We start from the raw sequence: 57,671 nt of genomic DNA, 5'->3' as shown, positions 1-57,671 counted from the left end.
TCTTGGCCGAACGCTGGTATCCATGATGCAAACAATGTTTTTTGACGAACAAAACACGTTAAGCCGGGCATAAACAAAGTCTTTGTCTATTTCTATATGGGGATGGTGCCGGCGAATGGAATCCATGACCTCTTTAGCGGTCAGAGGCCGATTTTCTCTCAGAAGTACATCTGCCAAATGGATATTGGAGATTTTCTCTTTCACGCTCTATCCCAAGGAAATTCTAAATAATTTTTATATTACCTAAAAAACAGAAAAGAGAAATAAATATTCAATTATTACAATAAGTTATTAATTAAATATGCAGTGATTATATAGATAAATAAGGATATAGACACTCACATTGTCAACAATATCCTAAGTGGCTAAGTGCAAATAACATCAAGACCGATCGCTAAAGGAAAGAAAAAGATGCTATTTGCTATTGTTGAAGCAAATCACTTTTGCATCAGAATTCGTTTTCCTATCCATGCCATGACAGGCACGGCCATTGAATTACCTATCGCCTGATAGCGATGACCATCGGGACAGTTTTCTTCTGATTTTTTGTTCCACGGAATCTGAGTATGATTATCAGGAAACCCCTGTAAACGTTCGCATTCAACTGGTGTTAGACGGCGCACGGTATGACCATGACTCACACTGTGAACTTTGCTTTCAGTCAATGTGTAAGAAATTTCAGCTTTATAACCCTTGCCATTACCACCATTTCCAGATGCACGGTTTATCGTATTTCCTGCCAGTGAATAAACCATCAAATCAGTAGCGCTTTTGCAGTCCCGTAACTTCAATGTTGAGGCAATATCATCAGCTCGGTATTCACCAAATGAAAGCAGACGGTGGGGGGATATCAGCCCACTGCCACGCTGAGAAAATATTTCCTGATTGCTCATCCCTATCCCGCCTGTGCTATGACTTTGGTTCAAGGTCGGGTGTGGATTTAACGTAGAATCCCAATGGCTGTATTTTTGAGGCTGACATGACACAATATGGAAGTCACCAGAAAAAACTTCCTGATTACCCAGAAATTGTTTGCTACCACAGCTAGCTAACAAGGTTCCTGTTGTTTCACCACCACTTGTAAGGCGGAGAACAACATCGCTGGTAATGGCTTCCCTCTCCTTTCTGCTCGGCGGAGTATCCCTGCGCATGCTTTCTGGCTCAAAAAGTACCGTGGCGGGACAGAAGTTTTTTCGAGCACTTGCGACAACAAACACACGTCGGCGTCGTTGGGCCACTCCGAAATATTGAGCATCGAGCACTCGCCATGCGATGTTCCTTTGTGATCCAGACACATAACCTGCGTTTGTCCATTTTTTCCCTGACGGCTGCAACGGTTCATCCTCTCCGGCAAGCCCTGCAAGAAAACAGCCGAAGGCATTATCTTTACTGGATAAGACGCCTGGTACATTTTCCCAGACGATGATAGACGATGGTTTGCCGTTTTCGGCTCTAGCTGTGTCAATGGCATTGGCTAATTCCACGAATGATAATGTTAGTTGTCCTCGCTCGTCTTTCAGACCATTGCGAAGACCAGCCAGACTAAACGCCTGACAAGGTGTTCCACCGACCAAAATATCCGGCGCATCTGCCTGATTATCAGCAATCATCGCTGGGAGCCTGGTCATATCTCCCAGATTATGGATATGCGGCCAATGGTATTTTAGTACCGCATTGGGAAATTTTTCTATTTCGCTGAACCAGACCGGAGACATACCCAGCGGTTCCCAAGCTACACTTGCAGCCTCAATCCCGGAACACACTGAACCGAAATGAATCATTATTTATTTTCCATAATTGCTATTAAATCTGAATCTTCCGTGAGGTAAAAAGAATGATTCTAAAATTCTCATTATTACGTTGAAAATTCAAACAAAACAAATTCATAAAAAACACATTAAATACATAATGTTAGGTATATTTACACTACCTTTATAATACCTACAATCTAATTGTTCTCTATATGAAGGAAGGACAGAAAGCTGTTCATATGAAGAATATTCACTGAACATCAAAAAAGGACGGCCACCAGCCAGATTAGCAAAATTCTGGTGCCGTCAAGGGTGTCGAACTGATATCACTCTGCTAATTCGCTGAACCAATAGAACACAGGTCGGAATTTATTCATTCGGTCATCACAATGATAATATTGATACCAGAACAGGATGCTGAACCAGCAGGCAGAGAAGTTAACTCATATCATTAAACGCCAAAGTAAATTCACTTTCGGTGATTGCAGGTTGTACACCATTGGCGAAAATAATTTCGTTTTCAAGTGATTTGATAAACCGCCATTTTTTGAAAATAAGTCCGGTATATGTAGAGTCCATATTATTTGGGAAGCAGCCAATGTGATCTTTTAAAAATATCAGTGCTTCCATTCTTTCAGATATTTCTGTTTTCAGGCGGTGGATTTCGTCTTCGTTCATCGCGTGCTCTCTTGGATTTTATGCGCCAGCTAATGCTAACAAAATGCTTCAATATTTATACGTATGCTCATCACAGCACAATCATTGTGTTACCTCTGCCAAAGTGAATGCCACACGCGGCCAAGAATGCTCTTACCTACGATTCTATATCTTGCCGTTCGTTTCTCGGCATCACAGGAACCTTTCACATATCCTCGGTAATACCACGACCGGAAACTGGATGCGCCACGACCAAGGCAGTAGCAATTTCCGCTATACCCATCAAAATAGCCGGCCATATACGATGAATTTTGCTGCTGTCTTGTTTTGCTCATAACGTTACTTCATCCTTTCTAAAAGTCTGGCAAATTGGCACACCTAGAGCCATGAAAGTAAATTCTAAATATTTTTTATTTCTTGTTGCTGAACAACAAGGATACTAAAACTGCGTTAACTTGCTTTTTTTAGCCGATTTTCCTGCCGTGCTTTTCGAATACGGACGGCTGGCTGTTCTCGCTCCTCGCCATGCTGGCGCAAATTTGGCGTACCATGTTCAGTGTTCCACTCAACAAGCAGCCCACCAGCTCATTGACCCTTAGTTTAAGCTGGGCAATCTCCTGATCACGGGCTTCGATAATGCTGATCAATTCGTCATATTCTGCGCATTCAGCATCAATTAACACTGCAATCTCACGGGTTTTTGGTGTGGGTTGTTGATGAATACTCATCTTTCTTCATTCCATTGTTTTTCTGTCATTCTCCCCAAAAAACTCACACTAATAATCGCTGAACTCGCTCGGATACCTAGACTCGTTTGAGCTTCCAATAACCGAAGATGCGTCATTCTTGGTGTGGGATGTTTGACGATCACCGATTGCGTCTCCAGCCCTAACTGACTAAAGGCGACATTGAAGTAATAGAATTTCTTTGCCATGTTTATAATAACATTCTAACTAATTATTTAGTTTTAAGGGAGGAAACGAACTAGCACAATAACAACCGGTGTTTATCAACGATAATGTGTTTACCCAGTGCATACGCATAGTGGTATTCCGCCACACACACCGGATCGCGTTCAAAATCTTTCGGGAACCACACTTCACTGGCAAGGACAAGCATACACACCCGTGTTCCTAATGAGCCTAAGTTCGCCCCGGCGTGACTAAACCGTACGGGGTTACTTACCGCATAGCCGGCATTTTTGTACCTTGCTTCAATGATAACTAACGCCACTTCACGAATGGGCATATTAAGCGGCACGGAGAGATAAATCTTAGGGTGCACGGTAAACCGCCCAGTTATCGGCCAGCTGATCCTGAACAGAAGGGTTCCAGGAAATAGCAATACCTTCAGGCGAGATAAATAAGAATTCGGCGTGTTCGTCTTTTCTGCGCTTATCACAGTGCAATTTCACCCGCCCGCCTGCCCAACTCATCCGATAGATACTGTAGTCCCGTTGGATCATGAGACTCAACGCGGAAGGGTAATCCATTAAGCGGACATCCGGCTTGTTTTCAACAGAATTGCTCGCTGAATCCGGATGCAATTTATCCGAGAAAATAGCGTTGATGATGGATTTTTGTGTCTCGGATAGGCAATGCGCGTAATCAGTGGTAGCCCGCTGGATCAGCGTCCATAAGTTCTTTATCCCACCGACCGCATAATGAAGGCCGGCTTTATTGATGTTTGCCCGTTCAAATAATTGACGCGTCTGCACCTTTTTTCCTGCATTTTCGACAGATAATTCAAGCAAGCAGACCATACAGTGGGCAATCTTCCATTTTGTGGAATGACGTTTGATAGCAGGCTGATCGAGTAACCATGTGTAAAATAACTCTTCATTAAATTCCATTTTCCTACTACCTCTTCCATAGATGATCATGTTTATGCGCGCTCAGTGATGCCCCGGTTTCCAAGCCCCCATATTGGGTGACCGCCTCTATCGCTTCGTGTTCACCATAAACCACAACACAGTAAAAACCCGCTTCAGAGAGGGTATTCAGCCATTGCTTTTGTTCTGCTGAAGGCTTATTGGCGCCATGCTTAAATTCGAGGCGCATACCGTGATAACACCCTTTGGCCAAATCGAGAGAAACGTCCGGGTAACCTTTTCTTTGTCCCTCTGCTCTGAGGCGTTCGCCTGTTTTTTTATGGCGTAATCCGCCGTTAGGCGTTGAATGCAGAAGTGTATAAATATCGGGCACATTCATTTCACAGTGATAGAAAAAACGCACCTGGGCGTAATGTTCATGATTCCCCTTCAGCAATTCGGGATGTTTATTTAACTTTTCCAACGCGACAACATGGGGGGAACGCACTGTGTTATTGGGTTTGTCCCACCTGACAGAGAGGTGATTGGGGATAGTCTTTTTACCTTTAATGAGTTGCCCTTTCTTCTTCGTCCTTTCGCAGTAATCGCTATACCATTCCTCGGAAGCCCTAAGCATACTCACTCCAACAACATGATTTCAGTTCTAATCGATTTTTACTTTTTATTTTTCACCGCGTGTGTGACATACCCGCCAGAAGGCGGGTTCTTTCTTGTGAATTTAAACCCCATGTTCTGAGAAAAATTCTAACGATTTATTTTTTAGTTTCGACAATAAATTCTAACCATTATTTTTAAAACTTCAATAATAAAATCTAACTTATTCCAGATAAATCATTGGTTAATACTGACCGCATTTTTCTTCAGACGGGCAATATTGAAATCAATCATGTCATCCCATTCCTGCATCGGGCATTCCCTGATTTGCCCCACTTTCACCTCATTAGATGGCCGAATAACCCAACACCAATTTTCAGGGTGCTTTTTATCCTTCAGTTCGAAGACTTTAAAATAAGGATTAAAATGCAAGAGATACCCGCGTGCCTCTGCCAGCCCCTTCAACTCATCCAGTGTATAATAGGTCTTTTTATGGGTATTTTTGCCCTTGCTCACCCTTTCCCCCTCGCCTGGATCAGCGTTTCCATCTCAGCGTCATCGCTGAACCACAGATAAGGTTCGGTATCCCCAGACGCCTCACTCACCTCAAACGTATGGCACTGGGAATACACCGCCCCGTTTTCAACGCGTTCATTCGAATACAGGTGTGCCGCCACCACGGTCAACGCAGGGCGATTCATGCTATAAATCGCGGCAACATCGGTATCCACAAGGGCACCAAACGCTTGCTCTCCCTGCGCAATCATCAGCGATTTCATACCCGGCCACCAGGCACCGAAAGCCCGATACAATCTCGGCTCTTTTTTCAGGCGGGTGATCAGGTTCGTTAGGTAAAATTCCACATACGCCTGCTCTGTCTTTGTGCCAATGGCTTCAGCCAACAGGCTTTCCAGGTAGGCTTCTGGGGGTTGAATAGTGTCAATCAGTGTCGTCATTGATTTCAATGCGCCCAAATAGGGCGCAGCTCCATAATTAATTATTCGTGCTTTTGAATAACGGATAAAATATCATCCAACGCATGGTCTTTTGAAATAAGCCACCAGCTGCCGGCTAACTCGTCACCCGGGTTGCGGCCATTATAATATTTGGCGTTAAAATCCGCTTTCAATTCCTCTTTTGCTTCGAACAGCGCACCCGCTTTGCCTCGGGTATCATTCAAGCAATAACAGCCATCCGGCGCGTAATCATAACGGTTAGCACCTTTACCGCCGCGAATATGCGTGCCGTTAGTTTTCACAAGGATGTTTTTTTCCAACTGAGCGACGCGGATGTCTTGGGCTTCCTGTTCTATTCTGGCTTTCTCCGCGTTGGCATGATCCACTCTCTCCTGAGAGATAAGGCCGGCCTTCACCTTGATTGTATCCCAGAATGCGTCCTCATAGCGTGATTTGCTGTAGAGTGAGTGAATTGTATCAAGCAATTCATCACGTTGCTGAACGGCCAGAAACAAGGATTCGGTGATTTCATGTGCTTCAATAAAGCCCAACGCCACCGCATCGGCAAATAAATTGGCGAAATCCGTTACAAATATCCCATCAGACAGCGAATAATTTTCTTCGAAACGGCGATAGCCCGGAAACGCCTGCACACGTTCTATCACTGTAGCCAAATTCGCATTTAACGCAGATGTAAACACCCGATAGGCGTTATGCACCTCTGCTTTACCGTGTGTAGCAATAGCCTCGTTCAAACGTGTGACTATTACCTGACATTGCTCATGAAATGCCTTATCAAAATCCTCGGTGTTTTGGTATTGGCTGGGAGCAGGGAATGCACTTCCTCTGCGGGCAAGACGACCAAAAGCGTGGTTGATAAACTCCTGAGCATTGTAATGCCCATCTTGAATAAAATGACGTAACTGTCTGGAGCCCGTTCCTGATATGTTGGCAATTCCGGTGCTGGCTTCTTCTAACGTTTTTGAAATATATTCTGCAACAAATTCAGTGACAAATGACTGACTGGCGCTTTCCCCATAACTGGCCATCGCGGTTTCGTAGTTGGCACCGAACAAGGCGATTAAAAACCCTCTATCCACATAATAGCGGCCGTGTTGACGATAATACTCAGCCACTTTTGTTTTCAACACATCATCGGCCGTGTCGGGATAGATGATAGTGTCCGCATTCTCCTTTAGCCAGTCTCTAAGCTCAGGCGGCACCCCATAGGAATACAATAATCTTTTGAGAGCGAAACCGCCCTCTGCCCGGTAGACCACCCCGTCATTTTTGAATCGCAGATCACCCGATTTGAGGTAGGCGGCAAATTGCTGCTGATTCAGCCGTGATACCGCCTCTTCAATGCGTAATCCCCCAAACATCCAGGATTTTAATGCCACTTCGCTCTCTGAAAAATCAGTCTCTGCACCTAAATTGGTCACTGGCAGGGTTACCGACGGCTGGAGTGTGGCATCATATTCATCACACCATAATTGCTCGACGGTAGCGATACCGCTATCAATATTGATGGCCTTGAGGCGAACCAAATAGTTATCTTTGCGATAACTGTATTTACTCCTCAACATCCGGCAGTGATAAACCCGCCCGGTGCGAAAGAGTCGTTTATCTTTCGCCACATAATATTCAGCCCCATGATCGACAATATCCGGTTCAACCTCCAGATAGCCGGCCTCAATCGCATGTTTGATTTCTGGCCGCAAGCGTTTAATGAGGTTCTCCGATTTGCGCATCCGGGTCAGCAAACGTTCTTGTTTCGTGATGACGTCCTTGTATTGGGCAATCTCTGTTTTAAGTTCTTTCTGCCATTCTGCCGACTGATACGCCTCCTGGTTCAGTTTGGCTTGTGTTGCTGCCATGTTGGCTTGGCTGGCCTGAATCGTGTCTTCGACTGACTGCGCATTGCCTTTGCTGGCGTGTTGCGCCTTCAAATAATTTGCCAGATCAATCTCTGCCCGCTGTTTGGCTTTTTCGCGGGCTAAGGTTTCGGCTTTCTCAACTTGTTCACGGCGGACACGCTCCCGCTCTTCGGGATCTGAGGCCAACAATAACCGCATTTCCTCTGCACTGTTGGCATCGGCATTCGCCATTTTTGCTGCATCCGACGTGAGAATATCGGTGATCCAATTGGCCTTGCGTTGCATCGTGTCCAAACGGAACTCATCAAATGACCCTGTACCGCAATAGTAATACGCCTTGACGCTCTCACTGCTGGAACCCACGCGGGCGCCGCGGCCGTTTCGTTGGTTCAGTGAGGCCGGTGTCCAGGGAAGGGTTAAGTGGTGCATCGCCGTGGTGCCAATGTGCAAGTTAATGCCCACCTCCGCCTTCTTATTGCAGATAATGATCGGCGTTCGGCCTTCGTTGTAGTCCGAGGCAATCTTTTCTATCCCGCTCAGCGAAATCTCATTTTGGGCAGCCACATACTCATCAAACGCGGCTTGTTGCGCGTAATACTTCTCCAACTGCTCTGGGGTCGCGTCTTCTTTCGGTTCCGCGGGACGTTTCACCTTCTTCAGCTTCTTACTGTTGGCTTTGGATGCCTGCGCTACCGTGGTGGCATTCAAGATACCGATGTCTTCCCGTTTCATGCCCAGCGCCTGGGCGAGAATACGGCGCAATTTTTCATGCTGAGTTTTTTCGTCCGAAAAGATGATTTGTTTGCCCCCGCCGGCCATTTCTGTTTTCAGGTTCGCAATCAACTTCGAATATTTGGGCGGAATGGGGTGCGAAATGTCCTCTTCACGCAAACCAAACATCGCCAAGCGCTTAATCACTTCCGCCTCGTATAACTCGGAGACAACCAATGCTACAAATTCCCCCTCTTCGCGCACCACTGCCTCGGCGTTGGCCGTGAGGGTTTCGTCTTCATCCTCATCCAATTCCGTCACACTGACGGGCAAATCGTCCCGCAGCGCGTTAACGGCCTCCCGATGGGATTGCTTAAACCGGAAGGTGACGGTGCGGTTATACAAATCGGGATCCGTACACACCCTGTCCATGTCCCGGATAATCGCAAAAATGGAATCTTCGGGTTTTTCTTCGTCTCCTCCCAACCCCGGTAGTGTCGGTTTGGATAATGCGTCCGCCCGTTTGCGCAGCTCTTCATACACCGCTTGCTGATACGCCGTCATCGGCACGGATTCCGTCTGCGGCACTACCGCCGGGATAGCGACTTCACTGGACACGTCCTTCGCCTCTTTCAGCGTCGCCCAGCGGTGGAAAATGCCGCGTAAGCCGTCCAAATTCTGGAACCCGACTAACCCCAGCTTGGTTTCAATCTCCCCCGATATCTTTTGGACATCCACATATTCGGTCATCCCGAACACCTTCACAAAATCATCCGGCGTGTAGATCCCCATGCGTTGCCATTCCTCCATGGGCACGATATGGGAAAGCATATTAAACGCATCAATCGGGCTGTTCACCAGGGGCGTCGCCGTGAGCATCACCGCACCCCGGCCATTATTGCGCCGCATCAGATAAGCATTCTTGACGGCCATATCACGGGCGGATTTCGCTAATGCTGAGGTCGGCAGATACGCCAGTTGTGATGCCTCCCGACCGGCAGAATAGCTGTTGCGGTAGTTATGGCCTTCATCGATAATCGCATTATCAAAGCCCATGTCTTCAAAATAGGGAAAATCCGGCTTTTTCTGGCTGCCGGTATCACTGCCATCGGCCAAGATGCTGTTTTTCTTCTTCGCATCCCGGTGCTTTTGCCCGTCGAGATTGACGCGCCCCGCCTCGGCCATCGCAAACAGCACATCATGCGCGTGGTCATTGATCGTCTCTGCCCGCAGGGGAATGGCCGCATACTGCTCTTTGGTCATGACCACCGCCCGGTAATTGGACTGCGGGATCAGGTTCATCCGTTCTTTAATCGTGGCGCTACTGGCGATTTTGATGGCGTTACGGTAGCGCGGCTGGCCGGTAGCCTTGTCCAATTCCGGCTGGCCGGTGGCGTCCAGCACCGGTACCTGGCGATGATGTCCCTCGTCATCAAAGATTTCATCCAACCCCACAAACAAGAAGCCTTTTAACGCCTCTTTGCTGTAGAAAGACTGGGCTTCGTGATACCAGTTCTCCAGCACGGCTTTCGGCACCACAATCGGCGTCCGCTTGCTGCGGCCGTTTTCGAAGTTAAACGCTTCCAAGGCCATGCCGGTGGTGGTCTTGCCCAATCCGGTACCAAAACCCAGTATGCCCCGCCCGTCTTCCGATAACCGCCTGACTTCGGCGTTTTGATAACCAAAGGGAATGCGTTTACCCGAAATGCCACTGAGGTTCAGGCTCGCGCCGGAATGTTCATAAGGGATATAGGCATTGAACGCATCGTTATATTGCTGAACCAGGCCGTCAATTTCATCATGCTGTCGGATCCAAACGTTAAAATCGTCCTCCAGCCGTTTGATCCGCGCCAGATGTGCCGCTTCGTGCTGCCCGCGCGGTTTGATGCCGTTCAGGTAATTCTCCAGCTGATCGGCAAACCCGTCTTTGCCCCTGACCCGCTTATACTGTGGAATGACCGTCCCTGTTTCCTTGTCTTTGGTCATGACCGTTTTGTGTCGGTACCCAACAAAGACCCCATTCTTGCCGCGATAATCCAGATCGGAGACGAGTTGCCCGTCTTCCACTTCCACTTTTTCGATATATTTCAGCGCGTCATAGCCTTGCTCGTTTAAAAACTCCAGCATCAGGCGGCGATCCATCCAGCGCGAGTTCAGCGAGAACGAGATGTTATCAACCTCCGTCCAGTTGCGCTTACGCTGGATTTCTTCCAGCTGGCGCAGATAGTTTTCTTTGACGGCACCTTCACGGGCATACGGCAATACCGCCATGATTTGGCTGTTCATCAGGCCAATGTCACCACAGGTGGCTCTGTCCATCGGCAACACATGGCCGTCGGCAGAAATCGCTATCCCGTCTTTGCCGGCAAGCAATGCCAGCAATTCGTCATCATTCGACGGTAACTCCCCGGTGTAATGCGCCCGAAACGCAGCCAGGGTAATCGGATCTAAATCAATTTGATTAAACAAGTGTCGGATAACCGCTTCGGGATCGGTACTGTCATACGCCTCCCGAGCACCGATATCCAGTGTGCCCTGGATCAGGTCTGATAAATTGCCCTCTTTGGTCACACTAGCTTTAAATTTCAGCCAGTCTGCCCCGCCGCTGCCGGACACTTTCACGCGACGGCCACCGTGCGGATTGCCCCCGCGCGCCATCTCATGCTTGATGAGCTGTTCGACCTGGGCGCGAATAGCCTCTAAGTGTTCACCATCGGCACCTGACGCCATTAAATCCTGCATGACCGCGATACGCTTCCCGATGAGGGAGCCGCGCCAGGCTTTTTCACGCACAGACGGCGATTGGCCTTGAGAGAAGGTGATGATTGCACGGTATTCCGACGGGAACGTTTCTGGATAATCTTGAGCGATAGCAGAAACCTGCTCAAAGTTGAGCGTTAACAACGCTTCGGGCGTGGACAACAACGTCGACAGTTCTTCATACGTCGTGACACCGTAACGATCGGGATCGAGTTTCGTGGTCTTGGCACTGGCATCATAAACCAACCGGCCTGATTCCATTTGATACCAACGGCCATTGATAAACCGTTTTTCGCCTTCCGCCAGGGGTGAGAAAGCCGGTTCTATCAGATTCAGGGCGTCCCAGTCGATCCGCGATGCAAACTTATGCGCCAAGTTTTTCTTCATCTCATCGGCGGTTATCTGGTCATTTTTCACCACCAGCCGCTTAAACTTGCCTGAACCTTCAATGCTGGACTCGCCGTGTTGGAATTTGCGCCCGTCCTGTTCAAACCATTTTCCGGTCAGATAGGTATGCCATAACACATTGGCCGATTTCAGAGCCGCCTCCTCTGCCATCAGGATTTTTTCGGCCAGCTCGACGGGGTGTTTTCTCAGCACCCAAATATCCACCGCGGTGGCAGTGCCGTTTTCTTCAAAGGTGCCTGACGGCAAACGGTGCGCCCCTAAAAACTCCGCCTTACGGGAAACCTGTTCACGTAATTTGGTGTACGTCTTCCCACTGGTCATGCCGTAGGGCACCACAATACAGGCCAGCCCGTTCGGCTTGATTTTGTCCAAAATACGCAAAACAAAATACACGCCCACGTTTTTCACGTCGGAATAGGCCGGATCAAAATGGCCAAACCCGCCACGGCTGGCGCCAAAGGGCACATTGCCGAGGCAGCTATCGAAATAATCATCCGGGGTACTGGCGGCGAGCTTTTCAAACGGGGAGAGGGAAACCTGGTCTTCCGGGTGCAACAGCTGGTTAATGCGGCCGGAGATGTCGCTGATTTCGGTGGACGTACAAATAACCCCTTTCGGTTTGGTTTCCTGAAAGACCCCGGTCGCCGCTGACGGCTCAAGCATATTGCCGGTATCGGCACCATAGGCTTTCATCATGTCCCACATGCCGGCGGCCACATGCTGGGGGGTGTAATATTCGTATTCCGAGCCACCAATGCCCCCCAGTCCCGTATAACCGGCCAGAGTCTGGCGCTGTTCATCCGTGAGCTGATATCCGTCAAAATCAGGCGGGAGCGCATCAAGCAGCGCCATCGCTTCCGCATTGGCCTGTTTTCGTGTTCGTTCAATACTGACCCCCTCGGCTTTGGTAATGCCAAAGACGGCCGGAGATCGGGTTAATGAGGCTGACCGGATAACCCGGATCAGTTCAGCTATACTGGTCACGCCCAAAAATAACGCGGTGCCATTTTTCGTCGCGGTTAATTTATCGCCCAATGTTTACGTCTCGAAATAAAGGTTCATTAGAATTGGCGATTCTAGTAAACCTTTAATTTATGACTGGCGGGGAATAACCGTGAAATCCAAAACGTCGTGGTCACCAATAGACATCCTGCGCAAGTTATTGCCCGCGCATGCTGATCGTGATGACCTGCATGGTATCCCTATTTCAGGCAGTAACGGGGCTATCGTTTCCCGTTCGGGGATCGCGCCCTACAAAAACAATCACGATGACGCCGAGGTGTTTACCGCCACCGGCGATGAAATCCATGCCAGTGTTCAGCTGCCTGAAGAACGGCTGTCGAGGTATGCGCTTTTAAGCATGATGGCCAAATCCCCGACCGTGGCTGCGGCACTGAATATCCATATTGCCAATGCCCTAAGCATGGACAAAAAGTCGCGTTCCATCATTACGATTGAACCCAAAGACACCTCCGATAATGCGCTCCGCCAACACTGCAAAGAACTGCAAGGCGACCTGGGGAAATTAATCAACGCCAATCTGCCCAACTGGGCGCGCATCATGACCATTTTCGGCACGTCCTATATTCGTCCCTATGCCGAAAAAGGGAAAGGCATCATTGCGCTGGAAAGTGACTTCCATACCCTGCCGCATTTTGTGCAGGAATTTGTGCGCGGCGGCCAGCTGGCCGGATTTACCGGTGATTATTTATTGCACCCTGAGACGCATCAACGCGTCCTGGCGCAACCGTGGGATCTCATTGCCATGAAATTACCCACGTGGGTGCCCAGCTATGACCACCGCCCGATGATTTATGGCAGCAAAGGGTTTAGCTTGCTGGCGTCAATCGAGCATTCCCCCTTACGCGAAACCCAAAATTACGGCGCCAGTTTTCTTGAACATTCCTATGAGGCCTTTGTTAACCTGTGTGATGCCTTAAAGGCACTGAAAGCCACCCGCAATAACGCGGCCAAAATTGACCGTCTGGTTGCCCTGACCACCAACACCTTAGACCCCGCCCAAGCCGCCAATTACACACGCTCCGTGACGCAGGGATTAAAACGCAACGCCGTAGAAATTCAGCGCCGTATGCTGAACGGCAACGCCTTGCCGACGGTGATGAACCATGTGATCCCGGTGATGGGTGACGGGAAAGGCGGCATTGTGGTTGATACCCAAACCATTCCCGCCGATATTACCGGCATTGAAGATGTGATGTTTCACCTGCGTCAGCTGGCGGCTTCGCTGGGTATCGATGCCACCCTGCTGGGCTGGGCAGATCAAATGAGCGGCGGTCTTGGTGAAGGGGGATGGCAACAAACCTCCAGCAGCGCGGCTGAACGCAGTGACTGGATACGGCATGGCTGTTCAGAGGCCATCTATCGCATTATTGATATTCATTGCGCCTTCAAATACGGCAAGGTCTTTCCACCCAATGACCGCCCCTACCAGATCACTTTCAACTCCCTGAACACCGCCATTCAGGAGCAGCGAAACCGTGAACTCGACAGCCGGGCTAACTACTCTGCCCAGGTGGTGACCATTGTTGATGCCTTGCTCAATAACCCGAAAATGAGCGGTTCAGACACCTTTATGCAGTACACATTGGCCGACACCATGGAAATTGATCCCGAGACCGCAAAGGCCATGATGAAAGAATTCAAGGCCACACAAGACGATAGCGGGGACAATGAAATGATGGAATCCACCCCCGCTTCCTCTGGGATCGATATCGACTCCATGAGTCATGACGAATTAAAAAAATTTTTCACCCTGATTACGAACTAACTCGCCTTTGTACCGATTTTTAAGGAAAACCATGAATCATTTAACCACTGTCACTGACCGCTTTTCAGTGATTGAGAATGTGCGAAAACACACCCCACAGAATGCCCGAAACTATGTGCTCAGCTCCGTGAAAGCCTCACTGGAAAGCAACGAAGTGAAAGAACGGATGGCATTAGGGGAACTCTATGGCTTTTATGGCCACAACCGCCGTGAAGAATATTACAAGCGCACGGGCGAACTACGCTTGCCGGAAACCAGCTTTATCATGGTCGAGGGTAAGCCGGTTGCGTTGGATAATGTTCCGTCTAACCGCACCGTTGCTATCAGTATCGATGATACCGGGATTGTGACCCATACGCAGGAGCTGTTGGACACGGATACCGGGCGCATAGTTAAAGGCATGGAGCGATCCCGTGCCGGCGGGTGGAGTTGGGTTACCGGGGGCTCTGACAGTCCCTGGAAATCCGTTGTTCGCCGTTTTTATGGCTTTGATTATGTCACGACGCCAAACTACATCAGCCTTGACCGTGAAATCATGATGGCGGAATCCGTTTCAGACCGACAAAACCACATTGTCCAGACGTTCACCGACGCGGGTTTTAGTGAAAGCGCCGCCCTTGACCTCTCTGCGCATTTTGAAAAAATGCGTGAACACGAAATGATGATTGAATCCGTGAACCGCGCGCAGACGGCAGAAGGGGAATTATTGATGTTATCTGGTCGGTTGTTGGAGCTTAACCAAAAAATTGAAACGCAGGATGCGATGCTGGAAGCCGTACAGCGCAAAGATGATCTTCGTAAACGGTATCTCCAGTCCGCCATAGACAAACTGCCGGTATTCTTGTCCCAAGAACAGAAAAATGCCCTGTTACAGATGGAAACAGAACGTGATTTGCAGATGGTTGAAGCCATTTTCGAATCCGTTGGCCATGTTGATTTCGGTAAACTGCCATTAGGCCAGATGACCGGCTATCAACCAGCACCCCATAAACGGGCTTCAACTGCGCTCAGCCAAGCCCCCATCTTTTCGCTCAAGACCTCAAAACCACCGAAATTTAGCTGAAAATGATGTATGCCTCGCCTTATATTAGGCGAGGTTGCCTTTATTAAACTCATAAACGACATGAATAAATTAAAAAATAACCATCTTATTTTCATGTTAATAAATTTGAATGCAAATATGATAATTAAATTGATGACCATTCATAATAAATATGAAGTATTAATATAAACTCCTTTTATTAAAAAATATCAAATTTAGTTTGAAAACCTTCATGATCTATTTATATTAGAATCGATGTAAATTTTATTAGTTATTTTTCCATTGCAAAACCATACTTCATCAATAGGGGCTATATCAAAACCATCACTATGTTCATGTTGAATTATTCCTACACGAGTAGGTTCAACTCTATCCACTTCACCAGCTAAAACCTTCTGCATTTTGTCAAACGCAGTACCCATTTTTTCATATTCAACTTCACTAATGCTATGTTTATTCATGTAATGATTTTTACCAAGTATATTTTTTAAACCGTGTGATTGTTCCAAATTAGGCAAACTCTTTAACTCTCTATTATTTTTATCTAGATTAAACCTGAATAATCCATTTCCCTGTATCCCGGCGTTTGGATAAAACCCCATACTTCTAATATTAATTATCCCACGATAACCCTGAATAATTATTTCTTTGCAATATTGATTTAAATATTTAGAAAGACTACTTGCAATAGACTCTTCTCCTGATGGACCATCATCCGCTGATGAGCATGAGAGTAGGCGAACATACCCATAATGATTTAATTTAATTTTATCTAAAACTTCAGCCTCCTCTTCTATTTCTTTGATTAAATCTTCGGCATCTAATTGCGAAGACATCCCACCTAAAGACATAAGCAAATAACCTTTTTCTCCATGAGCATGTATATTTAAGCGTAGTTTCCCATTAAAGTTATCATCAAAAACGTTAATTTCGCCCGTACAGATTGTAAATTTAAAAGGATCATTATTCAGCATGATTTTAACTCCAGTTTATGTTTAAATTAAACATTATTAAATAACATCAAACCTATTAACTGAAACAAAATAGAATCAACAATCACTTCCATACATAATATTATAGCAATTAATTTACATCACATTTTTTTAAAATCCGTTTATTAACCATTAAAAATAACCATTACTTTGTAAAAATTCGTACTTTTTGTAGCACATATTCCAGATAACGAATACGTCTAAAAATCCCAATAATTCCTAATTTACAAGCTTCAGCAACTAATTTTTCTTATTCCTCAGCTAGGCGTTTTTGATCTTCTTCATACCACTTTTTTGTCATTCCATGATATAAGTCAGTAAGTTAGCATAGTGAACTTAAAAACCTTCACTACCTTCAATATACTAGCAAGGATCTTCATGCCACCTGTTTTTAACCCCGGATTTCTTTATCTGTTTTTTGTATGTGCGCAAACATTGTATACCTTTCTATAAACTGATAGTAATAAATACAAGGCTGATTAAGCATTGTGCTCATTAATAGGTACGCAACCAACATATGAAAACACATAGTGTGGAGCAAGAATATAGCGGGTTTCATGCAGTGAAACCGCTTTGATGGTTACACGCTCAGGCTTTGACTGTTGGTCAGCACGCAAATGCACATAAAACCGGAATTCATAGAATTTTCTATGAGGATAGATTCAATGATTATCATTGATCATGATGGTAATCTCTCTGTAGAGAATATTCTAATCACCACCATCGAAGTTACAATCCCAACAGTAGGATTTACTACTGTTTTTTTACACATAACGCTTACCAAAGGGGTCATATCAACATTTCATTGGCTTCATGCATCATGAAATAAATAAAAATTCTAACTAAAAATAAAAAATTAATTTAAAAAAATAAAAGTTAAATCAATATGTTATAAATAATTTAAAAGTAATATCTAACTTGAAATAAATTTAACATATTGATCTTAGAGTCAAATCGCGTGTAGGATCGCCCTCGTTAGACAAGCTCACCTATCACAACACTGTATAGAAATCCAGTTTAAAATATACAGGCAAAAAAAAGCACCAGTTCACAGCTGGCGCTCTTTTTTCACCGAAAAGGTGGCGCTTTCTCGTCTACAAACAAGGAAGCAATTACAATTTAGATCGGAAACTAAATATGCAAATTTCACGAACCATTATAAACTCACGCACTCCATACATCAAGAAAAATGGGCAGATTTCAGGCTATGGCTTAAATATTGTTATCAATTACTTACCCATTGATATCCTTTCCCGCCCGGCAAAACAAATCTTGTCCGTCGTCTCGGGTGTTGCTTCATCCACATCAGAATACAAAATCTACAAAACAAAACGTAATCTCAGTATGGAATGTGGCACCTCCATCGCAACCGTACGTCGTAACTTAGACAAGGCCGTATCTGCAGGCATACTGACGAAAACGTATGTGTTTGATCCCCATGCCGGCCAACAAGCGACAGAATACAAATTTACAGTTTCATTTCTCAATGTTGCTCTCGACTGCATACAAGCGATAAAAGAATTTGCGCGCAAGGATATCCGCAAGGTCATCAACTGCATTACAGAGGTATTTCAGCGCAAATTTAAAGCCCAAGCGCAACCTGCTCCCCCTGATCAAAATGAACAGGGCTCCCCAGATCAAAATGATCGACAAAGAAAAGTAAAAGTAATAGACCAAGAAGAAAAGAAAAAGAGTATTCCGGCTAAACCGGAACAACATTCTGTCAATGTAAAAACAAGTGCAACCGCCATGGCGGAACGGGCAAAAACGAAAGCACTTGATCACGCAGAAAGTGAGAACATTAAACACGTTGAGCGTAGTGAGGTTAGGAATAAACTCTACAACCTTGCTAAGCGGCAAACATTTTTATGCGCCAATACTGCATGGCAATCCAATAGCAAAAATCAGGCTGCCAGTGCATCTTATCGTGACCGAATTGACAGAGAAGCCGAACAGGCAAGACAAGAATCGGAATTAAGTTTTGCAGAGGCAAAAGGAAGAGGATTCGATCCGCTAAATACCGTACACGATATCATGAGCCTTCATTTCAGCCATCGTAAATTCACTTCATGAACGCTGTAAATAGCAGGATAAAAATGATTTCTAGACATCGCGCTTGACTACCCCCTCAGATGTAGGTGCTATATCCATACGAAACAATGGATTGAATGAAACCATGAACAGCGTAATTACGGATCATTTTTCTAGTTCTAAATTTTGACCTAAAACACGGTAACTCTAATCAATGGCATGAATTTATAAGCTCAATAACCTATCCTGAATAGGTTAATTTTTAGACATCGCGTTCAGGCCGATGACTGATTTGCTTTTTAGCATTTGTCTGTTTTAGGTCTAATACTACAATCGTAACTGTTCTGTAATCATCAGGTTATCCCGGCGCCGGGCGCATAGAAAACAGTCAGATAGGCGTCTTTCTCTGTTATGCCGGTCAGGGCGGCCATGCTTTTATTGACCGTGTCTTATACCTGCCCAAACAATGGACGGATGACCGGCCCCGTTGTGAAGCCGTCGGCATTCCTGACTCTGTTCCCTTTGCCACCAAACCGCAGCTTGCCCGGCAGATGCTGGAACGGGCATTCGAGGCCAGTGTGCCCTGCCGCTGGGTGACGGCCGATGCTGTTTATGGTCAGGATCGTCGTCTGCGCTGCTGGCTGGAGTCCCGATATCAACCGTTTGTAGTGGCGATCCCTAAAAGTGAGCCGTTGTGGTGGCAAGGGCGACCTCTGTCCGCGCCGACAAGATTGTGGACAGCCTGACGCCTCAACAATGGGAACAACACTCCGCAGGGCAGGGAGCGAAAGGCTAACGTCAGTATGACTGGGGTTTGGTGCCACTCTGGCGTTTACAACTGAGTGAGCAAGAACGGTCATATGGCCATTATTTACTGGTCCGGCGTAGCCAGGGTGAAAAACAGGAACGGGCTTACTATGTGGTGTATGCCCCCCGAGAGCAGGCCGATCTGAAAACCCTGGCGCAGGTGGCAGGTCGTCGCTGGGAAATTGAATGTGGTTTTGAGGAAACGAAGGGAGAATACGGCCTGGATCATTATGAAGTCCGGCAATGGCACAGTGGGTATCGGCACATCACACCGTCGTTATTGGCCCATGCGGTGCTGGCGGTCTTACGAATATGGGAGAAAAAAAACGCCAGTGGGGCTGATCGCGCTCAGTGTGGCGGAACTGCGTAAGTTACTGTCAAAATTGATGGAAAAGGCCGGAGAGACTGTCGAACAGGTTTTACATTGGTCATGTTGGCGACGACGACATCAATACTCCGCCCAACAATGTCATTATCGCCGCCGGGATAACCTGATGATTACAGAACAGTTACGACTGTAGTACTAAGAAGTAAAATAATATCAATTAGCCAATTATTCTTTGGTGATATCAGATTACGAATAGAGTAATGTTTTACTCATCCATGAGCTTTGGTATATATAAGCCACGAGAAGGGGTATCCACCCTAAACCTGCTTTAGATAGCGTGGGTTCCTAACATCGACACAAGATCATCCACGTTCCTCTCAGCCTGTCTGATTGAATCGGTCAATCTATGATCCGCAAACTCGTCATATTCAATGGCCGCTTCATAAACATCAGTGACACCTATGTACGCGAAAGCAGTACGTACCGATGCTTCCACATGGTTGCTATCACCAAGGCGGTTACCCAATTGGTATCCGTAATCGCCACGAGAAGAGAGAATGACTAAGCGTTTTCCTGAGTCTGCCAGTAGTGGCCAATAAGGTTCACCATCCCGGTTTCGATCAAACCCGAATGTGCGTCCTACTCGCACGATATTGTCAATGTATGCCTTAAATTGTGCAGGGGGGCCAAAGTTATACATCGGTACGCCAGCGACAATGAGATCCGCTTGTAGTATCTCATCGACCAGGGTATCACTCATGCTAAGTGCTTTTTTCATCCAATCTTCACGTGCATGTTCGGGGGTGAAAGCCGCCTGTATCCATTTGCCAGTAACGGGCGGTGGAGCATCCTGACCTACATCGCGGTATAGCACTTTTGTTTTGGGATGTAATGATATCCACTGTTTTACAAAACGAGCGGTTAGTCTACGTGTATGCGATCCGTGGGAAATTTTGTCAGAACAACCGTAACGTGCACTTGCATCAATGTGTAATAACATAGTCATATTAAGTTAAACCCTTACAGATAATATTTAATCAAGTGCAGTTAGTCTCTATTTAATCGTACGGCCTAACAAACGATATATTATCAACCAATAGATGATATGATATCATCCATCAATGACTATACGACTTCCTTCATTAACATCACTGCGTGCTTTTGAGGCCGCAGCACGTTTACGCAGTTTCAAGAAGGCGGCTGAGGAATTGTCTGTCACTGCGACTGCGGTTAGCCACAGGATCCGTGCCTTAGAAGAATTCCTCGAACACCCCTTATTCCTGCGCAAAGTGCGGGCGGTTGAATTGACGCCGGATGGGTTGACGCTGTTTACTGCTGTGCATAGTGGCTTTGAAACCATCGCTGTGGCTATTAAGCAAATACAAAAGCCGCGCAGGCAATCAGTGATGTTATCTACAACTCCTGCCTTTGCTACCAAATGGTTAATACCCCGGCTGGCATCCTTTCAGGAGATATACCCCGATATTGATCTGCATATCCACGCATCCAACACACCGGTAGATCTTTACAGTGGAACAGTTGATTTGGCGGTTAGATATGGTATTGGGCAATACACAGGTGAAATTGCTACGTTGCTTCTGGAGGATCATTTTGCTCCTGTCGCCAGTCCAACACTCCTTACATCGATAAGCAGGGATGCATCACAATGGCCTCTAATTCATTTCGATTGGCATCATTCTCTGCCTGTAGACCTCACATGGAGTGTCTGGGCTCAAGCCTCTGGACTGAAACCTGCTGACCTGCCTCGTGGTATTCGGTATTACGAAGAAAGTCACGCGATTCAGGCGGCTATTGCAGGTCAGGGTGTTGCACTACTGAGTCTGCTATTGATTCAGGAGGAACTACGGCTGGGGGTATTACAGGTCGTTACTGAACCCACATTAAAAGGTATGACTTACCATGTGCTCAAAAGCAGTCAGTATCCAGTCTCTGAGGCTGCCACTACCGTGGAGAACTGGCTGCTACGGATTGCTCACCAGAAGACAGCGGAATGATGAAATAGCAGGAATGCGTAGTGCAGAGTGCAGATGCACCGCGTAAGAGTAAACAAACCTGCAATAACACCGTTCTTGCTCGATAACGGTTAAAAAATACCTGATGTTTGGAATGAATGTTTTCAAGACAACGGTAAATAACCTGAGATCGGTTTAAGCCATCACCTGAAGTTCTGTTTTTTCAGCATGGGTGATATTGAGTGATGGCTTTTTCGGTTTCAGACAATAAGCAATTAACCCGCCCAGTAAGTTCAGCATAAAACCGTGTAAACTGCGGTGACGCGAATACTCAATTTGGGTAATGTTCTTGAGCTGATCATTGATTGTTTCAATAATAAATCGCTTTGCTAACATGGCCCTATCCCACGCGGCTAGCAGTTTGGGCTTCATATTCTTTCGTTGTCCTGTCACCAACGTTATCCCTTCTGCTTCTAAGTCTTCTGCTAATGCTTTGCTGATATAACCCTTATCCGCATAAAGTTTATCTAAAAGCCCTTTTGAGAGCGCTTTAACAGGCGCTCTATCATCAATATTGGCGGGCGTCAGTTTTACGGCAACGATTTCACCCTGATTATTAACAATCATATGAAGCTTAAAACCGTAAAACCATCCCATCGTGCCTTTCCCTCTTGCCGCCGTCTCTTTAACCACTTGATGTCTGGGTATTCTGAGGTTGTGACACACTTTAATGCTTGTCGAATCAATAAATTCAATCTCTGATGATCAGTCAGGGGATTATCGCTCTGCAAACGTGATAATCAAGATATAAGGTTAATTAAACCTAAATCCATCATCAATGTTGAACGTATCCGTTCTCAAAAACGGGGGATAATACGGGTGTTATTGTCACTCATCTTGCAGGAAAATAAGCAAAGTAACATCATTCGCAAACTTAATTCCCATACCCGGTATGTCAGATTAAAAGCAGCTCAGTTTGAATACAATGAAGTTTTTAAAAGTCTCCACGTATTGAACCTGATCGATGACATGCAACTCAGAAAAGCCATACGAAGTGCCAGAAATCGCACTGAAGCTTACCATCAGCTCCAGAGTAACATCAGGAAAACCTATCATGGCATTTTTCAGGGGAAAAAGATTGTTGATAATCGGATCAGTGCCCATGCTGCCAGATTAATCGCTAACAGCATTATCGCCTACAATAGCCTTGTCCTGAATTCAGTTTATGAAAGGATGCTGGCCAACGGAGTGTCTCAGGAAATCATGGATGAATTTATCCGAATATCGCCAATAGCCTGGAGCCATACCCTATTGACTGGACGCTACAATCTAAAGAAAAGTAAGGGTGAAATAGATGTTGAAGCCATGTCCTTACTGTTGGAGGAGCATGTGAAAAACATTTTTGGAAAGATGGGGCTTCCTAATTCGTCATTTTCAAGGACTCTTCCGCTGGACCCGGTATTGCGTATTGATAGAGAAGCTGAACAGGCAAGACAAGAATCAGAATTGCGTTTTGCAGCAGTAAAAGAAAGAAGATTTAACCCCTTGGATACAGTCCGCAAAGTCATGAAAGCACACTTAGGTCATCTGAAATCAGTTTAAGATGCGATAAGTTGATTATTTTCCTTTTTATGAGGCTAATGATTAATCCCTTTGATAAAGAGGCTTGTCAACTGGCCTTATTTGTGAGGCTTTATACCAAATATAATCTTGAGTGATACAAGTGCAGGTATCCGTGAGTTAAAGAAAAGTCCAATGCCAGCGGTGAATGCGAGAGTTGGCCATACAGCCGTTATCCTGAACAGGAACCAGCCTGCATTTTATTATGTTTCCGTTGAACTCTATGAAAGGATGCTTGACTTAGTTGACGAGCAAGAACTTGCCAGATTAGTGACATAACGCAAAAAACAGCAGTTAACTGATGTTAATTTGGACGATTATCTGTGAGTTATAAGATAAAATTCTGAGAAGAATTACTAAAGGAATGGTGCAAACTAGTTGGCATTCTCTCCGCCCTAATGGGCGAAGATTCCTACTGTTTTCAGATGATAGCCTTGCTTATATTAGGGGAGGCCTGCTTCAACAGACGGTCTGACTCGTACCTCTATAACACGCTATATGTCATCCCTGAACCACCATAGGTGATACTCAGGCTGTGCAAATAGGGTAAGATCACGACCCCATTTTCCATTTCATTGGAAAATTGACCATTTTGTTTTACCTAAAGTGAATTTGTCATATTTATTTCTGGTATAGATAACTCGTTTTAAATTTTCATTTTTGTTATACCGAAATCTCATTTCATATGAAGTATTAGCATCCTCTCTTTCATAATAATCTTCCCACCCAAAATATTCATTCATTATTATTTCTGGTGATTCTGATTTTATTGGTACCCCATATATTTTATGTATATCTTGGCGTTCAATATTGCATTGAAAAACAACATTCTCTCCACATTTAAAAATATGTGAATTATGATATTCATCAATGACATTTAATTCCATGCAGAAAAGTGCCATATCATCCTTACGAAAATAAAGGATTATTCCTTCATCAGCAAGGTTATATAAGATACAATCATCATCTAGGTCGTTCATTGGTTCTAAGTTAGTTGGTAAGGCTCTATTTTTCACAATATATTCATAACTGACTGGTGCCTGCCCGATGTTAATCATATCGTTTATCAAACACTGTAAATTTTCTTTTACGCTCATTTTGATATAGTTCCAATCTGTTTTTTTGCTCCTTTTACCATAAATTTAATGTCTTAGGAGCTGACATTTCCAGACCGCAATATTCTGATATTCGGCAAGTCAGGCTTTTTTCATAGCTAGCTGTTTTCTCAGTGAGTAAGTGCTCTCAGTATGCTGGAAGATCTCTAATATATGAATACGGGGTAATTACACATTAACATGGAGCTGTTATTCATAGTTCATTGTTATCCATGACTGTTTAGTCATGTGTACTGGACACTACCAGCTGAAAATTCGCCAAATTTCGTCATTTTTATGATGTATACGCACGCTAAAGATTCTAAAATAAATAAAGAATTGAATACTTATGCTGTTTATAAGCCATTAAAAAAGAAAGCAGATTATGACATTAGAACTACAAGTTTATACCTCATTACTCATTGATGTAAAAGAACGTATCCGCTGCGGCCAGTTGAGGGCTGTTCAAGCCGTTAATGCGGAACTCATTCAAATGTATTGGGATATTGGTCAACTACTCCATAAGCGCCAAATGCTACAGGGATGGGGAGCCGGGATCATTCCTAAACTAGCACGAGATATTGCTAATGAATTACCTGAAGTAAAAGGTTTCTCCGAACGAAATCTAAAACGGATGCTGCGGTTTTACCGAGAATACGCCTTTCTATCAAATGGGGATGAAAACGCCACTTCAGAAATTGTGCCACAACCTGTGGCACAATTGCCTTGGGGACACAATATTCTTCTCATTGAGAAGATAAAAGATCAAACTGAGCGATTTTGGTATGCAGAACAAGTGTTGATACAGGGTTGGAGCCGTGATTCTCTGTTACAAATGATAAAAAATAAGGCCTATACCCGACAAGGTGCAATTGTCAGTAACTTCAAAAATCTGTTACCTGTTTCTCAATCCGAGTTGGTACAACAGACCCTAAAAGATCCTTATATTTTTGATTTTCTCACTCTGTCAGAGCCCTTTAAAGAACGTGAATTGGAAACGGAGCTACTCAAACACCTTGAAAAATTCCTGCTTGAACTTGGCGAGGGATTTGCTTTTGTTGGGCGACAGTATCCAATAACTGTAGGTGATCAAGATTACTATATCGATTTACTCTTTTACCATCTGAGGCTGCGAGCTTTTGTTGTTATTGAACTGAAGCGAGGAGAGTTTAAACCTGAACATGCAGGTAAGATGAATTTTTATTGTTCTGTAGTCGATGACAAGTTACGGCATCCTACCGATCAACCTACTATTGGTTTGATTTTGTGCCAAACTAAGGATCGGATATTGGCGGAATACGCATTACGTGGCATACAAAAACCCATTGGGATTTCAGACTATGAATTAACCCGCACTTTGCCAGAAGATTTGAAATCCAGTTTGCCAAGTATTGAAGAACTGGAAGCCGAGCTTAGCCATAAAGATGAAGATAGTTAGATTAGCGTAAAGACTGTACATTACTGCAATGGAAATTGTAACTCAACGTGATCATTCAATTGGTTCACGGTTAAGGTATTGTAAAGGCGAATACCAGTCTAGAAAAATCGGAACAATTCGAAATATGAAAAAAATAATGATAGCTACTTTATCTCCCTTTTTCATTAGTGGACGCAGTACCAATAAATTATATGACCGTTTTTCTGCGTCAAGCGGAACTGAAAGTATGGCATACTGAGTTGCAACTATGTGGAAAAAAGAAGATGAATTAAAAAATGGTTTAGCCGCTAATAACATAAGCATCATTGAAAGCAGAGCTGGCAAAGGTGCATTTTACGTGTTTGAAAAGAGTGGAAATGAAATGGTATCAGCCAGAGGAACTATTGGCTGGTTCGGGAAACATGAAGGTAATATAGATATTAACTTCTATATTCCTGAAGGAAAAACCTCAACGAAATCAACAAAAAGAAGATTATTTTTAACAAAAGAATGTGCAAAAATCCCAAGTAAAGAAAGAGAGAAAATTTACTTGCAAAATATAGTGTGCACTGACCCCTCGGGGTGTAATTTTAGAAGAAATTAAACAGATCTAAAACAGCTAATTACATAAAATCAGGTGAAAGGTCTTTGTCATATAACTATCGGCATGATTTTTAATATGTTAAGTTATGTATTCGAGATCAAATGTTAGCCATCTTTAGATAAAAAGGATGGTAAATTTTATGTCATACATGATCTATTTAACTTTAAATGGGAAAAAGCAAGGCCTAATATCTTCTGGATGCTCAACTCCAGAGTCAATAGGAAATAGATATCAAAAAGGACACGAAGGTAAAATACAGATACTCAGTTTAGATCATACTATATCCCGTAACCAAAATGTCAGTCACCAACCCATACAATTTATCAAACCCATAGATAAATCATCACCATTATTGGCGATGGCGATAGATTCTAACGAATCATTAGATGGTAAATTTATTTTTTACAGAACTGGACAACTAGGGCATTTAGAGCTTTTCTATGAAGTCAAAATTACAGAGGCCACAATCTCTGAAGTTTCTTGTACTTACCCTAATTCTATAAATGATTTTGATGCTATGCCATATGAAAGAGTTATACTCAATTATAAATCAATTTCATGGAACCATATGACAGCAGGTACATCAGCCTATAGCATATGGGACGAGAGGGTGTATTAAGTAAAAATCCCCCTTCATAGAAGGGGGCATTGATTTTACCCTGAAGGGGCATTATAAGTTCAGACTCTTAGAGCCTTCACTTCACATTCCTGTTAAAGAAAGCTGATTATCTTCATTCTCATGTTTTTCTTGATAATTCACGTGATTCCGTACCATTTCTTCTTTCTTAAATAGGGAAATTTATTAAACAAGCGTAGGGTTGTTTTACCTTTCAAGTGCCCTAAAACGTGTGATATGACGAGTTTCGGCGGGATTTTTACCAACAAATGAACATGATCTATTTGAGCATTCAGCTCTACAATTTCTATTCCTAATTGCTCACTTGGGATCTTTATTTGTTTATAGCCTTCTCTTCCTACATTATTTTTTAATATATGCTTAGCGACATAAATTTATATCTCTCACATATTCGTTTGGTGCAATTAACGATTTTTTATCACATGTTACATATCCAGAGTCTTTCAATTTATTATCAACATATAAGGATACAGGAACACTAAGAATTAAAGCCCCCAAAAACACCCATACAAAGAAATCAACAACACGACCTTTATATGGTCTAGGGGTATCTGAAAGACAAGCTAGAATAAGAGTAAATAGCATATGAAAAACTATTGGAAATCCAAATGAAATAAAAAATACCCGCCAAGAAAAAAATACTCTCTCGTTAAAATTAATTAGTGAATTAAAATCACGCCAAGAAAAAAAAACCACTATTGACATAATAGTTATGACTAGCAATAGAAATATTACATACAAAAATCTATACCAAAAAGGTAAGGTTATTTTTTTTGATATTTACTTTTAGCTTTATTTGACATTAGGAACCTCATTATAAATCATTATTAAAAATATTAGTATATTACTTAGTTCCACGGCCAAATGGCTGGGTTACTCACCCCCATTTGTTGACGATTGATATCATAATAATCTCCTTGTATTTTCTCATCACTCTCTCTAATAGCATTTATTACTTTTTCTGATATCCCTAGTTCATTATCAAGATAATATAAAGCAATAGCTACTCCAACTCCAGCTAGAAACAACCCAGCAGAAACACCAATTATGCTGATTCCTGCTGTTAAAAAATACTGAGATGCTATTTTACCAATACCAGCAGTGATTAATGTGGTAATCAATAATTTTGCAGTGTCAACTGCTATATTTCCCAAGAAATCAGCTAGAGCATATTCATCTTTTAACATAAATTCAACTGTTCGATAAGCAAGGGAAAAATATATACAAATTTTAGCACCTGAAATTATGCCATTCATGATGCCTTTGGTGCCAATCCCCATTTTCACTATTTTTTGATTATCAAGACGATAATTAGTACCTGTGATAAATTTTCTAACACTTTGTTTACCAGTAATTTTAATGTGCGTAGCTCCTCCTCTACCTTTATATTCTTTGGCTTTAATACCTAGAGTTTTAACCTCATTAATTATTTTAGCAACACCAACTAATTCCAGTATAGTTCCAGCAAACGAAGACGCAAGATCAGTACATGAAAATAGTTTATCTTTCCATGAGTTATGCGTGCCATCTTTACATAAAGCAGCTTTTAAAAAGCCAATAGCTTCTTCTAGATAGAGTTATTAGTGCATAACGCTCTTTATTTCTTATATCATTTAATTTTCTTTCAAGTTCAGCGTATTGCTTTTTCCTATACTCCTTCATATGAGTAAGAGGTTTGAACTCCCCATTATCAAATACTAATTGCCCATCCATAAATTTATTTGAAAGTCTTCTACTCATCTAACACTCCATAAGATTATATCGCATGAAAATTTATTAATACTTTGTTTCATATTTTATCGGGTTCAGATATTTTTTCTTTAAATTTTTAAAAGTATTGGGAGCAGTATCAAGTTTATTTGTTATAATAATACATTGTTTTTTAAGCCCTTCAACCAACCGATAAGTGTTGTAAATAGCATTGATGTTTCTGTATGCGTCTTTACTGAAGAAACACTTGGTACTAACACCAGTAAAAATTATTGCAGCCAGCATTACTCCCCCGATAATCCACCAAAAGTAATTTTGAAGCTGCTCGTAACGCTATTTCAGCGCATGTTGGGGCATTGTGTCCTTTTCATCGAAAAGCTCCAAAAGGGGAAACAACCGAATCAACCATTACGGATGACCATACCGCCTAGTATTTTGAAAACTGATGCCTTATCACCCATTCACCTCATTACACCTACAAAAATCGGTACAGATACATAGCCATTAATCTGGGCATTCTCAGCTGTGTGCCGAAGTGGGAGCAAGAGGGTTCATCAACCGGAGGTGTGTCGAAACGGGAAAACCGCTGAATCAGGAATTACGGGTAGTCATATCACCTTCTATCTTGAAAACAGGCGCCTGGTCACTCGTTCATCCCATTACGACACACCCGAACCTACAAAATTCGGTACAGATAATACGTAACCATCCGCACAAATATCCTCAGCGGTGTGCCGAAGTGGGACAAAGATCGCAAACTATTCTGAGGTGTGTCGAAACGGGAGGACGCTGAATGAGGCATTCTGGATAACCACATCATCATTTATTTTGAACAGTAGATGCCTTATCATCCATTCATCCCATTACAACACACCCGAACCTACAAAACTTGATACAGATAATACGCAACCATCCGCACAGATATCCTCAGCGGTGTGCCGAAGTGGGAGCAAGAAGGCTCATCAACCGGAGGTGTGTCGAAACGGGAAAACCGCTGAATCAGGTATTACGGGTAGTAATATCGTCTTGTATTTTGAAAATTGATGCCCTATCACCCATTCACCCCATTACGACACACTTAAACCTACTACGTCTGGTACAGCTAAAACATTCTCAGTAGTGTGTCATAGCGGGAGAAAGATGATAAATCAATCTCAGGTGTGTCGAAACGGGAAAACCGCTGAATCAGGTATTACGGGTAGTCATATCGCCTTGTATTTTGAAAATTGATGCCCTATCACCTATTCATCCCGTTACGACACACTACTACGCCCAGTACAGGTAAACATTCACAGCAGTGTGTCGTAGTGGGAAAATGATGACAATCAATCTCAGGTGTGTCGAAATGGGAGATAAACATTACGGCAAGTGCACTACTGCAGTTGATATAGAATTTGATGAATTATATCCATACACCACACCATTTCCCATTTCGGCACACCATAAATCAAGAACCTCATACTACTTTGCATGCGATTCTTACATCGCAAAGCGATAGCTTATTCATCATAAATCACAGCCAGAAGAGCGCGATAAACTTCCTGGTTGATATCACAAGCTAATGAGAGCATATCGCGTGATTCAATTGAACAATCCTTACTGGCTTGATCGAGAATAACCTCATACAAAGAAATTCCTACTCCAGTCAGATGCATCGCCTGAGTTAATGGGACAGGCCGCCGATGTTTTATGTAACTCAATAACCTCAGTGTTAATGGTGTCGGTGAATATTTCAAAAGGGCGTGATGAACCTCTTGATTGATATCACTTGCTAATGCGATCAGGTTATTGAAATCTGTTGTACATTCACTTTTCGTTTTTTCGAAAATGAATTTGAACAGAGACGTGGCTAGGCCTGAGCGATATGCCGCTTGTTTTAGTGAGATAGAGTTATTACTCACAGTTTACCTCTACAGTTACTGCACGTTGTAACAATTTAGTGATTGATTTTGAGTAATACTGCGAGGTGTACGTTCTAGTAGTTGGCCATTCAGATCGAAATATCGGCTCGGCCAAATCTCTGAGGGATGTAGCTTAAGGTAGTTGGCAATAATCCATTCGCCTTTAGGCCACGGTCGTGACAGTGTGTTTGCTAATGTTGATGAGCTGAGCCCTGCTTCACGAGAGACTGCTGCTAAGGTTGTTCCACGCCTACGTAATGCAGCAATAATGTCGGCTTGATGCCAGTCTTTTTTATGATTAATCATCCTGCTACCCCTTCCATTAGTTATTGGTGGCGATTCAAGACAGGGTTCGCGGACCGGGAACGATCTTCCGGCAAGGCGTTAGCCTTCCCTGCCTGAACCGCCATAGAGAGGGCGATAGCAAGCACACTGGCAGAAACTTCCTACCAGTGGATCGTTCTTAACAAGGCCGCGACGCCTTGACCATTGGATTTTGCCAATGGCGGGGCTACTTTAACTGATTGTTTTATCTGACTCAATAAGCGAACCAGTATAACTGCCGAAATTTTTCTATATGATTTACCTGAAATAATCGCGACTTATACAACACACCTCTTCCCATTTCGACACACCTTACTCTCTATGCCTAAGAGTAAGGCTTCAGTTTCGAATTTCTAGAATGGATAATAAAGTAAGTTTCTTTCTCACGAATAACAGTAGAATACGTTAAATATCCAATCTTCTCTAACTGCTCCAGAGCTTGCTTGATGATTCTATTTTGCTCTTTAATTGGGGATAGTAATGCTAATCTCTTTCTAATTCTCTCGCGTGATATTGGAGCAGGATTAGAAGGTAGACTTTCAATGTAGGTGTATAGGGCTTGTGCGACTTCTTTACGCGGCAATGCGTTTATTGGTTTATGGCGTAATAATACTTTATAATCAACCTGATACAGTTCCCACAATCGTTCATCAGCTTCCAACTCAACAAGGTCATTTTCAAAGGAAAACCGCCCTGTTTTTAGCAACCCCGTTGATACAATATCTTTTATCCCTTCTGAGCCAGATTTAGTAAATGTGATCGTTTTACCACGTATGCGCGTCAACGAATCGGCTATATTCTGGCGTAGTTTTTTATCAAACCTTTTGGATTCGAAAAGACACATAGCAGCAAATTCATGGAATGGTAGCTGAATAGTGTTTGATTTCAGGCCATATTTACTGAATGATTGTATAATCCCAACCCAAATTTTAAAATCAAGCGCCATATTCAAGCGCTCACCTGTAATCTTCACATTGTTATATCCTTCACGCCGTGAAAATTCTAAATTCTTGAGTTCTGCGGTTGCATCAATCGTTGTTTGTACACCTTTTGCCGGGCGGCTGGAAGGCACGAAAACATTTAATCTCATCAAAGCTACAGGTTGTATTGTGGCACGATTAGTAACTGTGAGTTTATTGTTATCATCTTCAGCATCACAGTTAACACCATCATCAAAAAAAACATTATTACTCATATAGTTAAACCATATTTGATATTCAATTTAATTAATAATGAATAACTCCCGGCGGTTCCCACTTCGACACACCTGTATTCCCAATACTACCCACCTTTATCCCTTTTGGACACACCTTTTTCCCGTTTCAACACACCTTTTTCCCGTTTCAACACACCCTGATCGCCTGAAGGCCTTGTTATATCTGGCCTGCGATGATCGGGGATCAGTTGGGTTTATATTAGGATCATATTAGGATCTATTAAGGATCTAATTATAGGATATGTGGATAACTTTTATTTAGCTCTTATTAAAACGCTCGCAAGTGAACATTAAGTGAACGGTCATCTAATAAGTTTTAAGAAAAATATTCTTCTTACACAGCATTTTCAGAATGCTTAGCTTCCATCAAAGAAAATGAAATGTTATTAAATGGTTGATTAGAAGGTCATCGATGACTAGACACCTTTGCTCACAGAAATGATCGAATATTAACTCCATCAGACTGATTACCGCCTAAAACCATCACATCGCCATTCTCAGCCACACTAACTACAAAACCAACGAAACGCCTGTACAGGAGAAAACGGCTACACAGTCGTAATGAGGCTCTTTTAAGGGCATTCCCCAATCAAGATAAGACTTGGCAGATTCAAATTGGGTTGAACGGTTATCAGCGCGTTCCAACATAGCCCCCGCATGGGCAGCACACCAAGGTGTTTCATCATCACGTATACCACCCCGTTTGATGTCCTTCCACCATTGTTAATAATACGGTAAAACCCTAAGCATCCGTTATCTACCTTATGGTTTTTCTCATATTAGAATCTTCAAGAGCGATATACACCCTTCTTCCATTCTAAAATATATTTATGTTATCCAAGTTTTAAAAAATCTCAATTTATTCCAATTTTTCAACCATATGCCTTATCGTATATATAAAAAAATATATCAAATTCAAGAAAAAATTTGGGCATATATTATGCATGTTTAATAAACATTTATATTTCATATATAGTTATAAACTATAATAATTAAATTAATATTATCTATGTGTAGTAAATTAGAAATCACTAATTGACAACAGATTAAATTATTCGAGGTTTTTTATTATGAGTAAAATAAGATATCTTAAAATAATTGATAAGCAACTCCTTGCTTTTGAAGATTATTTCAACGATGAATTGCGTCTTAATATACACTCCCATGGAAATTATGGGCATTTAACTTTAAAAACATATAACAAAAATTATCCCAATGATCCAATAGCGCCACTTCGCCCTAGAATATACGAATGGATAACAGCATCAGAACTAATGGATATAATAGAGAGAAACTATCTTTCAGATGGAAGGACATTAAATGACTACAAATATATTCGTTTAGCCAGTTGCCATTCAGCTGATGATTTAGAAGATAAAGAAAAAATTAAAAAAATGCTGGAGCAAAAAAAATCAACATCAGCACCAGATAATACAAAAACTGAAGATTATGAAAATTTGGAAAAAGTATATTCTCTTGCTAAAGAGCTATCTAAACTCATGCCAAGTATTATAATCCAAGGATACAAAGGAGTGTTAAACAATAGAACGACTCTGTATGAAAAAGAAAAAAAAGAATTTAACGTTAGGTTTTATGAACATAATAAACAGATTACATATAGTCAGTTTTATACTGATCATATACACCAATTTTTTTTTGGATATGAAGACAAATATAAAGACAAAGGTTTTCCAAAAGAATTTACGGAAAGAAAAGAGGCGTTTAATCGAGCTGTTGTCAAGATAGAAAATCAAGCAACTACTTGCATATTCAAACGCAAAACCGAAGATAATAAAAATACTAAAGCGGTATCATTCCGCAACGGACATGAGTTAGATACTCCTCCATTTGAATAACTCATGTGACTATCGAATTCGTGATCGCACCGAATCTATCCTGTTAGTTTTAAAAGGCGAGACTACTCTGATGATGGCTCTGCAAGATAAAAAAGTCTGTGTAGCTTATTTTATCCATAATAAAACTGCCCACATATAGTGTTTTTTAAGATTTAAAATTAATTGATTTTTGAATCAAAAAGAAAATGAAATAGAACAAAAACAAAAAAAAAAACAAGCAAAGACGGTTTCACCGCCTTTGCTTAATGTTAATTAAATATAAAAATTTGTTTGACCAATGCATTGTCTGTTGCTGGATAGATACACTTTAAAACTAACTATAGAGCACTGTGGGAGATTTTAATTTGTAGGTATGTTTTATCATCATATCAACAAAAATCGCTCATAATCGTTTCTATGCTGTAAAAAACCGTACCATATGAATAAGATCCTATCTTTGATCCAAAATAACAATATCATTTCTCATTTTTTGCTCGACAAGCAACCATCAAAGAAAGCGGTCTACCACTTAATGGCTCATTCGGCGGCCATCGATAACCTGACACCCTTGATCGCGGAAATGATCGAATGTTCACTTCATCAGACTGATTACCGCCTAAAACCATCACATCGCCATTTTCAGCCACTCCAACTACAAAACCAACGTGCCCCCCACCTGTACGAGAGAAAACGGCTACACAGCCATAATGAGGCTCTTTTAAGGGCATTCCCCAATCAAGATAAGACTTGGCAGATTCAAATCGGGTTGATCGGATACCGGCGCGTTCCAACATAGCCCCCACATAGGCTGCACACCAGGGCGTTTCATCATCACGGATTCCACCGCGTTTAATGTCTTTCCACCATTGCAAGATATTGGGATGATGCGACTCGCCCTTGATTTCATGCACCCCAATATACTTGTACCCTTCTTCGATCCATTTCGGATCGCATTCTTTACTGACATTTTCCACTGTCATATTTCATTCCATCGTCACGCAGTTAACTGTTTGCCTGTTTTTTCCCACCAACTACCTGCCCCATCGCAAATTTGGGGCATGGTGATGTATGTCGATACATAAGGCTCAAGGCTTTCCAGAATAGTGATAAATTCATCGGTATTTCGTGTAACGTATTCTCCAGCCAGATAATCAGCCACTATCTGGGGAATATCTGTGTTCGTTTGTTCTTGAACTGGCTCCGTTTCGTCGATTTTCTCCGTAGACACCAGTACCATGCCGTAGCCTAATTTCTCCATGATGGCAGTGATCTCATCCTGGATATCGAGCTGAGTGAGCGGGTCAGCTGTCACCAGTTCGCCTAACCGATCTGACAGTCGATCCTGAAGGTCTAAAATCTCAAGCGGGGATAATGTCATGTTATTTACCTCCGGCCATTGCGGATTTGGCGATGGCTACCAGAAGCCCTGACAGATGGTTCACCGCATCAGCGACAAGTCCTGCGTTTTCTTCGTAAACAGTGGCCGCGTTGAGGGCAGAAATGGCTTCACGGGTTTTTGCCCGAACGCCGGTAAGCTCCTGAATATTGTTACTCTCAAGACTCAGTATTGATTGCAGGAAAGTGATAGCGTCTGACGCCGCTTTATCCACTGCGTTAAGTTCATTCTCTGTGTTACCAATATCATTCACAGAAATGTCCGTAGTGTCGTTATCTACGGGGGTTGTTGGACTTGTCTGTTGGTTTTTCAATGGCGCTAACTGGCTGCGTAACTTATCGTTGATAGCAATTTGCTGAGATAAGCGTCTTCGCAGGTTGGCGTGTTCAGATTGTTTTATCTCTATGCCCCGTTGCAGCTGATCCCCCTTTTCAATCAATTCAACTTTTTGCTTTTCCAGTGCCTCAGCCCGTTCCAGTTCGGCCTCAATGTCTGCTCTTAATTTGGCGGCGTTGGCAGCCTGTCGTTGAAACTTACCTGAGTTGCGTTCAATCAGGTTGGACAGAGACTGGCACACTTGGGGGAGTGAAATATCGCGGCCGTTCATGGGCGCGATAACATGAGAGACATCACGCTTGTTCAGCAAAAACCGGAATGCTGTCAACACGTCATTATTCTGGATGCGTCCATTGTCGCTGGTTGGGCTATGGAGAATAATCGAGACGCTTTGACCGTCTGACAGGGGGATTTTAGCGGCCATCACCGGGATCATTCCGACCTTACGCACGCGGCCAATTTCAGCCCCGCCAATTGACGGCATACTGTTGTCCGTGTTCCCGCTATCGTTTGTCCCGGCTAAAATCCCCGTGCCCGACAAGCCCTGGTTCAGTTTGCGCACAAACGCCCTCATCGTCTGGGATAAACGTATCCTGGTCGTCGTAATGCTCTCAAACATGGCGGTATCACTTGATACGCATTCCTGGCCTAAATAAACCTGCTCGATTTCATCCAGGGAGACGCTTTCCAGCATCAGGTCAGCTCCGCGGCCTTCGAAAAGCGCATTGAACTGGATGTCGGTGGGGATGCTGAGCATAAAATCCATTTTATCGATAACACGGATGGCCTTTTTTACGGAATAGTCAGTTATCATCGCTCCCCCTTCTCTGTCGCGATTTCCCGTCCTCGGTGGTGTATTTCTTCTTTCAGCTGCCGGGTGGTGGCTTGCTCTACTTTAAGGGCAGTACGGGTATTTTCGAGGTCAGATTGCCTCGTTGAAAGGGTGTTTTGATGGTCAGAAAGAGCCGTATTTAATTGCGCGATATCGGCTTCAAAACGACTGGTCTTCTCTTTTGCCTCCTGCAAACGCTGTGCATTGGATTTTACTGCCAGTGCCTGACTTTTTTTGGCGTCGTCCCGGTTTGCCCTTGCCAGCTTTTTGGCTAACGAACTGGCGAATGCCGGGGCGGCGGCCTTGAATGCCGCGGCTATTTGGCGTGCCAAATCGGGGAGGGTGCTGGGAGAGGTGAAGGGGATGATTTTTCCGTTTAGCTTCACGGCGGAAATGTCGCCCGTATTATTGACTTGGATGGCCATTTCTTGCCCGTCTTCGGCATGCAATGAAAATGTTTTGGTGGGAATACCGTCTTTCTTTCGGGCGGTGTCTGCGGGCACCAGTTTCACTATCTTGCAATCGGTACTGGCAAGGGCGGTGGTCAGTTTTTTCAACCCCTTCTCATTCAGCTGGTCATAGTTGAGTACCGTGTATTTCTTCCCGTTCTGGGACATTAGGTTGAGCGCCATTACACATCCCTTAATTGAATTGAACACGATTTTTGGCGGTGACTTTGCACGGGAAAAAGCCGGTATAACGGGTTCCAGCGGCAGTTACCGTGCGTGACGCGGACGTGCAACTCCCACGCGCCTGACGTCAGGTGTTTTTTATCAATCAGCAGGTATTCCTCGTTTACGCCTTTTTTCGAGATGTCCAAGGTGCGTGCCTTGCCGTTTATCACGGTGGTGGGGTTATTGGTGTCGCGCAGCCAATACTCGATTAATGCACCTTTTAAATGCTTCACTTTGTTTTCGAACATGACAGGAAAAGCAATGGCACGGCCGCGATCAATCAAATCGCCAAGGTTCAGGATAATGACTTGCTTTCGTTGCAGAAAAATCCGGTCAATGACGGCCAAAGCCAGTGAGGCCGTTGTGATCACAGACGGCGTTAACATCATTTTTTACTCCCAAATGCGTAATCAAATAGTTGAACTAATTTATTTCTTATGCCGGTCAGCAGTTCTTGCCCGTTATTGCTGGCACCGATGACCGCGATAAACATCAGAGGGTCATCCCATTGTTGGTGCTGCGCGAGGTAATAAGCGACAAGCCCCGCACTGACTGACATGATGAGTTCAGTCAGCAAATCCATAGCATGGCCAGAAATCCGTTTTTCACGGATCCCTTGCAGATAGACGCCAATGCCGCTGAACACAGAAAAGGCAATCGCTAGTGCCAAAGCCTCAGTTTCTGGTTGCACTGAGCACTCTCCCCGATTGGAAACATGATGTCGGCAGAATAACAAAACTTCTCTTTGGGATTTAAATTGAAAATAATGCTTTTTTAGCAGGGTAAGCGGGTTTATAAATAATTAAATAAGAATTTGATGGGTGGTATTTTTTATTAAAAATAAACCGCAATTTTATTGCTGTATTTATTTTTAATAAAATAAATGCCTATATTTTTAATGTGTTAATTATCAATTTTTGTTTGATTTTGTTAAAGTTAGCGGATAATCTAATTGGGTTTCTTTCTGTTAATTTCTATTGGTTGGTTGTTAACTGAAATATTTGTGGCCACGTTAAAGTATCCTTGGTAGCGTTAAGAGCGTCACGTATTCATCAGTGACTCTGGCACGAAAGCCAACGTTATTTGTTGGTTTTTTTGTTTTTATTTATCCAATCCCTTTCTCTTTCCCAATGCTTATATTTGTTATGTGAATCTGTTCTTGTTTTGTGCTTGTTGGTGTTTATTTTTATGGCCTCATCTTGAGGCTATTTTTTCACCATAAAAACGGGTTAACAGAATAAAAAAACAGCCTGTTATTAGTTGCCTTTTATCGAGATATGTCCGCAAATGAGTACAAGGGATTGATGCGTACAGTTTTTATAAAACTTGGTTTGTCGTTGACCCGGCGCCCGGAAGGAACACGTCCATTGACATCGGTAACACGTTTGTTTGTATTACCAAGCAATTCTTTTCTCAGTTGGTTGGTAATGTAGGGGTATGCTAAATCCAGACACCTCCACTGGCTCAAATCGCTGCGACGCTGGAGCTGAAGGAAATCACTCAGGGAGCCATGGTCCGCAAGATGTGTACTTACTCGCCGGAAACCCGCTTCATGAGCGGGTTGGGCACAGGCAGAAACAAGATACCCCGAAAAGAGGGTACATAGAGCGATATGGCTAATAAACTGAAGTACACCGCTGAGTAATTTACTCATTAAAATCATCACCTTTTGTTCAATCAAATTTGTCCTAATTCAAACTAACACTTCTGCCGCGATTTTCTGGCTAAGAAAACCATTCGGGCTGGCGGTCAGACCGTAAGCTCCGGACTGGAAAATGACAATATAGTCCCCCGGTTCTGCTACAGCGATATCTCCTTGGTTCAGCAGAATATCCAGCGGCGTGCATAACGGACCGACCACATTGACTACTTCGCGCTGCTGCCCCTGTACTTTGTTACCGATGACAGCAGGATAGTTTCGGCGGATAAGCTGGCCTAAGTTGCCCGAAGCGGCAAGGTGGTGGTTCATGCCGCCATCAGCGACCAGATAAGTCACGTCATGCGAGACCTTACGGTCAATGATCTTCGCTACATAGATACCTGCAGGGGCAACGAGAAAGCGCCCAAGTTCCAGAATAATTTCCGCCTCCGGCAGATGCTGTTCTGCTTTAGCAACCAGGGCATGCATGGCCTTCCCTACAGCAGCTACATCCAGCTCTTTATTCCCCTGGAAGTAAGGCACACCAAATCCACCACCGAGGTTAAAACGGCGTACTGGGCTGGGCGCTATTTTCGCTAACTCAATCACCAGATCTAGCGCCTTGCTCTGTGCTTCGATCAGGAAATCAGCCCGTAAGTTTTGCGAGCCGGGAAAGATCTGAAATCCTTCGAAATATAATTGTTCAGGGTTGTCACGGATCACCATCATGGCGTCTTGTACACAGGACACATCCATACCGAACTGACGCGGCCCACCGCCCATTTTCATACCGGATGAATTGAGGTTGTAATCCGGGTTGATACGGAGTGAGATGCGCGCTGCGAAACCGTATTCCGCTGCAATAGCTTTAATTCGTTGCAACTCGGTGATTGATTCGACATTTAGTAATACCTGTGCTGCCACAGCACGTTGCAGTTCTTCTACCGTCTTCCCAGGTCCAGCAAAACTGATATCTTCCGGCGAAACGCCACTGTTTAATGCCAGCGCCATTTCATTCGCTGAGGCCACATCAAACCCTTCTACTAGTCGCGATAGGTGATGAATGACGGGAACAAACGGGTTCGCTTTAATGGCATAGTGAATACTGACTTTTTCTGGAATATGAGCTCTTAATAACTGCGCCTGACGGTTAATGAGCTCACGAGAATAGGCAAAAAAAGGCGTCTGCCCTACCTGTTGTGCCAGGCGGGGAAGCGGGATGCCGCCAATGGTTAAGCAATCATTCTCAATAATAAATTTGTCAGCAATTTGCAGGGAAAGGCTTAATGATGTGTCGTTGTGGTTCTGAGCCATAATTTATCCTTAAATTAACGTAAATATCAGTGACGTCATTGGTAATAAAATGCTTACAGATAAAAACTGACGTCAATCGAAGTGATTAATGTCAGTAACTACTGCCCCATTATCAGGCACAGTACCAGTCTTGCCGAAGCAAGCAGTGAAAAGAGTGATAATACGTGCAACGATCTCGTACGGCTGGCGTTATCAACATTGACGCCACCAGGCAGCGAAATTCGCATTAATTTGCGTGATCTGACGGTAAATAATAAGGTGACAATAATTACCTCACCGAATAACCATACCGACGTAAATAATTTTGTAATTGTCAGTGTGGTTAGCCCGTAAATTGCCACCTGGCTGATTTCATAAGTCATTATCAGATCCTCATAAGATAGTGAATTAATACTGAAACAACGCAGCGCCAAATACCCCACCCACCCCTGTGGAAACCATCAGCACTTTATCGCCGCCCTGAAATTCAACACCTTCCTGCAACGAATGAAAATTGATGAACATATCTGCACCTAAACAGTGAGCCGTTCGGCGGATATTACTCAGGAATATTTTCTCCAGCGAGAAGCCAAGATACGTTGCTGCCCTTCGCCACATCCAGATATTGACGTTATGGGGCACAACCCAGCTAATCTGATCCAGTGTTGTTCCCGTTTGTCCCAGCACATCGTCAATCACAGCCTTCAGGCGAAACTGATAGTGCAGTTCAAAATCTTTGTAGCATTCAGAGTTTGTAGGAAGCCAGATACCATGGGCATAGCCTGGCCAGGTATGAATGGCGTGAGCCAGCACCTTTGGACCAGAACCGGCCAGCGAGAAGATACCTGCTCCTGCACCGTCGCCAACAATCGCTACGTTTGCCACTACACGTAGCTCAACATTGTCAGCAATTTCGCCCACCACTATCAGTGCTTTTGTATCAGGGGTTGTACCCTGCAGATAGTGTCTCGCTATATCCAATGCGGAAAAAATCGCCACGCAGTTATTGCTGCAGGTAGCCAGCGGCATTGCATGCTGCAGCCCCAGAGCTCGCACTAGTTGAGTAACAATGCTTTGCCCCCACACACCGCTGACGGCGCCAGTATGAGCATATATCACGATGCCGATTTTTTGACGCAACTGGTCATCGTCTTCCAGCAACTCCTCGCAGGTTTGCTGCAGCATGTTAAGTTCATCCCCCTCTTCTATCGGGCAATTGGGTAGTTCATACATACGGCTGAACACCCGTGCCTGATTCTGCGAAATGCCGAGGCGCTCATAATCGCGCTCAAGCACCAGAGTCGTGGCGGGCAGATAGCTGGACAGTCTATCTAGGGTCATATGACGCATGGCTCCTCCCTGTTCTTATGGAGATTGACGCGGTAAGCACCTTTCACCGGGCTGAAGCTGTGAACATCTTGCTGGCAACAGAGTTCAGGACAGGCCAGCAAAGCGTTACGCAGTGCCTCACAGTCTGAGGCATCACAAGGATCCCGTTGAGCTAGGCTGTCGAGCAACGCCAACTGGTCAGCATGCGTAACACGTGCGCCGGGTTTTTCCTCCAGCAATACTCCCCATGCATCCCACATGAGAGGTTCGTAGTCGCATAGTGAGGTCATATCGAGCAGAAACAGGTTACGCACGGTCCACTGGCCATAGTCGTCATCAAAGTGGTAACCACTGAAAGCACGCTCTCTGAGAGAGCCGGTCCGGATCTGACGCCATATTTCTCCGCCGCTAAAGAACAGTTCATGCGGAAAATTTGTCTGTTCAATATCCAGCAGAGGTTCCGGCAGCACATGCAGACGGCTTTCGGCATAACGCCACTGCTGTCCATCCCAGTATTCCACCAGTACATGGTCATGCATCGGCCGTTCAGGCTTGTATTGATCGTGCGCAAAGCCATAACGAACGCGGGCCGAGATCTGCTTATGGCGCATGAAAGCGCACAGCAATACAGCAAAATCGCGGCAGGTACATAGCAGGCGTTTCACTGGTTCACGGGGATAAAGCAAGTTTCCGTCCTGTAATTGAATCAGACGGGCAAGCATCGTCTCTGTCCAGCGCAAATCCACTTCTGCGCTGCGGGCAGCGATGATCTCTGGCGACAGTTTGGCTTTATCCGTCTGATAATGAATCAGCAGATTCTGCACCGCACCAATTAATCCATCCACATCGTCAGGTAATGCATCCAGCGCTGCGGCAAAACGTCCCGGCTGGGTCACAGCTGTGTGCTGCCTGTAGTGACAGACTGGATCAAACATATTGTGTTGCTCCTTGTGTAAGTGTTAGCTCCCCATGGCATAACCGATCGCAGAAAGCCATTAAATGGTTGATGATCTCTTCATGCAGTTGTTTGCGCGGCCGCACGTCCCCGCTGCTCACCACGGGGTTCAGCGCCTGGAGTATCGGAGGATTTTCATGAACAAAAGCATAGTGACCGGCACCCGACAGCGTGTGGTGAATGACGGTTGGTAGACGCGCCGCATAATCCGCGGGAGTTCCCAGCATGCGCACGCCATCCTGGTCTGCTGAAATAATCAGCGCTGGGATCTCCAGCGAGGACAATGACTCTGACGGGAACAGGTTAGAGAGCGCAGGAGCCATTAACACGACGCCAAGTGGCGAAGCCAGGCGACATACCGCACTGTCAAAGGCCGCCAGTTCGGTTAACACCGAACTGAACTCTTCTTCCAGTTCGAAACGCGGTGTACAACCGCATTTCACCAGCACATCGTACGCACCAGCAGAATGGCCGATTAACAGCGGTCGCGAGAAGTCGATATTTTCCGCTAGGACTTCATGCCGTAATGCTTGCTGAGCGAGAGTCAGACGCAATGGCCGCGTCAGCAGATTCCGCCAGCGTTGTTGCCCGTCCTGAATATCCCGGTGATCGACGGTTAACACCGCAAATCCCCGCGCTGCCAGGCATTCAGCCAGATAGTACTGATCAAAGCGCGACCCGCCTGCGCCATGTGACATGATGACCAACGGCCAGCACTCACTGCTGGGGATCGCCCCCTCTTCGGCCTGGGCCTGCAGTACACGCAGGTAATGTACTGCCTTACCCGTACCGATGAAGGCGGGGTACCATAGGCTGGCTGATACCTCCCCCAGCACTGAATTCCAGCAATAGTGCGCCACACCACATCCCTGATCAGGAAGGGTGTCGGTTAAAGTATGTTGCATTACGTACCTCCTACTTCTTCACGATACAGGCAGCCGGTGTTATAAGGTGCTGTAGCGCAAGATAGTCGTTTTCATATTACGGCTGCACAGCAGCGACATCTCAGTAATTTGCCTGGGAAAAAGGTAATCAAGCAGAAAATGATGGCAGCGCTTGCGCACATCCCGGCCTGCCCGAGTGCCTGCTCAATCATCTGCAGCATCATGGTGGGATAGCGGGTCTCGTAACTGGCACAGATTGCCCCTTTAAGCCAGACATCCTGGGCATACTGGCCATGGGTGTGTAAACAATATGCCAGCAGCTCGTGCCCTTGCCCGCACATGTTTACCTTTGTCCGGTGACACGTTGTTCTGCGCCGCAGCAGGTATGACTATCTGCCTCCAGTTCAACGCGCAGTTGTTTATAGTCAGTTTTGCCATTGCGGTTTTTCGGGATCGCGCCTAGCACCAGCTTGCCTGGCCACATAATGCGTGGCATTGTTTCTTGGCATAATTTGCGTAACTCCAGATTGCTTTTGTGGTGTGCGCCAACAAAAAACACCAGCCGCTCGACACTGTTGCCTTCAATGACCGGCCAGCCCACCACTGCAACATCTTCGGTTCCTGATACCTGTCGCAGCATGGATTCAATTTCCAGCCGTTCGATCCGTTGCCCCTGAATTTTCAGCTGATCGTCACAGCGGCCAAGAAAATGTAGGCATCCCCCGGAATCCAGCATTGCCCAGTCCCCCGTGCGATACCAGGCTTCACCATTTTCGATAACGAAGTTGTCTGTCTTCACTGGCAAACCAAGCCAATAGCCCTGCACGACCTGTTCACCGCCGATCCACAGTTCACCTTCATCGCTGACACGACCATCCTGACGTGAGCGGCCAATTTTCAGTAGGGTTCCCGGATAGGGATAACCAATCGGCACCACTGCGCCTGCAGCCTGAGAGGGATCTCTTTTCCAGCGGTAACCGCATACTGCGACGGTGGCTTCGGTGGGGCCATAGATGTTGTCAATACGCGAGTATGGTGCGGCTTCCTGCCAGCTTTCTGCAGCGCCATGTAACAGGGGTTCCCCGCAGAACAGCGACTGCCGCAAATACGGGAATGCCCCCGGCGTCAGCTGGCGCAATCGCTTTAGCCAGAGCGCAGTTGATGGTACTGAAGCCCAGAACGTCAGCCGTTTCTCATCAATTAATCGACCCAACGCCATACTCTGGCTACCGTCGAATACGTGTGTTGATGCACCGACAGCCCAGGGGACAAACAGGTCATGCACAGAAAAATCGAAACTTAATGGCGCCAGCTGGGAAAAACGGTCGTTATGGTTGGGTTCATACAGCGCTACGGTATTTTCGACGTAACGAACCACATTGGCGTGGGAAACCTCAACACCCTTGGGCGTACCGGTACTGCCAGAGGTGAACATCAGGTAGGCATGTGGATTATCACTGCATGGCTCTGCGACAGGCAGTACAGCAAGATCATCTATTCCGAGGAAATGATGCTGCGGATAGTCACGACACCAGTCCGGAATGCGCTGGCAATCTGTGAGAATGACTACCAGCGGCGGTTCACTCTGCGCCAGCAGTGTTTGCAGCAGCCCACGCTCCTGCTCACGCGTGACCAGAAGATCGAAACCTGTACTGCGTGCCAGTAGTTCAAACCGTTCCGCAGGATCCTCTTCATTAAGCGGTAGATAGGTTTTGCCGTAGCATAAAGCGGCTATCACACCGGCCAGCGTGCCGATGTGGCGCGGTCCGAGTAGCGCGCAATATTTTCCCTGCGACAAAGCAAAGCCTCTGGCCAGCAGCGCAGCAAATTCATGTAGCTGCTGGTAACTCCAGCTGTCATCTTTTATCGATAGCGCTTCAGAATCCTCATATTTCGTGGCTGCAGCCTGCAGTAATTGCCCTAAATGGTGGCACGTTGTCATGATGAAGGTTCCTGTTCCGCAAGCTGAAAGACGGCCGAGCCAAATATTGCGCCTAACCCTACCGTGGCCACCATAATGTGATCCCCGGGTTGAAGTGTCTGGCTGGCAAAACGCCAGTTAATAAAGATATCCGCCCCGAAGCAGTGACCCAGTTCAGGCAACTTTTCCAGATAGATTTTGCTTAATGGTACATTCAGTTTGGCGGCGACATTACGCCAGGAGATGACATTGACATTGTGGGGAAAAATCCAGCGAATTTGATCCCATTTGAGTCCCGCCTGTTGACGACTGCGTTGCATGATGGCGGCAAGGCGCTGCGTGTAGCCGCTTTCGAAACGGGCTTGCTCCTCTTCCGACTGCCAAGGTCCTTTAGCATGTTCGCCGAAATAGTCCAGCTCAACAGATTTCATCACTGCCCCGCTGCCATTCAGGCTAATGATACAGGCCGTGGCTGCGTCGCCGCACAGAGTAGTATTTGGGATCTGTTGTAAAATACCGCTGAAAGTAAGATCAGCTGTCAGTAACAGCGCATAGCCGTCCCCCCCAGTTCCCGCAAGGTAGTTTTGACTGAGCATCAATCCGCTCAAAGTGGATGCGCAGTTATTGGTATGAACTGCCAGTACAGTGGCATTCTGCAACTTCAGACGACGGCACAATCGGGCCAACAAATCGTTAGGCCAGATATGCGTTTCCGGGGAAGTATGGATGTGCGCCAGCAGCCTGATGTTTACTGCTGCCACGTGGCTTCGTGCTAGGGCGTCTTGGGCTGCACGGAACATCATATCTTCCAGCGAGATATCACTGATCGCGACGCGCTTAAGGCCATAGAAGCGTTGATAGACTTTGATCTCTGCGTCTGACAACCGCGGTTCCATGCGAATCTGATCCAGCGCAATCGTGGTTTCTGGCAGATAAATACCAATATCATTTATGGTGAGGTTCACTGACGTGGCTCCATTCGATTTCTGTGCACGAAAAGATAGAGTGATGGCAACAGGAAGAGTGTCAGGAACGATCCCAACAGCATCCCTGAGACAATGACCAGTCCCAGCTCAAAACGCGATTTTGCTGCGGGACCTGAGGCGAACAGCAACGGCATCGCACCCAGTACCATCGTCAACGAGGTCAGAATGATAGCGCGCAGACGGGACGCGGAAGCACGAGTTATCGCTAACCAGATGTTTTTTACCCCACGTTCACTCAGGGTGTTGGCCGTGTGCACCATTAGGATACCCTGTTTACTGATCAGGCCGACCAGCGTCAGGATGCCGACTTGGGTGAACAAATCCAGTGGTATCCCGAACCAGAGTAACGCCAGCAGTGCGCCAAAGACCGAGAAGGGAATGCTGCCAAACAACACAATTAACGGATCCCAGAGGCTGGTCAGTTGTAACGTGAGTAGGCAGTAAATACCTACCAGGGCAACCGCAAAGGCGATCAACAGGCGTTGCCCCTCTTCTTCGCTTTGCCGGGTTTCACCCGCCAGGTCGTATGAAACACCGCGCGCTTTAAAGTCAGCCAGTATCTGACGGCTGAATTCCACTGCCTGCGACTGACCGACGCCGGGCATCAATACGCCCTGAAGCGTGACAGCAGCCTGTTTCTGGAAGGTTTTCAGCGATGTAGGCACGACCTGATTTTGCGGTGTCATAAAGCTTCCCAGACGACTCAGGCTGCCGTTAGTGCTTCTTACTTGCAGATCCAGCAAAGTTTGCATGGCTGGCTGGGTGGATTTATCGAGGCCGAGGATGACATCATAGCTGCGGCCTTCGTAGGTGAAAGGTTGCAACTTGGTGTTGGCATACGCCAGGTTGAGGGTGTATCCGACATCCGCTGAGGTAATCCCTGACTTAGCCAGTTGTTCACGATCAAGCTGCAGAATAATTTGCGGGGCGTCATATTTGAGATCTTTGGTGACAAACAGGAACAGGCCGCTGGTTCGCATGCGACGCAGCATGGCGTTACTGAGTGCATCCAGTTTGGTGTAATCCTTATCTTCGTGCTTGAGTACAAACTGGAAAGGCAGCCCTCCCACGCCGGGTAATGAAGATGGCAGGATGGCAACGGACTGTAATGCAGGAATGGTCGCTAGTTTGCGCTGTAGCTCTGGTTGCAGTTCCATCGCCGACCTTTGGCGCTGTGACCAGTCAGTCAGACGGGCAAAGGAGATCAACTGGTTATCATTTGGTACACCAAGCACATAGTTGAAATTGCTGATTTCAGCGATCGAGTGATAGATTGCTTCAAGCGCGGGCGCCTGCTTTTCAAGATATGAGGTATCCATCGCACTCGGACCTTCGGCTATCACCATCAGGCTGCCCTGATCCTCTTTCGGTGCCAGTTCATGTGGCAGCATCAAAAACAGTGAGACACCACCAATAAGCGTCATTGCCCAGATCCACAGTGGAAAATTACCGGTTCGTAATACTTTCACTAGGTAGCGCTCATAGCGGCGACGCAGCACTACGAACAGGCTCTCAACATGCATGACCATTCGGGACTGCTGATGGTTTTGCGACAGCAGTCGAGCGCACATTACCGGTGTCAGCGTCAGCGCCAGTACGCCGGAGATGATGACTGCCCCCGCCAGCGTCACGGCAAACTCAGAGAACAGCTTGCCAACAATGCCGCCGATAAATGCTAACGGCAGGTAGGCGATGGCCAGCGTCAGTGTCATGGTCACCAGTGAACTGGAGATCTCGTGCACGCCTTTTAACGTGGCTTGCCAGGGAGAGTCACCCTCCCGTATCCGGTGGAGAGCCACATCTAGTACAATTATGGCATCATCCACCACCAGCCCGGTTGCCAGTACCATTGCCAGCAGTGTCAGCGTATTGATCGAGAAGCCGCACAGCCAGATCAGTAGGCAAACGCTGACCAGAGACAGCGGAATAGCTACCATCGGTATGCTGACTGCCCGCAATGTGCCGGTGCCAAAGAAGATTGCCAGTGTCACCGCAACACAGGTAAGCAGAATGGTCAGAAAGACTTCATGGACTGCACCGCTGATGTATTCGCTGCTGTCGATGAGTAAATTAGCCTTTAAATCATAGGGAAAGTTGAGTCTCAGTTCGTCGATAGTGCGGCGCAATTCTTCACCCACCAACAGCGGATTACTGCCGTGTTTCCAGTGAATAAACACCACGGTGGCTGGCTTGCCATTGAAGACAGATTTTACCTGTGGCTGGGTGCCTCCCAGTTCGACCCTCGCTACATCTCCAAGATGTACCGGCGCTGTATTTGCCGACGTTACTATAGGCAGACGGGTAAAGTCGCTGACCGTGGATAAGCCAGTGCGGGGCACCAGCTGAAATCGCTGGTTATTCTCCCGCAGCACGCCCGCATTAAGCTGGATATTTTCAGACTTCAGGCTGGAGCTGACATCTACAGCAGTGACGCCGTAACGTTCCATCCTCTGCGGATCCAGCCAGATGCGCATCGCATATCCACTGCCCAGGATCTCGACACTGCCAACCCCGTGCAGGGCTTCCAGACGCGGCTTTACTACCCGGGTCAGATAATCAGACATCTGAGCATTCTGCATGGTATCACTGGTGAAGGTTAATGCGAAGTCGGGTGCACGCTCCGGTTCTTTATGCAGAATCTGCGGTGGATCCATATCTGCGGGAAAACGCGAGATGGTGTTAACGCGTTCCATGATATTCGTCAGTGCCTTTTGTGTATCACTTCCCAGGCGCAGGTTGAGCACCACTTCGCTGTGACCCGTTTCAGAGTTACTGGTGACGTAACTGACATCTTCCACGCCCGATACGGCCGAGAGTACCTCAGACGTCACACGGCCATCCATCAGTTCCGCGGACGCCCCGGGATACCAAGCGCTGATGCTGATAGCATCTGCATCGACTGTGGGATAGAGCCCCACCGATAACTGGCCAAGGGAAAATAACCCGCTGATAAACAGCAAAATGCTCAGCGCGGTGGCAATTACCGGCCGTCGTAAACAGAGTTCAGTGATCTTCACGATTTATCCCCCAGACGTACCGGGGCATCAGGATAAAGGCGAATCTGTCCAGCGGTAACCACCATTTCATCCGCATCCAGACCTTGCAGTACCTGCACCAGACCGTCACGCTCATCACCGGTGACAATAGAGCGTAATTTCACACGATGATTCTGCACCACAAATACTGATTGTCCCCAGGCAGAGTAATTCACCGCGATTTTAGGCAGCACTAGGCTGGACTGCGGCGTCATGGTTGGGTAGGTGACACGCACGCTGGAACCATGGCGAAACTTGCCATTCTCCAGTCGCGCACGTAGCGTGAGCGTGCGGTTGGTGATATTCACTTCGGTATTTATCAGAGTGATGATCGCACTACCGGTGTAACCAGATACCGCATCATCAACGGTGACTTTCACACCGGGATGCAGTGCACTAATATCGGCTTCCGGTACGCTGAATTCAACATAAAGTTTATCGGGATCATAGAACGAAAACAGGGTCTGCCCTACCTGGATGAACTGGCCCGGTGCCAAATCGTGCAAACTGACCACACCGGAGAAGGGCGTTGTGATCGTCATTTTACGCAGCGTACTGCGCAATTCTTCCAGATCGCTAATGGCCTGGGCAAGGTTGACATGAGCAGCTTGCTGATCGGCCTGTGAAATGGCTTTATTGACCAGCAGATCGGCACGGTGCGCGTTTTGCTGCACCATTGCCAGGTTAGCCTCTTTTTGCTTCAGCTGTGCGCGTTCAGCACGGTCATCAATACGAAACAACACGTCATTCGCTGCGATCTGGCCACCTGCTGGTGCTACCTGCAGAATCGTTCCCGACACTTCAGTGCGTACATCGAGGTAATGCACTGCTTTTACGGTTGCCACCACATTCTTTTTATCCTGCCAAGACAAAGTCTTAACCTGCGCAGTTTCAACCAACGCGGGTGGGGGGCCCTGTAAAGAAGCAGGGGGTACCCTACTGCCCGTTTTGGCCGATCCCGTTGTGCCAGCGGTCGTGATGCTGACGGAAATGCCTGCGAAAATCACCGCCAAGACAGCGCACAACAATATCATTGACTGCTTGTTCCTCATGCCAGTAACCTCCGCGCGGCATCCTTAAAGTCTGAGCGCAGCTTATGCTTGTCAAACTTACCGTTGGCGTTTTTCGGTAACCGCGGCAGCAGCACAAAGACATGAGGGACCTGATACTGTTCCAGCTGCGTCAGGCAGAACTGGTGTAGTTCGGCTTCAGTCAGTGCGGCTGGCGATGATGTGGCAACAAACGCAACGATACGATCTTCAGGATCCTGTTCATCACTGTGGACAATGACGGCCGCTTCGATGACTGCCTCATGGCGGAACAACGCTTTTTCCACTTCACTGAAAATAACCTTACGACCACGAATTTTGGCGACTTCGTCCATGCGCCCGGCAAAGTAAAAATAGCCTTCTTCATCCAGCCAGCCGTAGTCACCGGTATATAGACAACGGTCACCATACAGCGGATGCTCACCAATCTTCTTCGCAGTCGCTTCGGGATTACGCCAGTAACCCTGCATCACGGTAGCACCGCGTATGACTAGCTGCCCCACTTCACCTGGGGGATAAGGTTGGTTTTGTTCATCCACGACCAATATTTGCGTGTTGGGAATGGCAATGCCGACGCTGTCAGGTTTGCGCTCAAGGTCGGCAGGCGGAAGCCATGTACAGCGTTTGCACTCCGTCAGGCCGTACATTGAAAAGATTTCAGCCTGCGGGAACAGGCGCTTAACCATCCCGATATGTTGCTTGCGTAATGCCATACCGGTATTGGAAACCAGACGCACGCGACTGAAGTCAAATGTGCCTCTGCTGGCGTAGGTATCCAGCAAACTGTACAGCGAGGACAGACCTGGCATGACAGTGCAGGCGTATTGCTGGATATGGCGTAGCACCAGAGTGGGTAAAATACCATCGGGTTCCAGCACCACTGTGGCACCGACGTAGCAGCTCAGAATGAGTTGATAGAGGCCGTAATCAAACGCGACCGGAAGGACGGTAATAATCACATCGTCATGGCGATAGCCCAGATAGGTCGCTAAGGAATCAGTAGCAGCTAGCATGTTTTGATGGTTCAGCATGACCCCCTTGGGTTCACCGGTCGAACCTGAGGTATAAATGATGGATGCAAGGTCAACGCTGATAGCCTGCAATGGGATAAGAGCTTCGGCTGCTGCATCGCCAGTGAAATCATCCAGCGATACACAGAATTCTGTTTTGCTCTGCTCTCCCGCCACGATAACGGTGCTGAGTTCTGGGATCTGTTGCAGACCAAATGCAATCAGCGCACCGGACATCGCCGGAGAAGTCAGTAGCTGTCTGGCTCCGCTGTTGTTGATAATATAAGCCAGTTTATTCACAGGGGTATCTGTCGCGACCAGAGATGGACAGGCACCAAGCTTCTGTGCCGCCCAGAACGCAGCGATGCTGTCCGGATGGTTGCCGAGGCAGATCACCACCCTTTCACTGGCCTGTAATCCACGCTGGCGCATCCCTGCGGCGATAGCGCATACCCGCATCCAGATATCACGGTAACTGTAGTGATGATCTTTGAATATTAGGGCGGTTTTATCTGGATAATTTGTATCTGCATCGCGAATCAATTCTGCCAAGCTGTGCTTCATGCATAACTCCTAGTGCATTTTGTGAGTAAGAACCTGTTCCATCTGGTTTAAGATTGCATTTCCTGTGGGGGCAATCTGACCTGAGCGGTCAGGCGTTTATTCAATTCGTAAACCACGTACAGTGCCGATAACCAGTTCATAACGGCGATAACCAGATAAAGTCGCGTCGCATCTTCGTGGTTAAGCCCTAGCAGGGCAGCAACGCCAATTTCCAGCGCATAAAAGACGGTATTAATCAGCAATATTCGAAGCCCCTGTCCGGTCTGTTCCTGCGCTGTCATCAGCACCAGCATCACACCCAGACTGAGATAGGACGGCGAAACACAGTTCAGATAACGCAACGCTGGGATAATGACGTTTTCATCTCGCGTGAACAGTATCACCATGCGCTCCTGTAGCAGGAACACCACTACGCTGATAACTAGGTAAAGTGCGGCCGAAAGACCCACACCGATAAAGAGGATCTGGCGAATAAGAGAAAAATTCTGCCCTGCTATCGCGTTATTGGTGTGTATCGCCATGGCCGTTCCGAGTGCAATTGCGGGCAGAATGACGAATGACTGGATCCGGAAAGCAATACCAAAACCGGCGATTTCACTGGCACCGTAAAACGACACCAGGTAGCTGAAAGAGAACAAGAAACCAAACAGCAACAGGAAACTCCCCGCCACCGGTACGCCAATAAAAGCAATATCATTCAATACCTGAATAGCTTCACGCCGGGCGCCAATGAGTGAGAACCGGATCCCTCGACTGTAAAGCAGTGCGCCACCGCTGAGCGTCAAGTAGCTGCTGCCGATCATCGCACCCCAGATCAGGCTCTGTAACCCCTGGTGCCAGTGCATGGCTGCCAGCCATGTCGCCGCTAGGTTAAGGCCGGTTCCGCTGATACCCAACAGGCTGGCAAAACGATTAACTCCACTCCCGAACAGGGTGGAGAGAATCAGCGTTGCGCAGCCAATAGGGATGCCTACCAGCAACATTGGTAGAATGAAGCTCATGACATCGTGCTGACGTTCGGTAGCAATATGGAACAGCCCGGCAATGCCTGGTTGAAACAGCCAGACAGAGCCGACAAGCAGAACCATCAATACCACCATCGCGCTGAACAGCAATACCAGACGCGTGCCTATCACGTTGCGCGCGTCGGTGTAATGTTGTGAGCTGTAGCGCAACGCAGGAATACGCAATCCTTCATGGATGGCTATCATTATGTAGTTTAGCGGCAGAAATAACCCTAAGGCGTAGAGCGTCTGGGGTGCATTCTGGCTGATGACGCCAATATTGATTAACACCGCAATGGACGACACCAGCATCGTGACCCAGAGTGTAAAGGTGGTGTCCCAGAGCGTGTTCAACAACTTCAACCCCTGATAACAACGGGCTGGTTGTTGGTTGAGCACAGGTTGCATTGACATCGCGTTTATCCGTATGTTTGGGCTATTTCGCCGGTGAGTGATAACCCGCCACTATATTCAGACGTTGCATATCTAGACTGCCTTCCATCCATTCATAACCATGGACGTTAGTGGTAGCTATCTGTAGCCAGGTATTCGTCAGGAAATGAGCGGTGCCGGTCAGCAATGGCATGCTGCGAGCCACTTTCTCAGCCAGTTCCGTTGCACATGCTTTCGCCAGTGACACGGCGGCTCCGTCGAAGATCTGGTCGTCAATGCGTTGTGCTGCATGGTGGTTCAGGGCACGCGCGCTGTCTGTCTGGCTTTGTAGAGCACGATGAAGTTCCCGTGCCGACGTGGTTTTCAGATACGGTAGAGCATGATCCAGCAGCGCCTGTGCATTACCTAGGGCCATGGCGCAAACACAGGGGCGCATACGATAGAACGTTTTGATGACGGCATGCATACCGCGTTCCAGCGGGCGGCGGTGCATACCCAGTATCTGCTCTGGTTCGACAGGTACATTGTCAAAATACAGATGGCTTAAACCAGTTCCCTGCAGGCCCGCCAGAGGCAGGAGCTGGCGGAACGTGCCGGCATGCGAGAGGGTTTCAGGCGTGAGCATCACAACGACGATGCTGTAGGGGCCTGGACCGGTTCTCACCACGATGGTACCCATCGTGGCTTCACGCCCATTCCCCACCAGCCACTTTTCCGCCTGGAGCTGATGGTCACCGTTCAGGTTGGACGTCGGATTACCGGCATCCGATCCCTTTTCCGGTTCCGTCACCGCCATGCAAGTGCGTGCCCGCTGGCGGGAAACGTGGTCGAAGAACTGATCCTGTTGTTCCTGCGAACCTAATTCACGCAGCACGATGCCGGAAAGAGAAGGTCCTGGACAGGAGAGTAATACGCTTGGATCGCCATATGACAAGCCCTCATACATGCGGGCGCGTTCGAAGCAGGTGCTGGTACGGTCAGCATAGATCTCGTCGAAATACGGCCTGTCCAGATGTTCCAGTACCACATCGCGATCGTTAAGTACTTCCAGAGAGAGAGAACGAAACAGCTGCGCCAGATCGAGCCATTTTTCATCGTAGTGAGTGAGGGCGACTGAACGGTCAAAATTCATAATGGGCGTTATCCGAGATAAATGAGGTTTAACACGGCGAATAAGCTGTTCATTTCTACCAGTCCGTGTTGCAGCATGGCACGCCCACCCGCAGTCTTGATCAGGGCATCAACTATGCCTTCGATATCAGTGAGCGCCTGCTGCGCTGACCAGTTGCCCAGAGCCAGACATTGCACAAGCAAGGCATGATGCTGCATGATCTGGCCAAGGCGCACGCGAATGGAGGGGACAGACAACAGGGTGGATGCCCCGACTTTGCGCTGTGCAGCATGTTCCATCAGTACCTGTGTCCAGCGTTCAATCCACTCCAGCTGGCTGCGCACGATTTCGAGTTGCCAGGCTGACAACAGCGTCAGTTCGCCCGATGCAGCCGATTCAGTCGCCAGCTGAGGTAGTTCACATATCACCAGGTTATGGAGTTTCATCACTTCACTGCTCTGGTGAATCTTCAGCGCTGCCGTGTCCTGCCAGTCAATTCCGTTTTCTGTAATAAAACTTAACTGTGGATGGGCTAACTGATGTTCTGAGAGCACAGCAAATCCGCTGCGGACAGCAACTTTTTGTCGGCTGGAATAGGCGTTGAAAGATATTTCTTCCGTATTCCAGGAAAATGGCTGGTAATACTTAGACCCGAAGGGATGATAAATATCAAACATGCTCCGTCCCCTGAATTTTCTGTATAACTAACCATGCCATTCTCAGGCTTTCCATATCATGCTCGATAAGTAATACGGTTCGTTTATTAAGTGGCGCAAGAGTTTCCCCTGCGAGAGTAAGCAAAGCATTCATTCCTGTTACATCAGGACGGAGAAACGCATAGTCTATTGGCAATTCCTGTGAGGTGGTTTCCAGCTTAAAACGGAGTTTCTTATAGAAATATCCGCTGCGTTGCGTCAGTAATAGAACATCTTCAGCATCAACATTTGATCGATGAAGAATATCCACCAACAAACCATAGCCGTCTTCGCATTGTCCTGATTCCCATTCCGTCAGATGGCCGGAATTAATCAGCACCCATTGGCTTTCAGGTCTTTTGTCCGCTGTTAATAATGCGGCAACAGAACATGATCTTGATGGAACGTGAAAACCCTGAGCCAGATTTCGCGGAATAGTATTTTGCTCCATACCAAGTAAAAGTATTTTCCGCACACTGCCATTTTTCAGATAACTGCCAGCAATCGTTAATGCTGTGGAGGATGCCAGGCTTCCGTTATCACAGATATCAAAAGAATGACCGTTTATTTGATATCGATCCATAAAATAGGGGCCGAACGCTGAATAATCCGGATCGAACTCTGGTGTCCAGTAGCAGAATATCGCCATATCAACATCGTCAAGGTCTGAGGGATTTTCTATCCCTTCCAGTACTGCATCACCAAGCTCAGTGTATGAATACTGGTCGCCTTCAAACAGAGTTGATTCTGTGAGGACATCTTGGGCTATTCGGTGTAAATCTTTCTGGTAAGTAGTAAACCGATTCCTGGGTATTCGCCTTAATTCACGCCTATCCATGACCTTACAAAAAACCTGATTTATATAGAACATATCATGCCGTTTCCTCTAGTCGGGCATTCACATAGTTACAGATCGTTCCAATTGTTTCTACGTGATGTCCCTCGAGGGTATTGGCATCAATAGTGAAGTTATCGACATTATCTTCAAGAGACATCAGAAATGTCAGCGTGGCCATTGAATCAAGACCTAAATCATCACGCAATGATGTCGATTCATTCAATACATCTAGAGAATTAATGTTTAATTCTTTCGCCAAAATATTTTTGATGGTTACAATCAGTTCCACATTACTAGACATAATATCCTCGAGAATTGCACGCAGGTGAGAAAAGTGTCCTTCTGGACGCTCCATTTACAGATACGAATTTTTAATTTAAAACCTGATCCTATTAACTAATGTAATTATTACATTACAACGAAATAATAATGACAAAAGCGTTTCAAACCAAAGGGTAGTGAGGGGAAGGATATTTGAAATCCTAACCTCCCCTTCCTTGTGTTTGTATAATTCTGAGACCTTCCAAAGCTTAAATTTGATTATTTCCCATTTAGAATGAGCACCAGAATTGATATTGGCGAAGATAAAGTTTTAGGTTGTGTCCCTTAATTGTTTTCCACTGAAAAATCGAACATTACTTACAGGCAATAATGATAAAAAACGACAAAAACAGTTCAAATAAAGGAACGGAATTCGTGTGTCTTGCCCATCGTTCGACTACGAAAATGAGTTAAGGGACACAACCTGATGTAACTTTATGACTCAATCTCCAGTCTCATAGCGGAAAAATATACATGGTAATAATTTCACGGTCAACAATATAGTTACATTACTATCACTTTAAATAACCAAAAAAATACAAAATAGAAACATCTTTGACGCTCAATATAAAACCGAACAAAATTCCACTATGAGCAATAAATAGTGATGTGGTTCAATGATTTTGGCCACCGTCATAGAGGTGATACTCTCACTTCGATAATTCAACCGGTGACAAAATGAAAAAGGTTTTAGTCCTGAATTAAAATTAGAGCCAGCTCAGTTGGTGCTTGACCAAAACTACAATATTGCCGAAGCCGTCAGAGCGATGAATGTCAGTCAATCAGCCTTGGGCCGCTAAGTTCTACAGTTGATCCGGAAGAGGCAAGGTAAATCCCCCAGCGCCCTGCATAATACTCCGGAGCAAATTGAAATACGTGAATTGAAAAAGAAACTGCAACTGATTGAAATGGAGAATGGACCCTTATAACAACCCTCAACACTCTTGATGTCAGGATTACCTGAACAGTTCTCGTTAATCCAGCAATTAAGAGTGCTTTATCCTGTGGCTTTCCTTGCTAACTGTTCAGAGTCTATCGCAGTAGCTACCAGGCCTGGCGCCATCGACAGAATAACAGAACTTATCTTTGGTATTTAAATTGAAAATGATGATTTTTTAGCAGAGTAAGCTGTATTATCAATAATTAAGCCTGAATTTAATGGGTGGTATTTATTATTAAAAAATAAATCGCATTTTCTTGTTGTATTTATTTTTAATAAAATAAATGTCTATATTTTTAATGTGTTATTTCTCAATTCTTGTTTGATTTTATTAAAGTTAGCGGATAATTTAATTGGGTTTCTTTCTGTTAATTTCTATTGGTTGGCTGTTAACTGAAATATTTGTGGTCACGTTAAAGCATCCTTGGTAGCGTTAAGAGCGTCACGTATTCATCAGTGACTCTGGCACGAAAGCCAACGTTATTCGTTGGTTTGGTGGAAGTGCGGGACAAGGCCAGGAATGCGGTGCCCAGCGGGCGCCGGGTCAACGGCAAACCATTAGCCGGGGACATCAGTCTGACCGCCGCCGATGTCGGCGCCTA

At 45.7% G+C, this 57,671-nt stretch carries 53 protein-coding genes and 2 pseudogenes (1 of these 55 running past the window's edge); 12 read left to right on the top strand and 43 right to left on the bottom strand.

The window, feature by feature from the left end:
* The 10 genes from BM100_RS12065 to BM100_RS12020 form a co-directional block, all read right to left on the bottom strand.
* Positions 1-204 carry the 5' portion of a hypothetical protein gene (locus BM100_RS12065; RefSeq protein ID WP_092511267.1) on the bottom strand. Its footprint begins 192 nt before the window's first position, so the window shows 204 of its 396 coding nt (coding positions 1-204); its start codon is at positions 202-204; the stop codon falls past the left edge of the window.
* A gap of 233 nt (positions 205-437) precedes the next feature.
* Positions 438-1,781, bottom strand: a complete 1,344-nt coding sequence (locus BM100_RS12060) for a DNA cytosine methyltransferase (RefSeq protein ID WP_092511265.1) — start codon at positions 1,779-1,781, stop codon at positions 438-440.
* Positions 1,782-2,189: 408 nt separating this feature from the next.
* Positions 2,190-2,429 (bottom strand): hypothetical protein, encoded by a 240-nt coding sequence (locus BM100_RS12055; protein WP_092511263.1) that lies wholly within the window; start codon positions 2,427-2,429, stop codon positions 2,190-2,192.
* A 443-nt stretch (positions 2,430-2,872) separates the two neighbouring features.
* Positions 2,873-3,136 (bottom strand): hypothetical protein, encoded by a 264-nt coding sequence (locus tag BM100_RS12050; RefSeq protein WP_092511261.1) that lies wholly within the window; start codon positions 3,134-3,136, stop codon positions 2,873-2,875.
* A 256-nt stretch (positions 3,137-3,392) separates the two neighbouring features.
* Positions 3,393-3,692 carry a hypothetical protein gene (locus tag BM100_RS22575; RefSeq protein ID WP_139216959.1) on the bottom strand — a complete coding sequence of 100 codons (300 nt, stop codon included), beginning with the start codon at positions 3,690-3,692 and terminating at the stop codon, positions 3,393-3,395.
* Positions 3,682-4,260, bottom strand: coding sequence for a Thoeris anti-defense Tad2 family protein (locus BM100_RS12040; RefSeq protein ID WP_092511257.1), 579 nt, complete (start codon positions 4,258-4,260; stop codon positions 3,682-3,684). Before BM100_RS12040 ends, BM100_RS22575 begins: the two co-directional genes overlap by 11 nt.
* A gap of 7 nt (positions 4,261-4,267) precedes the next feature.
* The gene (locus BM100_RS12035; RefSeq protein WP_139216958.1) at positions 4,268-4,855 is read right to left on the bottom strand and encodes a VRR-NUC domain-containing protein; all 588 of its coding nucleotides are present in this window, start codon (positions 4,853-4,855) and stop codon (positions 4,268-4,270) included.
* 215 nt (positions 4,856-5,070) lie between these two features.
* The gene (locus tag BM100_RS12030; protein WP_092511253.1) at positions 5,071-5,349 is read right to left on the bottom strand and encodes a hypothetical protein; all 279 of its coding nucleotides are present in this window, start codon (positions 5,347-5,349) and stop codon (positions 5,071-5,073) included.
* Positions 5,346-5,789 carry an olxA gene (locus BM100_RS12025; RefSeq protein ID WP_244590665.1) on the bottom strand — a complete coding sequence of 148 codons (444 nt, stop codon included), beginning with the start codon at positions 5,787-5,789 and terminating at the stop codon, positions 5,346-5,348. The genes BM100_RS12030 and BM100_RS12025 overlap by 4 nt, the downstream gene beginning before the upstream one ends.
* A 41-nt stretch (positions 5,790-5,830) precedes the next feature.
* Positions 5,831-12,580, bottom strand: a complete 6,750-nt coding sequence (locus BM100_RS12020) for an N-6 DNA methylase (protein WP_244590664.1) — start codon at positions 12,578-12,580, stop codon at positions 5,831-5,833.
* Positions 12,581-12,659: 79 nt separating this feature from the next.
* On the opposite strand from BM100_RS12020, the gene BM100_RS12015 reads away from it, so the two are divergent.
* Positions 12,660-14,333, top strand: coding sequence for a phage portal protein (locus tag BM100_RS12015; protein WP_092511251.1), 1,674 nt, complete (start codon positions 12,660-12,662; stop codon positions 14,331-14,333).
* Between the two features lie 31 nt (positions 14,334-14,364).
* Complete coding sequence (locus tag BM100_RS12010; protein ID WP_092511249.1) at positions 14,365-15,396, top strand: hypothetical protein; 1,032 nt, start codon at positions 14,365-14,367, stop codon at positions 15,394-15,396.
* A 209-nt stretch (positions 15,397-15,605) separates the two neighbouring features.
* Here BM100_RS12010 and BM100_RS12005 read toward each other — a convergent pair whose 3' ends face one another.
* Entirely contained in the window at positions 15,606-16,349 is a 744-nt protein-coding gene (locus BM100_RS12005; protein WP_092511247.1) for a C80 family cysteine peptidase, read from the bottom strand.
* Positions 16,350-17,504: 1,155 nt separating this feature from the next.
* Here BM100_RS12005 and BM100_RS12000 point away from each other — a divergent pair.
* On the top strand, positions 17,505-18,440 hold the full coding sequence (locus BM100_RS12000; RefSeq protein ID WP_092511245.1) for a hypothetical protein: 936 nt from the start codon (positions 17,505-17,507) through the stop codon (positions 18,438-18,440).
* Between the two features lie 326 nt (positions 18,441-18,766).
* Positions 18,767-19,575, top strand: a pseudogene (locus BM100_RS24070) (IS701 family transposase); the annotation flags it as partial.
* A 286-nt stretch (positions 19,576-19,861) separates the two neighbouring features.
* Here the strand turns inward: BM100_RS24070 and BM100_RS11990 are convergent.
* Entirely contained in the window at positions 19,862-20,539 is a 678-nt protein-coding gene (locus BM100_RS11990; RefSeq protein WP_092511243.1) for an FMN-dependent NADH-azoreductase, read from the bottom strand.
* Positions 20,540-20,654: 115 nt separating this feature from the next.
* Here BM100_RS11990 and BM100_RS11985 point away from each other — a divergent pair, with 115 nt between their 5' ends.
* The gene (locus BM100_RS11985; protein WP_092511241.1) at positions 20,655-21,548 is read left to right on the top strand and encodes a LysR substrate-binding domain-containing protein; all 894 of its coding nucleotides are present in this window, start codon (positions 20,655-20,657) and stop codon (positions 21,546-21,548) included.
* 153 nt (positions 21,549-21,701) lie between these two features.
* Here the strand turns inward: BM100_RS11985 and BM100_RS11980 are convergent.
* Positions 21,702-22,262, bottom strand: a pseudogene (locus BM100_RS11980) (IS982 family transposase); the annotation flags it as partial.
* 51 nt (positions 22,263-22,313) lie between these two features.
* On the opposite strand from BM100_RS11980, the gene BM100_RS11975 reads away from it, so the two are divergent.
* Together BM100_RS11975 and BM100_RS11970 are read left to right on the top strand one after the other, a co-directional pair.
* Positions 22,314-23,108, top strand: coding sequence for a Tn3 family transposase (locus BM100_RS11975; protein WP_092511239.1), 795 nt, complete (start codon positions 22,314-22,316; stop codon positions 23,106-23,108).
* Positions 23,109-23,201: 93 nt separating this feature from the next.
* On the top strand, positions 23,202-23,405 hold the full coding sequence (locus BM100_RS11970; RefSeq protein ID WP_092511237.1) for a type II toxin-antitoxin system Phd/YefM family antitoxin: 204 nt from the start codon (positions 23,202-23,204) through the stop codon (positions 23,403-23,405).
* 293 nt (positions 23,406-23,698) lie between these two features.
* Here the strand turns inward: BM100_RS11970 and BM100_RS11965 are convergent, their stop codons facing one another.
* Positions 23,699-24,223, bottom strand: a complete 525-nt coding sequence (locus tag BM100_RS11965; RefSeq protein WP_092511235.1) for a DUF6392 family protein — start codon at positions 24,221-24,223, stop codon at positions 23,699-23,701.
* Positions 24,224-24,605: 382 nt separating this feature from the next.
* Between BM100_RS11965 and BM100_RS11960 the strand changes: the two genes are divergently transcribed.
* The 3 genes from BM100_RS11960 (at position 24,606) to BM100_RS11950 (ending at position 26,860) form a co-directional block, all read left to right on the top strand.
* Complete coding sequence (locus tag BM100_RS11960; RefSeq protein ID WP_092511233.1) at positions 24,606-25,658, top strand: PDDEXK nuclease domain-containing protein; 1,053 nt, start codon at positions 24,606-24,608, stop codon at positions 25,656-25,658.
* A 247-nt stretch (positions 25,659-25,905) separates the two neighbouring features.
* A complete protein-coding gene (locus tag BM100_RS11955; RefSeq protein WP_092511231.1) occupies positions 25,906-26,241 on the top strand; it encodes a hypothetical protein in 336 nt (111 codons plus the stop codon).
* A gap of 139 nt (positions 26,242-26,380) precedes the next feature.
* Complete coding sequence (locus BM100_RS11950; protein WP_092511229.1) at positions 26,381-26,860, top strand: Hcp family type VI secretion system effector; 480 nt, start codon at positions 26,381-26,383, stop codon at positions 26,858-26,860.
* A gap of 137 nt (positions 26,861-26,997) precedes the next feature.
* Here the strand turns inward: BM100_RS11950 and tnpA are convergent, their stop codons facing one another.
* The 8 genes from tnpA to BM100_RS23040 all read right to left on the bottom strand — a co-directional run bounded on the left by tnpA (position 26,998) and on the right by BM100_RS23040 (position 32,677).
* Positions 26,998-27,189 (bottom strand): IS200/IS605 family transposase, encoded by a 192-nt coding sequence (gene tnpA / locus BM100_RS11945; protein ID WP_244590673.1) that lies wholly within the window; start codon positions 27,187-27,189, stop codon positions 26,998-27,000.
* A gap of 49 nt (positions 27,190-27,238) precedes the next feature.
* Positions 27,239-27,583 carry a DUF1240 domain-containing protein gene (locus BM100_RS24065; protein ID WP_139216956.1) on the bottom strand — a complete coding sequence of 115 codons (345 nt, stop codon included), beginning with the start codon at positions 27,581-27,583 and terminating at the stop codon, positions 27,239-27,241.
* A 143-nt stretch (positions 27,584-27,726) separates the two neighbouring features.
* Positions 27,727-28,134, bottom strand: a complete 408-nt coding sequence (locus BM100_RS11935) for a hypothetical protein (RefSeq protein WP_153044894.1) — start codon at positions 28,132-28,134, stop codon at positions 27,727-27,729.
* A gap of 274 nt (positions 28,135-28,408) precedes the next feature.
* Positions 28,409-28,618, bottom strand: coding sequence for a hypothetical protein (locus tag BM100_RS11930; RefSeq protein WP_092511223.1), 210 nt, complete (start codon positions 28,616-28,618; stop codon positions 28,409-28,411).
* Between the two features lie 1,469 nt (positions 28,619-30,087).
* The gene (locus tag BM100_RS11920; protein WP_092511219.1) at positions 30,088-30,489 is read right to left on the bottom strand and encodes a hypothetical protein; all 402 of its coding nucleotides are present in this window, start codon (positions 30,487-30,489) and stop codon (positions 30,088-30,090) included.
* Positions 30,490-30,504: 15 nt separating this feature from the next.
* Complete coding sequence (locus BM100_RS11915) at positions 30,505-30,795, bottom strand: helix-turn-helix domain-containing protein (protein ID WP_092511217.1); 291 nt, start codon at positions 30,793-30,795, stop codon at positions 30,505-30,507.
* Between the two features lie 343 nt (positions 30,796-31,138).
* Entirely contained in the window at positions 31,139-32,008 is an 870-nt protein-coding gene (locus tag BM100_RS11910; RefSeq protein WP_092511215.1) for a protein RepA, read from the bottom strand.
* Between the two features lie 531 nt (positions 32,009-32,539).
* Positions 32,540-32,677 carry a hypothetical protein gene (locus BM100_RS23040; RefSeq protein WP_175494948.1) on the bottom strand — a complete coding sequence of 46 codons (138 nt, stop codon included), beginning with the start codon at positions 32,675-32,677 and terminating at the stop codon, positions 32,540-32,542.
* Positions 32,678-33,099: 422 nt separating this feature from the next.
* Between BM100_RS23040 and BM100_RS11900 the strand changes: the two genes are divergently transcribed.
* Positions 33,100-33,885 (top strand): hypothetical protein, encoded by a 786-nt coding sequence (locus tag BM100_RS11900; protein ID WP_092511212.1) that lies wholly within the window; start codon positions 33,100-33,102, stop codon positions 33,883-33,885.
* Positions 33,886-34,340: 455 nt separating this feature from the next.
* On the opposite strand, the gene BM100_RS11895 is transcribed toward BM100_RS11900, so the two are convergent.
* The 8 genes from BM100_RS11895 to BM100_RS11860 all read right to left on the bottom strand — a co-directional run bounded on the left by BM100_RS11895 (position 34,341) and on the right by BM100_RS11860 (position 40,055).
* Positions 34,341-34,844 carry a TIGR02594 family protein gene (locus tag BM100_RS11895; RefSeq protein WP_092511210.1) on the bottom strand — a complete coding sequence of 168 codons (504 nt, stop codon included), beginning with the start codon at positions 34,842-34,844 and terminating at the stop codon, positions 34,341-34,343.
* A gap of 14 nt (positions 34,845-34,858) precedes the next feature.
* On the bottom strand, positions 34,859-35,242 hold the full coding sequence (locus BM100_RS11890) for a hypothetical protein (protein ID WP_092511209.1): 384 nt from the start codon (positions 35,240-35,242) through the stop codon (positions 34,859-34,861).
* A 1-nt stretch (position 35,243) separates the two neighbouring features.
* Positions 35,244-36,410, bottom strand: a complete 1,167-nt coding sequence (locus tag BM100_RS11885) for a defense against restriction DarA-related protein (RefSeq protein WP_092511207.1) — start codon at positions 36,408-36,410, stop codon at positions 35,244-35,246.
* Complete coding sequence (locus BM100_RS11880) at positions 36,407-37,060, bottom strand: defense against restriction DarA-related protein (RefSeq protein WP_092511205.1); 654 nt, start codon at positions 37,058-37,060, stop codon at positions 36,407-36,409. Before BM100_RS11880 ends, BM100_RS11885 begins: the two co-directional genes overlap by 4 nt.
* Positions 37,060-37,491 carry a hypothetical protein gene (locus BM100_RS11875; RefSeq protein ID WP_092511203.1) on the bottom strand — a complete coding sequence of 144 codons (432 nt, stop codon included), beginning with the start codon at positions 37,489-37,491 and terminating at the stop codon, positions 37,060-37,062. Before BM100_RS11875 ends, BM100_RS11880 begins: the two co-directional genes overlap by 1 nt.
* Positions 37,488-37,793 carry a hypothetical protein gene (locus BM100_RS11870; RefSeq protein ID WP_092511201.1) on the bottom strand — a complete coding sequence of 102 codons (306 nt, stop codon included), beginning with the start codon at positions 37,791-37,793 and terminating at the stop codon, positions 37,488-37,490. The genes BM100_RS11875 and BM100_RS11870 overlap by 4 nt, the downstream gene beginning before the upstream one ends.
* Before the next feature lie 576 nt (positions 37,794-38,369).
* Positions 38,370-38,756 (bottom strand): hypothetical protein, encoded by a 387-nt coding sequence (locus BM100_RS11865; RefSeq protein WP_092511199.1) that lies wholly within the window; start codon positions 38,754-38,756, stop codon positions 38,370-38,372.
* Positions 38,757-38,795: 39 nt separating this feature from the next.
* Positions 38,796-40,055, bottom strand: coding sequence for a pyridoxal-dependent decarboxylase, exosortase A system-associated (locus tag BM100_RS11860; RefSeq protein WP_092511197.1), 1,260 nt, complete (start codon positions 40,053-40,055; stop codon positions 38,796-38,798).
* Positions 40,056-40,136: 81 nt separating this feature from the next.
* Here BM100_RS11860 and BM100_RS22560 point away from each other — a divergent pair, with 81 nt between their 5' ends.
* Entirely contained in the window at positions 40,137-40,388 is a 252-nt protein-coding gene (locus BM100_RS22560) for a hypothetical protein (protein ID WP_139216955.1), read from the top strand.
* 54 nt (positions 40,389-40,442) lie between these two features.
* Here BM100_RS22560 and BM100_RS11850 read toward each other — a convergent pair whose 3' ends face one another.
* From BM100_RS11850 to BM100_RS11785, 13 genes are all read right to left on the bottom strand, one after another.
* On the bottom strand, positions 40,443-41,384 hold the full coding sequence (locus BM100_RS11850; RefSeq protein ID WP_244590663.1) for a ketoacyl-ACP synthase III family protein: 942 nt from the start codon (positions 41,382-41,384) through the stop codon (positions 40,443-40,445).
* Positions 41,372-42,259 (bottom strand): transglutaminase domain-containing protein, encoded by an 888-nt coding sequence (locus tag BM100_RS11845; protein ID WP_244590662.1) that lies wholly within the window; start codon positions 42,257-42,259, stop codon positions 41,372-41,374. Before BM100_RS11845 ends, BM100_RS11850 begins: the two co-directional genes overlap by 13 nt.
* Before the next feature lie 31 nt (positions 42,260-42,290).
* Positions 42,291-43,223 (bottom strand): alpha/beta hydrolase family protein, encoded by a 933-nt coding sequence (locus BM100_RS11840; protein WP_092511189.1) that lies wholly within the window; start codon positions 43,221-43,223, stop codon positions 42,291-42,293.
* A 322-nt stretch (positions 43,224-43,545) separates the two neighbouring features.
* Positions 43,546-45,144 (bottom strand): AMP-binding protein, encoded by a 1,599-nt coding sequence (locus BM100_RS11830; RefSeq protein ID WP_092511185.1) that lies wholly within the window; start codon positions 45,142-45,144, stop codon positions 43,546-43,548.
* Entirely contained in the window at positions 45,141-46,088 is a 948-nt protein-coding gene (locus BM100_RS11825; RefSeq protein WP_092511183.1) for a ketoacyl-ACP synthase III family protein, read from the bottom strand. The genes BM100_RS11830 and BM100_RS11825 overlap by 4 nt, the downstream gene beginning before the upstream one ends.
* Positions 46,085-49,126 (bottom strand): efflux RND transporter permease subunit, encoded by a 3,042-nt coding sequence (locus BM100_RS11820; RefSeq protein ID WP_092511181.1) that lies wholly within the window; start codon positions 49,124-49,126, stop codon positions 46,085-46,087. Before BM100_RS11820 ends, BM100_RS11825 begins: the two co-directional genes overlap by 4 nt.
* Positions 49,123-50,178: an efflux RND transporter periplasmic adaptor subunit gene (locus BM100_RS11815; RefSeq protein WP_274539949.1), complete on the bottom strand. Its 1,056-nt coding sequence runs from the start codon at positions 50,176-50,178 to the stop codon at positions 49,123-49,125. The genes BM100_RS11820 and BM100_RS11815 overlap by 4 nt, the downstream gene beginning before the upstream one ends.
* 14 nt (positions 50,179-50,192) lie before the next feature.
* Complete coding sequence (locus BM100_RS11810; protein ID WP_092511177.1) at positions 50,193-51,767, bottom strand: class I adenylate-forming enzyme family protein; 1,575 nt, start codon at positions 51,765-51,767, stop codon at positions 50,193-50,195.
* Positions 51,768-51,814: 47 nt separating this feature from the next.
* Positions 51,815-53,083 (bottom strand): MATE family efflux transporter, encoded by a 1,269-nt coding sequence (locus tag BM100_RS11805; protein ID WP_244590660.1) that lies wholly within the window; start codon positions 53,081-53,083, stop codon positions 51,815-51,817.
* Between the two features lie 124 nt (positions 53,084-53,207).
* Positions 53,208-53,960, bottom strand: coding sequence for an acyl-CoA dehydrogenase family protein (locus tag BM100_RS11800; RefSeq protein WP_244590672.1), 753 nt, complete (start codon positions 53,958-53,960; stop codon positions 53,208-53,210).
* Between the two features lie 344 nt (positions 53,961-54,304).
* The gene (locus tag BM100_RS11795) at positions 54,305-54,952 is read right to left on the bottom strand and encodes a hypothetical protein (RefSeq protein WP_092511171.1); all 648 of its coding nucleotides are present in this window, start codon (positions 54,950-54,952) and stop codon (positions 54,305-54,307) included.
* Positions 54,945-55,841 carry a hypothetical protein gene (locus BM100_RS11790; protein ID WP_092511169.1) on the bottom strand — a complete coding sequence of 299 codons (897 nt, stop codon included), beginning with the start codon at positions 55,839-55,841 and terminating at the stop codon, positions 54,945-54,947. The genes BM100_RS11795 and BM100_RS11790 overlap by 8 nt, the downstream gene beginning before the upstream one ends.
* A gap of 1 nt (position 55,842) precedes the next feature.
* Entirely contained in the window at positions 55,843-56,109 is a 267-nt protein-coding gene (locus tag BM100_RS11785; RefSeq protein ID WP_092511431.1) for an acyl carrier protein, read from the bottom strand.
* Between the last annotated feature and the right edge of the window lie 1,562 nt (positions 56,110-57,671).

The sequence above is a fragment of the Xenorhabdus mauleonii genome (assembly GCF_900113945.1).
Taxonomy (GTDB): domain Bacteria; phylum Pseudomonadota; class Gammaproteobacteria; order Enterobacterales; family Enterobacteriaceae; genus Xenorhabdus; species Xenorhabdus mauleonii.
Note: the sequence above shows the minus strand (reverse complement) of the source record. Positions and strands in the feature narration are given on the sequence as shown.

What these genes read in the sequence shown, in the direction of transcription:
- BM100_RS12060 (WP_092511265.1), bottom strand. Translation starts at nt 1,781, where the DNA reads ATGATTCATTTCGGTTCAGTGTGTTCCGGGATTGAGGCTGCAAGTGTA.
- BM100_RS12055 (WP_092511263.1), bottom strand. Translation starts at nt 2,429, where the DNA reads ATGAACGAAGACGAAATCCACCGCCTGAAAACAGAAATATCTGAAAGA.
- BM100_RS12050 (WP_092511261.1), bottom strand. Translation starts at nt 3,136, where the DNA reads ATGAGTATTCATCAACAACCCACACCAAAAACCCGTGAGATTGCAGTG.
- BM100_RS12040 (WP_092511257.1), bottom strand. Translation starts at nt 4,260, where the DNA reads ATGGAATTTAATGAAGAGTTATTTTACACATGGTTACTCGATCAGCCT.
- BM100_RS12035 (WP_139216958.1), bottom strand. Translation starts at nt 4,855, where the DNA reads ATGCTTAGGGCTTCCGAGGAATGGTATAGCGATTACTGCGAAAGGACG.
- BM100_RS12025 (WP_244590665.1), bottom strand. Translation starts at nt 5,789, where the DNA reads ATGACGACACTGATTGACACTATTCAACCCCCAGAAGCCTACCTGGAA.
- BM100_RS12010 (WP_092511249.1), top strand. Translation starts at nt 14,365, where the DNA reads ATGAATCATTTAACCACTGTCACTGACCGCTTTTCAGTGATTGAGAAT.
- BM100_RS12005 (WP_092511247.1), bottom strand. Translation starts at nt 16,349, where the DNA reads ATGCTGAATAATGATCCTTTTAAATTTACAATCTGTACGGGCGAAATT.
- BM100_RS12000 (WP_092511245.1), top strand. Translation starts at nt 17,505, where the DNA reads ATGCAAATTTCACGAACCATTATAAACTCACGCACTCCATACATCAAG.
- BM100_RS11990 (WP_092511243.1), bottom strand. Translation starts at nt 20,539, where the DNA reads ATGACTATGTTATTACACATTGATGCAAGTGCACGTTACGGTTGTTCT.
- BM100_RS11985 (WP_092511241.1), top strand. Translation starts at nt 20,655, where the DNA reads ATGACTATACGACTTCCTTCATTAACATCACTGCGTGCTTTTGAGGCC.
- BM100_RS11965 (WP_092511235.1), bottom strand. Translation starts at nt 24,223, where the DNA reads ATGAGCGTAAAAGAAAATTTACAGTGTTTGATAAACGATATGATTAAC.
- BM100_RS11960 (WP_092511233.1), top strand. Translation starts at nt 24,606, where the DNA reads ATGACATTAGAACTACAAGTTTATACCTCATTACTCATTGATGTAAAA.
- BM100_RS11955 (WP_092511231.1), top strand. Translation starts at nt 25,906, where the DNA reads ATGTGGAAAAAAGAAGATGAATTAAAAAATGGTTTAGCCGCTAATAAC.
- BM100_RS11950 (WP_092511229.1), top strand. Translation starts at nt 26,381, where the DNA reads ATGTCATACATGATCTATTTAACTTTAAATGGGAAAAAGCAAGGCCTA.
- BM100_RS24065 (WP_139216956.1), bottom strand. Translation starts at nt 27,583, where the DNA reads ATGTCAATAGTGGTTTTTTTTTCTTGGCGTGATTTTAATTCACTAATT.
- BM100_RS11935 (WP_153044894.1), bottom strand. Translation starts at nt 28,134, where the DNA reads ATGAATGGCATAATTTCAGGTGCTAAAATTTGTATATATTTTTCCCTT.
- BM100_RS11930 (WP_092511223.1), bottom strand. Translation starts at nt 28,618, where the DNA reads ATGAGTAGAAGACTTTCAAATAAATTTATGGATGGGCAATTAGTATTT.
- BM100_RS11915 (WP_092511217.1), bottom strand. Translation starts at nt 30,795, where the DNA reads ATGATTAATCATAAAAAAGACTGGCATCAAGCCGACATTATTGCTGCA.
- BM100_RS11910 (WP_092511215.1), bottom strand. Translation starts at nt 32,008, where the DNA reads ATGAGTAATAATGTTTTTTTTGATGATGGTGTTAACTGTGATGCTGAA.
- BM100_RS23040 (WP_175494948.1), bottom strand. Translation starts at nt 32,677, where the DNA reads ATGTTGGAACGCGCTGATAACCGTTCAACCCAATTTGAATCTGCCAAG.
- BM100_RS11900 (WP_092511212.1), top strand. Translation starts at nt 33,100, where the DNA reads ATGAGTAAAATAAGATATCTTAAAATAATTGATAAGCAACTCCTTGCT.
- BM100_RS11895 (WP_092511210.1), bottom strand. Translation starts at nt 34,844, where the DNA reads ATGACAGTGGAAAATGTCAGTAAAGAATGCGATCCGAAATGGATCGAA.
- BM100_RS11890 (WP_092511209.1), bottom strand. Translation starts at nt 35,242, where the DNA reads ATGACATTATCCCCGCTTGAGATTTTAGACCTTCAGGATCGACTGTCA.
- BM100_RS11885 (WP_092511207.1), bottom strand. Translation starts at nt 36,410, where the DNA reads ATGATAACTGACTATTCCGTAAAAAAGGCCATCCGTGTTATCGATAAA.
- BM100_RS11880 (WP_092511205.1), bottom strand. Translation starts at nt 37,060, where the DNA reads ATGGCGCTCAACCTAATGTCCCAGAACGGGAAGAAATACACGGTACTC.
- BM100_RS11875 (WP_092511203.1), bottom strand. Translation starts at nt 37,491, where the DNA reads ATGATGTTAACGCCGTCTGTGATCACAACGGCCTCACTGGCTTTGGCC.
- BM100_RS11865 (WP_092511199.1), bottom strand. Translation starts at nt 38,756, where the DNA reads ATGAGTAAATTACTCAGCGGTGTACTTCAGTTTATTAGCCATATCGCT.
- BM100_RS11860 (WP_092511197.1), bottom strand. Translation starts at nt 40,055, where the DNA reads ATGGCTCAGAACCACAACGACACATCATTAAGCCTTTCCCTGCAAATT.
- BM100_RS11850 (WP_244590663.1), bottom strand. Translation starts at nt 41,384, where the DNA reads ATGCGTCATATGACCCTAGATAGACTGTCCAGCTATCTGCCCGCCACG.
- BM100_RS11840 (WP_092511189.1), bottom strand. Translation starts at nt 43,223, where the DNA reads ATGCAACATACTTTAACCGACACCCTTCCTGATCAGGGATGTGGTGTG.
- BM100_RS11830 (WP_092511185.1), bottom strand. Translation starts at nt 45,144, where the DNA reads ATGACAACGTGCCACCATTTAGGGCAATTACTGCAGGCTGCAGCCACG.
- BM100_RS11815 (WP_274539949.1), bottom strand. Translation starts at nt 50,178, where the DNA reads ATGATATTGTTGTGCGCTGTCTTGGCGGTGATTTTCGCAGGCATTTCC.
- BM100_RS11810 (WP_092511177.1), bottom strand. Translation starts at nt 51,767, where the DNA reads ATGAAGCACAGCTTGGCAGAATTGATTCGCGATGCAGATACAAATTAT.
- BM100_RS11805 (WP_244590660.1), bottom strand. Translation starts at nt 53,083, where the DNA reads ATGCTGGTGTCGTCCATTGCGGTGTTAATCAATATTGGCGTCATCAGC.
- BM100_RS11800 (WP_244590672.1), bottom strand. Translation starts at nt 53,960, where the DNA reads ATGGCGGTGACGGAACCGGAAAAGGGATCGGATGCCGGTAATCCGACG.
- BM100_RS11795 (WP_092511171.1), bottom strand. Translation starts at nt 54,952, where the DNA reads ATGTTTGATATTTATCATCCCTTCGGGTCTAAGTATTACCAGCCATTT.
- BM100_RS11790 (WP_092511169.1), bottom strand. Translation starts at nt 55,841, where the DNA reads ATGTTCTATATAAATCAGGTTTTTTGTAAGGTCATGGATAGGCGTGAA.
- BM100_RS11785 (WP_092511431.1), bottom strand. Translation starts at nt 56,109, where the DNA reads ATGTCTAGTAATGTGGAACTGATTGTAACCATCAAAAATATTTTGGCG.